Origin of the sequence: Paraburkholderia gardini, from assembly GCF_907164545.1 — a bacterium.
Taxonomy (GTDB): domain Bacteria; phylum Pseudomonadota; class Gammaproteobacteria; order Burkholderiales; family Burkholderiaceae; genus Paraburkholderia; species Paraburkholderia gardini.
In genome coordinates, this window is the sequence record NZ_CAJQZB010000029.1 from 1 (window position 1) to 57367 (window position 57367).

Sequence of the window (57367 nt, forward strand, 5' to 3'; positions counted from 1 at the left end):
CGCAGTTGCGCTTCGCTTCGCTCGCTGTGATCAACTTACGGTGGGACTTGCACCCACAAGAGTGCGCCCATGCTGGGCGCACAAGTAAAACGGACGGCCTTTTCGAAGGCCGCCCGTTTTTCCACCAGTGCCATGCATTCACGGCGCGCAACTCACTGCCGCACCGGCCGTTTCGCCAGCTTGCGCTGCAGCGTGCGGCGATGCATGTTCAGCGCACGCGCCGTCGCCGAAATGTTGTTGCCGTTTTCCGCCAGCACGCGCTGGATATGCTCCCATTCGAGCCGCGCCACGGAAAGCGGCGCCGGGTGGTCGATCGCCTCTTCGGCCTGCAGCGCGCTCGCTTCGCTTTGTAGCGCGGAAAGAATCGATTCGACGTTGGCGGGCTTTGCCAGATAGTTGTCGGCGCCATCCTTCACCGCCTGCACGGCCGTCGCGATACTTGCGTAGCCCGTCAGCACGAGCATGCGTGCGTCCGGCTGCAATTCGCGCAACGGCGCGACCAGGTTCAGGCCGGAATCGTTGCCCAGATGCAGGTCGACCGTGATCTGCCCGAACTTCTGCTGGTTCGCGAGCCTGATCGCCTCGGCTGCGTTGTGCGCCTCGGCGACCGTGAAGCCGCGTCGCGTGAGGCCCCGCGCGAGGATGCCGGAGAACACTTCGTCATCGTCGATGACCAGAAAATTCATGTCGCTCATGCCTGTTTCTCCGTATTGTCAGGTGCCGAACCGTTCCGGTTCGCATCCGTCTGGCCAGCGGCCGTCTGCGCGGTACCGGGTTTCCATGCGCCGGACTGCCCGTGGCCTGCCACCGGCAGTCGCAGCGTAGCGCGCGTGCCGCGCGGCTTCGTTTCGTTGATATCGCTTAATTCGATCGAACCACCCAGGCGCGTCGCGGCGGAAAACGCCAGATAAAGGCCGACGCCGTGACCGCCCTGCGTGCTGTCGACCGGCATCGTGCCGAGCGAATGACGCAGCGTCGGCGGAATACCCGGGCCGGCGTCGCACACTTCGAACTCGATCGTATCGCCGCGCGCCGTCAGCCGGGCGGTCAGCGTGACGTGATCGCGGCTCGCGCGCGCCGCATTATCCAGCAGGATCGTGAGAATCTGGCCGACTGCGACCGTATCGTCAAGGCTGACGTGGTCGGGCGGCGTTCCCGGGCGTTCGAATTTGACATGCGGATGCCGCAGCCGCCATTGCTCGACGAACGATGCGAGCCATTCGCCCACCGTCAGCCGGCTACCCGGCGACGAGGCGCGACTGCGCAGCCGCGCGAGCGCCGACGTGCACAACGCCATCTGCTGTTCGAGCAGGGAGATATCCGCCGAATACGGCGCGAGACCCTGGTCGGTACGCGCCGCGTCGCGCAGTTCTTCGGCAAGCATCGCGATCGTGGAGAGCGGCGTGCCGATTTCGTGCGCGACGGTGGCGGCCTGCACGCCGAGCGCCACGGCACGCTCATCGCGCAGCAAGCGCTGCTGGGCCTCGCCCAGCGCGGCTTCGCGCAGCCGCAGGGCGCGCGACATCCGCGCCACGAACCACGCGATCAGGCCGACGCTCACCATGAAGTTCACCCACATGCCGGCGCGGTAGTAGTCGAAGAGGTTCGCCGGATTGTCGAGGTTGAGCGGCACGGAATCGAAGCCGAGCACGGCGTAACAGGCAGCCGCGAACGCGGCGAGCCACGCCATCAGATACCAGGGCAGCACGGCCGCGGCAATCGCCAGCGAGGGCAGATACAGCGACACGAACGGATTGGTCGTGCCGCCCGACAGGAACAGCAGCGCCGACAGGGCGCCCAGATCAACCCAGATCTGGCCGAACAGCTCGAGATTGGACTCAGGCTTCTCGCGCGCCACGCGAATCCACGTCAAGCCGTTGAACACGACTTCGAGCGCGATCACGAGCAGCATCGCGGGGAGCGGCAGATGGACGCCGAACATGAACTGGACAACCGCGATCGTGCCAAGCTGCCCAATGATGGCGAAGCTTCGCAGCCAGAAAAGATGCCCGAGGTTGACCCTGCCGGTGGTGGTTATGCGGTGCATGCCGCCAGTTTACCCGTCAGTCAGCGGCCCGGGGCACCCGGCGCGCCGCTTTGCTGGGTGCTTGCGATTTCAGTGGCAAGGCATTCGGGGCACAGACACCCGCTTCCCGCCGCGAGTCGCTCCGCTGGCAACGCCAGCATCGCGCGGCACCAGCATGCGACGTCTTTCGCCCGCGCGCCGCAGTCGAACGCATGGCCGCAGCGCGGACAGCGCACGCTCACCACATCCTGCGAAGAAGAATCTGACGCGTTCATGGCGAAATGATGAATCTGTTGGGGAATCACAGGAATAATGCCACGTCCTGCATGCGCCAGTAACCGGCCGTTCGGCCAGCTTTTCGGCCTCGCCGGGGCGCGGGAGAATCCATCTCATGCCGCGCCGGGCAGGTGTTATCCCGCCGCGCGGCGACGCCATGTTGCGCACTGCACGAAAAGCGCCCCGCGCACCGCTCCGGCGCGCTTCGAAAACCCTGTTGCAGCGCGCCACTCCTGTACAATTCGCCCTTGTTTCAACTGCCCTGCCTGACTCTGCCGCCATGTCCGAGATCCCAGACCTTTCGCAGATTGCGCCCACCCTGAAAGCCGAAATTCTGGCCGAGGCGCTGCCCTATATCCGCCAGTATCACGGCAAGACCGTGGTGATCAAATACGGCGGCAATGCCATGACCGAAGAGCGCCTGAAGCAGGGCTTCGCGCGCGACGTCATTCTGCTGAAGCTGGTCGGCATCAACCCGGTGATCGTGCACGGCGGCGGCCCGCAGATCGATCAGGCGCTGAAGAAAATCGGCAAGCAGGGCACGTTCATCCAGGGCATGCGCGTCACCGACGAAGAGACGATGGAAGTCGTCGAATGGGTGCTCGGCGGCGAAGTGCAGCAGGACATCGTCACGCTGATCAACCACTTCGGCGGTCATGCGGTGGGCTTGACGGGCAAGGATGGCGGCCTCATTCACGCACGCAAGATGCTGATGCCCGACCGCGAGAATCCGGGCCAGTACGTCGATATCGGCCAGGTCGGCGAAGTCGAGGCAATCAACCCGGCGGTCGTGAAAGCGTTGCAGGACGACGCGTTCATTCCGGTGATCTCGCCGATCGGCTTCGGTGAAGACGGGCTGTCGTACAACATCAACGCGGATCTGGTCGCAGGCAAGCTGGCGGTCGTGCTGAACGCCGAGAAGCTCGTCATGATGACCAACATCCCCGGCGTGATGGACAAGGCGGGCAACCTGCTGACCGATCTGTCGGCACGGGAAATCGATGGTCTGTTCGCGGACGGAACGATCTCGGGCGGCATGTTGCCGAAAATCTCGTCGGCACTCGATGCGGCAAAGAGCGGTGTGCGCTCGGTGCATATTATCGACGGCCGCATCGAGCATTCGGTGCTGCTCGAAATCCTGACCGAACAGCCGTTCGGCACCATGATCCGCTCGCATTGAGCGCATCATGAAACACGGTGCGCGCAGCCATGCGCGTATCGTGCCACGCAGCCCGCCGCCCTTGTGCGGTGGCAGCGCGATGCTCCACCAGCCGGCGTTCAGGCCCACTGTATTTCACGCTGCATCCGGCGCTTTCAGGCCTGATTCATGGCCTGCTGCCCGGCGTTCGAACAGGCCTTCAAACCGGACTCCTGCATGGCCTCTCCCGTTTCCACTGCCAGCATGATGCGTCCCTCCCGTCCTAAACGCCGTCGGCCGCATATCGGAGGCGGCACGCCCGTGTGGCTCTTCGATCTCGACAACACGCTGCATCACGCATCGCACGCGATCTTCCCGGCGATCAACCTGGCGATGACGCAGTACATCATCGACGCCCTGCAGGTCGAGCGCGACGAGGCGAACCGTCTGCGCACCGGCTACACGCAGCGTTACGGCGCAACGCTGCTGGGCCTTGCGCGCCATCATCCAGTCGATCCGCACCACTTTCTCAAGGTCGTGCACACGTTCCCTGATCTGCCCGCGATGCTGCGCGCCGAGCGCGGCCTCGCGCGTCTCATCGAGGCGCTGCCGGGCCGCAAGATCGTGCTGACCAACGCGCCCGAAAAGTACGCGCGCGCGGTCCTCGACGAGCTGCGCATCGCGCCACTGTTCGAGCGGGTGATCGCCATCGAGCACATGCGCGACCGGCGCGCCTGGCGCGCGAAGCCCGATCCGTCGATGCTGCGTCGTGCCATGCGCGACGCGCACGTCAGTCTCGCGGACGCCATCCTCGTCGAAGACACGCGCAGCCATCTGAAAAACTACCGGCGACTCGGCATCCGCACGGTGTGGATCACCGGCCATCTGCCGGCGCAGCGCCGCGTGGAGGGCGTGCCGGCGCGTCTGCCGGGCACTGGCCGTCCCCACTATGTCGACTGGTCGATTCGTTCGTTAAAATCATTGCGATCGGGCATCCGCTCGGGGCGACTGAAAAGGCGACATCCATGCAGCCGACTGACAGACCTGACCCGCCGGTAGACGACGAACATCACGACGCCAGCGGCACCCGCGCGCCGCGCCTGAAACCCGGCGAGCGGCGCGTCCACATCCTCCAGACGCTCGCCGCCATGCTGGAGGCGCCCAAGAGCGAAAAAATCACCACGGCGGCGCTCGCCGCGCGGCTCGGCGTCTCGGAAGCGGCGCTTTACCGGCATTTCGCCAGCAAGGCACAGATGTTCGAAGGGCTGATCGAGTTCATCGAGCAATCCATTTTTGGGCTCATCAACCAGATCGTATCGAAAGAGCCAAACGGCGTGCTTCAGGCGCGCTCGATCGCGCTCATGCTGCTCAACTTCGCCGCCAGGAACCCCGGCATGACGCGCGTGCTGACAGGCGAAGCGCTCGTCGGCGAACATGAACGGCTGGCGGAACGCGTGAACCAGATGCTGGAGCGCGTCGAGGCGTCGCTGAAGCAATGCCTGCGGCTCGGATTGATGGATGTCAACACGCAGGCCGACAGCGCCGCCGTGCCACTGCCGGCGGACTACGATCCCGCCGTTCGCGCAAGCCTGCTGGTGAGCTACATCATCGGACGCTGGCACCGCTTTGCCCGCAGCGGCTTTTCGCGCGCACCCGGCGAACACGCCGAAGCGCAGTTGCTACTCATCCTCCAGTAATCCAGTAACGTAGCGGCATTCCCGGTTCGGGAAGTCGACAGGACGGCGCGCGCCGCTACTCCAGAACTTTCCGCTATAATTTGCGCCTGATTGCGGTATTCGCTGCCATAGCGGCCACCGGAACATGCAGGATGAATGACGCGCCGATTTGCTGACTCGATTGCGGGCGCGCGAACTGCCGGGAGGGTTCCCGCGGTTCACTACAAATGCGGCTAAAGAGGTCGTCAGCCGCGCATATCGTCTTTTCGCGCATCGCCGACACCATCTAGCCGCCCAGAGTCGTTAAAAGGCGGAATGAATGGAATCGATCGGCATCGTCGCTCCCCAGAAAATGCATTTCCCCGAGCCGCTGCTCATGCAGAACGGCAGCTCGCTCGCCGGTTACGACCTGATCGTCGAAACCTACGGCACGCTCAACGCCGCGCGCAGCAACGCGGTGCTCGTCTGTCACGCGCTCAACGCGTCGCATCACGTCGCGGGCGTCTACGCGGATGATCCGAAGGACGTCGGCTGGTGGGACAACATGGTCGGCCCAGGCAAGCCGCTCGATACGAACCGCTTCTTCGTGATCGGCGTGAACAATCTCGGCTCGTGTTTCGGCTCGACGGGCCCGATGAGCATCGATCCGTCGACGCAGCAGCCATACGGCGCGAGTTTTCCGGTCGTCACCGTCGAGGACTGGGTGAACGCGCAGGCGCGCCTCGCCGACATCTTCGGCATCGAGCGCTTTGCAGCCGTGATGGGCGGCAGCCTCGGCGGCATGCAGGCGCTGGCGTGGAGCATGATGTACCCGGAGCGTGTCGCGCACTGCATCGTGGTGGCATCGACGCCGAAGCTCTCCGCGCAGAACATCGCGTTCAACGAAGTGGCGCGCTCGGCGATCCTGTCGGACCCGGACTTCCACGGCGGCAACTATTACGCGCACAACGTGAAGCCGAAGCGTGGCCTGCGGGTCGCGCGGATGATCGGCCACATCACGTATCTCTCCGACGACGACATGGCCGCCAGGTTCGGCCGTGCGTTGCGCCGGGCCGAAGGCGCGCACGACGCCTACAACTTCAATTTCGACGTCGAGTTCGAAGTGGAGTCGTATCTGCGGTATCAGGGCGACAAATTCGCCGACTACTTCGACGCGAACACGTATCTGCTGATCACGCGCGCGCTCGACTACTTCGATCCGGCGAAAGCGTTCGATGGCGACCTGACCGCCGCGCTCGCGCACACCACGGCGAAATACCTGATCGCGAGTTTCTCGACGGACTGGCGTTTCGCGCCCGCGCGTTCGCGCGAACTGGTCAAGGCGCTGCTCGATCACAAACGCACGGTGACGTACGCCGAAATCGACGCGCCGCACGGGCACGACGCCTTCCTGCTCGACGACGCCCGCTATCACAACCTGATGCGCGCCTACTACGAACGCATTGCCACCGAGGTGAACGCATGAACCAGCGCGCGCTCGATTATCTTGCGACACGGCCCGACTTCCGCGCGATCGCCCGCTGGGTCGAGCCGCGCTCGACGGTGCTCGATCTCGGCTGCGGCGACGGCTCGCTGCTGTCGCTGCTGACCGAAGAACTGGACGTTTCCGGTTACGGCATCGAGATCAACGACGCCGGTGTGCTCGCATCGGCGAAAAACGGCATCAACGTGATCCAGCAGAATCTGGAGGACGGCCTGCGCCTGTTCGAGGACGGCAGTTTCGATTTCGCGATCCTGTCGCAGACGCTCCAGACGATTCACCAGACCGCCGCGATCCTGCGCGAGACGGTACGCGTCGGGAAGGAATGCATCGTGTCGTTTCCGAACTTCGGCTACTGGTCGCACCGGCTCTCGGTGTTGCAGGGTCGGATGCCCGTTTCGAAATCGCTGCCGTTCCAGTGGCACAACACGCCGAACGTGCGCGTCCTGACGATCAAGGATTTCGAGGCGCTCGCGCCGGAAGCCGGCATCGAAATCCTCGACCGCGTGGTGCTGCACGGCGGCCAGGCGGTCCGTTGGGGCGAGAACTGGCGTGGTAGTCTTGCGGTCTATCGGGTCAAGAAAAGCTAACGCAGACTATCCACATGTCGAACCCGCCACACGAGGCGCCTGCACTTTCCGCTCACGAAGACCACCCCGGCTGGCGTGCGTTTTTCAACCGACACATGCTGATATGCGTCTTCCTCGGCTTTACGTCGGGGTTGCCGCTTTTCACGCTCGTCTATCTTGTCCAGGCCTGGTTGCGCTCCGAAGGCGTCAACCTGAAGGAAATCGGCCTCTTCGCGCTGATCCAGTTTCCGTACACGTGGAAATTCGTCTGGGCGCCGCTGATGGACCGTTATCTGCCGCATCTGCCGGGCTGGCGCCCGGGCAGGCGGCGCGGCTGGATGCTCGTCACGCAGATTCTCGTCGCGGGCGCGATCGCGATGCTCGGCTTCGTGTCGCCGCGCGACTCGATCTGGACGGTTGCCGCGCTGACCGCGCTGGTCGCGTTCTTCGGCGCGAGCCAGGACATCGCGATCGACGCCTACCGGCGCGAACTGTTGACTGATACGCAGCAGGGTCTCGGCAACGCCGTCCACGTGAACGCATACAAGATCGCGGCGCTGGTGCCGGGTTCGCTAGCGCTGATCCTGTCGGACCATCTGCCGTGGACCACCGTCTTTATCGTCACCGCGGCGTTCATGCTGCCGGGGATGGTAATGGCCCTGCTCGTCAGCGAGCCCGAAGTACACGGCGCGCCGCCGAAGAACCTGCGCGACGCGATCGTGCTGCCATTTCGCGAATTCATCCTGCGTGATGGCTGGAAAGGCGCGCTGTTCGTGCTCGGCTTCATCTTCCTGTACAAGCTCGGCGACGTCATGGCGACCACGCTGTCCACGTCGTTCTTCCTCGATATCGGCTTTTCGCGCACGCAGATCGGCGTGATCGCGAAGACGACCGCGTTCGGCGCGAGCCTGGCGGGTGGCATTGTCGGCGGCGTGTGGCTGATGAAGATCGGCATCGGCCGCGGCCTGTGGATCTTCGGCCTGCTGCAGATGGTGTCGACGCTCGGCTTTGCGTGGCTTGCGCAGCTTGGCCCCGCGTCGCACGCGCTGGCCGCGATCTACGATTTCGCCGTGACGACGGGTCAGGGCACAACGAAGCTGTTGTCGTGGGTCGGCATCGACTGGACCGTCCAGCTCGATCCGCGTCTGGTCGCGCTCGCGCTCGTCTATGGCTTCGAAACCTTCGCGACCGGCCTGACGCTGGCGGCCTTCACCGCGTATATCGCCAGCACTACCGATCCACGCTATACCGCCACCCAGTTCGCGCTCTTCACGAGCCTCGCCTCGGTGCCGCGCACGCTGGCTTCGGCGGCCAGCGGTTATGTGGTCGCCGAGATCGGCTGGTTCACGTACTTCATCGTGTGTACGGCGCTCGCCGTGCCCGGCATGTTACTTTTGTTCCGGATCGCTCCCTGGAGAACGCAGTCGTGATCGCGTCCGCCCCGCTGCTCACGATGTTCCGACGCACCGCATTCGCGGCGCGCGTGGGCGTCTGCGTGAGCGCGGGTCTGACGCTGTTTCCGGCGCATCAGGCGCTCGCCGCCGATGCGCCCGCCAACGCAACCGTCAGCGCAGCGGACGCGGCCAGCGCGCCCGCGTCAAGGGCAGCCGTGGCCACGACGCCGGTTTCGGGCGCTTCCGCTGCAACCGGCGCTTCCAGCGCTTCAGCGCCGGGCGCTACGGCCCCCTCCAGTCACCAAAGCGTATACGGCCCGAGCCAGTCGATCCGTTTCGGCGGCAGCCCGGCGGTGTTCCGCAATCTGATTCCGTCGGCGATGCTCGAATCGCAGGCGTCGGCCGAATTCGACGAAATCGCGCGCGGCGCCAGCCACGCCAACAAGCTCTATCCCGCGACGGACGCTCGCGTCAAACGCGTGCGCACGACCATGGATCAACTGATTCCGTTCTCGCTGAAGTGGAACGAGCGCGCGAAAAACTGGAAGTGGGATGTCGCGGTCGTGAAGTCACCGGATATCCGGATGTACTGTCTGCCGGGCGGCAAGGTGGTGGTGTATGGCGGCCTGCTGGACCGCGTGCGCCTGAACGACAACGAGCTTGGCATGCTGCTCGGCCACGAAATCGCGCACGCACTGCGCGAACACGCGCGCGAGCGGCTCGGCGAACAGCAGGCCGCGCAACTCAGTTCCGGGCCGATCCCGCAGCTCTTCGGCCTGGCCGATCTTGGTGAAGCGCCGCTTGGCATCGGCACGCAACTGCTCGAAATGAAATACGAGAGCACGGACGAAACCGAGGCCGACGTGATCGGCAGCGACATCGCGTCACGCGCGGGTTTCGATCCGCGCGCCGCCATCACACTATGGGACAAGCTCGCGGCAGCAACGCGCAAAAACCGCGAGCAGGGCTTCATCTACGTGCATCCGTATACGCCGGCGCGGCGCGCCGACATCATGAAACGCCTGCCCGACATGCTGCCGCTCTACGCGAAGGCGATCGGCAAAACAGTCGACGCATTGCCGGATTACGCCGGCATCGGCCGCCCGAAGCACAAATTCGCGACCGAATAAAACGCGTTACCGCCTCCCGATACGTCAGGCCGGACGATCGTAATCGACAGTCAGCGGCGCGTGGTCGCTGAACTTGATGTCGCGGAACACCTCCGTGCGCTTCGCCCGGCCGGCAATGCCCGGCGTCGCGATCTGATAGTCGATCCGCCACCCCACGTTCTTCGCATACGCCTGACCGCGATTGCTCCACCACGTGTACTGCTCCGGGCGCGGATCGAGCGTGCGAAACACGTCGACGTAGCCCACTTCGTCGAACAGCTTCGTGAGCCACGCGCGCTCCTCCGGCAGGCAGCCTGAATTCTTCTGGTTGCCCTTCCAGTTCTTGATGTCGATTTCCTTGTGCACGATGTTCACGTCGCCGCACACGATCACTTCGCGCTCCTGGCGCAATGCGTCGAGGTGCGGCATGAACACGTCCATGAAGCGGTATTTCGCCAGTTGCCGCTCCTCGCCGCTCGACCCCGACGGCACATACACAGAAATCACCGACAGATTGCCGAAACGCACTTCGACATAACGCCCTTCGGCGTCGAACTCTTCGCTGCCGAAACCGATCACGACTTCGTCCGGTTCGACGCGCGTGTACACGCCCGCGCCGCTGTAGCCCTTTTTCACCGCGTGCTGGAAGTAGCCCGTGTAGCCGTGCGGCGCGAGAAATTCAGGCGTCATGTCGTCCTGCGAGCACTTGATTTCCTGCACGCAGAGCACATCGGCGTTCTGGTCGCGGAACCAGTCGAAGAAACCTTTTTTGGCCGCCGAGCGGATGCCGTTGAGATTGGCGGTAATCACACGCAACATGTCGTTTCCTTTTGTTTGATGGTTGGCAGCACGCCGGCTAAAACTGGCGTCATTCGATTTTCAGGCCCTTCAGCGAGTCTTTGGCCGGCGGAAACTCAAGCTTCAATCCTTCGAACGCGCGCAACAGCAGCTCGGCGATCATCAGGTTGCGGTGCGTCTTCGAATCGGCCGGAATCACGTACCACGGCGCGTAGTCAGTCGAGGTCGCGGCGAGCGCGTCCTGATAGGCGTTCTGGTATTTGTCCCACAACTTGCGTGCATCGAGATCGGCGACATCGAATTTCCAGTGCTTCGTCGGATCGTCGATGCGCGCCTGCAGGCGCTTCTTCTGCTCGTCCTTCGAAATGTGCAGCATGCATTTGATGAGGGTCGTGCCGCTGTCGGCAAGCAGCGCTTCGAATTCGCGGATGTGTCGATAGCGGCGCGCGCATTCGTCGGCGTCGATGTCGCCAAGCACCGCGGGCACCAGTACGTCTTCGTAATGGCTGCGGTTGAAGATCGTCAGCTCGCCGGCAGCCGGCGCCTGCGCGTGGACGCGCCACAGAAAATCATGCGCCGCTTCGACGGGCGTCGGCGCCTTGAACGGCACGATGCGCAGCCCAAGCGGATCGACCTCGCGAAAAACCGCGCGGATGGTGCCGTCCTTGCCACTCGTGTCCATGCCCTGCAGCACGAGCAGGACGCGTCGAACGCGCTGCGCGTGCAAACGCTCCTGCAGGCCGTCGAGCAGCGCGCCGATTACCGCGAGACGCTCGCGGTCGCCTTCTTTCGTGCCGCTCGAAAAGGGCTTCGCGCCGGGATCGAACTCGCCAGGCGAGAACTTCGCCGGCTTGCCTTTATCGTCGAAGAACGGAACGCGAAAATCATCCAGCTCAGGTTTTTTTGCCATGTGGATCTCTTTGCTGACGACGTCGATTGGGCGTCGACAAAAGGAAACGGGCCGCTGCCTCAACCTTCGTCCGGCAACAGCCCGTCATGACCGGCGGCGTTTCCCGACTGCATGAAACGCCCCCGCGACACCTTTACTTCAGATCAGCCCAGCTTCTTCTTCAGCAGATCGTTGACCTGTTGCGGATTGGCCTTGCCCTTCGTGGCTTTCATCGCCTGACCGATCAGCGCGTTGAACGCCTTTTCCTTACCGGCGCGGAATTCCTCAACCGACTTCGCGTTCGCGGCGAGGACTTCGTCGATGATCGCTTCGAGCGCGCCAACGTCCGAAATCTGCTTGAGGCCCTTTGCTTCGATGATGCGATCCGCGGCGGCTTCGTCGGTGGCTTTTTCTTCCCAGATCGCGAGGAAGATTTCCTTCGCGATCTTGTTGGAAATCGTGCCGTCGGCGATGCGTTGCAGCAGCAGCGCAAGCTGCGCGGCCGAAACAGGGCTTTGTGCGATGTCGAGCCCTTCGCGGTTCAGCTGCGACGACACTTCGCCGTTCAGCCAGTTCGCCGCGACCTTCGCCTGCGCCGCGCCGAGTTTCGCGACGAGCGCCTCGTAGTACGCGGCGCTCGCCTTGCTCGACGTCAGCACACCGGCGTCATACGGCGTGAGACCGTATTGCTCGACAAAGCGCGCCTGGATTGCTTCCGGCAACTCCGGCAGGGTGCGCTTCACACGCTCGATCCACGCTGCGTCGATCATCAGCGGCATCAGGTCGGGGTCGGGGAAATAGCGGTAATCGTGCGCGTCTTCCTTGCTGCGCATCGAACGCGTTTCGCGCTTGTCCGGATCGTACAGACGCGTTTCCTGCACCACCGTGCCGCCGTCTTCGATCAGCTCGATCTGGCGGCGCACTTCGTACTGGATCGCTTCTTCGAGGAAGCGGAACGAGTTCAGGTTCTTGATCTCGGCGCGCGTGCCGAACTTCTCCTGACCGACCGGACGCACCGACACGTTCGCGTCGCAACGGAACGAGCCTTCCTGCATGTTGCCGTCGCAGATGCCCAGCCACACGACGAGCGTGTGCAGCGTTTTCGCGTATGCGACCGCTTCGGCGGCGCTGCGCATTTCCGGCTCGGTGACGATTTCGAGCAGCGGCGTGCCGGCACGATTCAGATCGATGCCCGTCATGCCGGCAAAATCTTCGTGCAGCGACTTGCCCGCGTCTTCCTCGAGGTGGGCGCGCGTCAGGTTGACGGTTTTTTCATACGCCGGCTTGCCTGCTTTTTCATTCGCGGGCACCTGGATCGTGATCTGTCCGCCCTGCACGACCGGAATTTCGTACTGGCTGATCTGATAGCCCTTCGGCAGATCGGGATAGAAATAATTCTTGCGCGCGAAGATGCTGCGCGGCGCGACCGTCGCGCCAATCGCGAGACCGAACTGGATCGCGCGCTCGACGGCGCCGCGGTTCATCACCGGCAGCGTGCCCGGCAGCGCAAGATCGACGGGTGCGGCCTGCGTGTTCGGCGCGGCGCCGAACTGCGTGGATGCGGCAGAAAAAATCTTCGAGACGGTCGACAACTGCGCGTGCGTCTCAAGACCGATAACGACTTCCCATTGCGTGGTCATGGATTCACACTCCTGCCGGGGTTTGACGATGCCAGCCGGTCGCGCGCTGGAACGCGTCGGCGATCTGCAACATGCGGGCTTCGCTGAAATAGTTGCCGATGATCTGCAGACCGACCGGACGCGCTGCATTCGCGCCCGTGCCGAAACCGCACGGCACGCTCATGCCGGGCAGCCCCGCGAGGCTCACCGACAGCGTGTAGATGTCCGCGAGGTACATCTGCACCGGATCGTCGCCCTTCGCGCCGAGATCCCACGCGACCGACGGCGACACCGGGCCCATGATCACGTCGCACTGTTTGAACGCTTCCTGGAAGTCCTGCGCGATGATGCGGCGGATCTTCTGGGCCTGCAGGTAGTACGCGTCGTAGTAACCGTGCGACAGCACGTACGTGCCGACCAGAATGCGGCGCTTCACTTCCGGACCGAACCCTTCGGCGCGCGACTTCTTGTACATGTCGAGCAGGTCGCGATACTGCGCCGCGCGATGGCCGTAACGCACGCCATCGAAACGCGACAGGTTCGACGACGCTTCCGCCGGCGCGATCACGTAGTACACGGGAATCGACAGCTCGGTTTTCGGCAGCGACACGTCGACGAGCGTCGCGCCCAGTGCTTCGTACTGCTTCAGCGCGGCGTCGATCGACGCGCGGACGTCATCGGCGAGACCCGCGCCGAAATATTCCTTCGGCAGGCCGATACGCAGGCCGGCGAGCGGCCTGGCTGCGCCTGCGTCTGCGGCCCACGTGCTGCCGAGATAGCGCGTGTAGTCTTCGTCGTCGCGCGTGAGGCTGGTGGAATCGCGCTCGTCGAAGCCGCCCATTGCGGTAAGCAGCGTCGCGCAGTCGGCCGCGGTCTGCGCGAACGGACCGCCCTGATCCAGCGACGACGCAAAAGCGATCATCCCGTAACGCGACACGCGGCCGTACGTCGGCTTGATGCCGGTGATGCCCGTGAACGACGCCGGCTGGCGGATCGAGCCGCCGGTATCCGTACCCGTCGCGGCGGGCGCGAGGCGCGCTGCGACCGCCGCGGCTGAGCCGCCCGACGAGCCGCCCGGCACGGCCTTGCGGTCCCACGGGTTCTGCACGGGGCCGAAGTGCGAGTTTTCGTTCGACGAACCCATCGCGAATTCGTCCATGTTCGTCTTGCCGACGCACACCATGCCCGCGCGCGCCAGCCGGTCGACGACGGTCGCATCGAACGGGCTTTGGTAGTTCTCGAGCATCTTCGAGCCGGCGGTCGAGCGCCAGCCACGCGTCACGAACACGTCCTTGTGCGCGATGGGCAGGCCCGTCAGCGGACCTGCGTTGCCCGCGGCGAGACGCGCGTCGGCGGCTTTGGCCTGCGCCAGTGTCAGATCGGCATCGACCTGGATGAACGCGTTCAGGCTCTTCGCGGCTTCGATGCGTTGCAGATACGTCTGCGCGAGTTCGACGGCGGAGCATTCCTTCGCATCGAGCGCGGCGCGCAGTTCGATCAAACTTTTTTCATGCATTGCGTTTATTCCTGGAAAGCGCGGCAGCGCGTTGCGCTGTCGTGAAGGCGTCCGGCTGCCCGCCGGCCTGCCGTGCCATGGGTGCCCGCCTCACGCGGGCGCACGGCCAGCGCCTATTCGAGAACCTTCGGCACCAGATACAGCCCTTCCTGCACGGCCGGAGCCGGGCGCTGGAATTCGTCGCGGCGCACGACCTCGGTGGCGGCGTCGTCGCGCAGGCGCAGCGCGACGTCCTCGATCTGCTCGATCGGGTGCGCGAGCGGCGCGATGCCGGTGGTGTCGACGGCCTGCATCTGCTCGACGAGGCCGAAAAAATCGTTGAGCTGGGCAAGCGTTTGCTCCGCGTCGGCATCGGGCAATTCGAGCCGCGCGAGGTGTGCGATGCGTTTCACATCGGTCAGGGTCAGAGCCATGCGGTCACCGGAAAGAGACGTGGACTGGCGCAGTGCGGAAAAAGAGTGCTGCGACAGAGAGTTACGACATTGGAGCGCGCCCTCGAAAAGGGCCTGGCGACGGCGAAAAGTACCGTCCGTTTCCTCCAAAACATCCAAAATTATAAGGTATCATTACGCGTTCGACCCAAACCCGGTCTGACTTACCAAGGCCTTACCGGACATTTTCCAGTGAACCGTATGGCCTTGTTTCGGTCTCCGGTAGATTCCCCTCGCAGTTTCAGGCTTCTGTGGCATGTTCCCGCCCGACCTGAAGCTGTTATTTTTTCCGCTGCCGTCCTGCGCGTACGATGCGAGGCCCGGCCCCCAGCGAGACAGGATTTTTGAATGTTCGGTTTTTTGCGCAGCTACTTTTCCAACGATCTGGCCATTGACCTCGGTACTGCCAATACGCTCATCTATATGCGCGGCAAAGGCATCGTTCTCGATGAACCCTCCGTGGTGTCGATCCGCCAGGAAGGCGGTCCGAACGGCAAGAAAACAATTCAGGCGGTCGGCAAGGAAGCCAAGCAGATGCTCGGCAAGGTACCGGGCAACATCGAGGCGATCCGGCCAATGAAGGACGGCGTGATCGCCGACTTCACCGTCACCGAGCAGATGATCAAGCAGTTCATCAAGACCGCCCACGAATCGCGCATGTTCTCGCCGTCGCCGCGCATCATCATCTGCGTGCCGTGCGGCTCGACCCAGGTCGAGCGCCGCGCGATCAAGGAAGCCGCGCACGGCGCGGGCGCCTCGCAGGTCTACCTCATCGAAGAACCGATGGCCGCGGCAATCGGCGCCGGCCTGCCGGTGTCGGAAGCCACCGGCTCGATGGTCGTCGACATCGGCGGCGGCACGACGGAAGTCGGCGTGATCTCGCTCGGCGGCATCGTGTACAAGGGTTCGGTGCGCGTCGGTGGCGACAAGTTCGACGAAGCCATCGTCAACTACATCCGCCGCAACTACGGCATGCTGATCGGCGAGCAAACGGCCGAAGCCATCAAGAAGGAAATCGGCTCCGCGTTCCCGGGTTCCGAAGTCAAGGAAATGGAAGTGAAGGGCCGCAACCTGTCGGAAGGGATTCCGCGCAGCTTCACGATTTCAAGCAACGAGATCCTGGAAGCCCTCACCGATCCGCTGAACCAGATCGTGTCGTCGGTGAAGATCGCGCTGGAACAGACGCCGCCGGAACTCGGCGCCGACATCGCCGAACGCGGCATGATGCTGACGGGCGGTGGCGCGCTGCTGCGCGATCTCGACCGTCTGCTCGCGGAAGAAACCGGCTTGCCGGTGCTCGTCGCCGAAGACCCGCTGACGTGCGTCGTGCGCGGCTCGGGTATGGCGCTCGAGCGCATGGACAAGCTCGGCAGCATCTTTTCCTACGAGTAAGCGGGTCTAAATTGATGAAAGCGGCGCGGACCCAACGGCTGGCGTTGCCAGCTGCCGTCGCCGCCCGCCAGGCGCCGATCTGACGCGCCGCAGTCTCACCCAACACGCTCACGCCCCCGGCGCCGACCATGGAATACAGTCCGCCGCCCCTGTTCAGGCAAGGCCCGTCGGCACTCGCACGGCTGATCTTCTTCGTCGTGCTGGCGCTCGCCTTGCTGATCTCCGACGCACGCTTCCGAACCCTTGAGATCGTTCGCGGCGTCCTCGGTGCGGGCCTTTATCCGTTGCAACGCGCGGCGCTCGTGCCGCGCGACCTGTTCATGGGCGCAGCCGACCTCGCCGTGAGCAGCACCACGCTGCGCAGCGAGAACGACAGGCTGCGCGCGAAAAACCTCCAGTTGTCGCAACAGGCCAACCTGGCCGCCGAACTCGGCGCTGAAAACAGCCATCTGCGCGCGCTGCTCGAACTGTCGCAACGCAGCACCACGCAATCCACGCCGGCCGAAATCCAGTACGACACGCGCGATCCGTTCACGCAGAAGGTCGTGATCGGGCGCGGCTCGCAGCAGGGCGTGAAAGACGGTTCGCCGGTCGTCAACGAAGACGGCGTCATCGGACAGGTCACGCGCGTGTTCCCGCTGCAGTCGGAAGTCACGCTGCTCACCGACAAGGATCAGGCCGTGCCCGTCCAGATCGTGCGCACGGGCCTGCGCAGCGTGATCTACGGCACGCCGAAGGGCGATTCGCTCGATCTGCGCTTCGTGCCGATCAGCGCCGACGTGCTGGCCGGCGACGAACTCGTCACAAGCGGCCTCGACGGCGTGTATCCGCCGGGTCTGCCGGTTGCGAAGGTGGTGCGCGTCGACAAGCAGGCGGACACCGCGTTCGCCCGCGTGGTCTGCGTACCGGTCGCACAGGTGCGCGGAGCGCGTCAGTTGCTCGTGCTGCATTACGTGAACGACGTTCCGCCACGCCCTCCGGAACCTGATCCCGTCGCCGCCGCAAAAGAAGCGAAGGCGAAGCGCAACGCAAAACCGACCGACAAGGCCACGGAAAAGAGCGCGGGCGCGGCGAAAGCACCGGAAAAAACCGGTGAAAAGAGCGCGGACAAAGCTACGGAAAAGCCGGCTGAAAAACCCGCCACTCGGGCCGCCGGGAAAAACGCACGGGCCGCGCAGCCAGCGGCAACCGCCGGCGCCAGGACAGGCGAAAAAACCGAAAAGGCCGAAAAGAGTGTGCAGGGGACGAAGCCATGAACCGCCCGCAATACATTCTGCAGCCGGTCAATCCGTACTTCATCGCGTTCAGTCTCGCCGCCGCCTTCCTGCTGAACCTGATGCCGTGGGGACGGATGATCGGCGTGCCCGACTTCGTCGCGCTGGTGCTGCTGTTCTGGAACGTCCACCAGCCGCGCAAGGTCGGCATGGGCATCGCGTTTTTCCTCGGCCTGTTGATGGACGTGCATAACGCGAGCCTGCTCGGCGAACACGCGCTCGCCTATACCGTGCTGTCGTATGGCGCGATCACGATTCACCGCCGCGTGCTGTGGATGTCGATCGGCATTCAGGCGTTCGCGGTCATGCCGCTGCTGGTCGGCGCGCAGATCGTGCCGTTCGTGATCCGTCTTTTGACGGGCGCCGCATTCCCCGGATGGGGTTATCTGATCGACGGCTTCGTCGAAGCTGCACTTTGGCCCATCGCAAGCGTATTGTTGTTGATGCCGCAGCGCCGCCCCGCCGATCCGGACGATACCCGGCCCATCTAGGTCGCACCGCGCGCCGGGAGCCCGATTGAACACGTATTCATCCCGCCGGCCGGACGCGCCACGTTTAGATTTTCCGCCCGCCATTGCCCGCGGGCACGCTTTTCCTGACGGCCGCCCGTCGGCCCATTCCACACGCGCATGACCGAATTCAACGACACACAACAGCAACTTTCGAAGTTCCGCCTGCGGGTCGCCGCAGCGGGTGTGTTCGTGTTCATCTGCTTCGGGCTGATCGGTTTTCGTTTCCTGTTCCTGCAGGTTTGGCACTACAGCAAATATTCACTGCAAGCCGACGAAAACCGTATTTCCGTCGCGCCGATCGTGCCGAACCGCGGCATCATCACCGACCGTAACGGCATCGTGCTGGCGAAGAACTACTCGGCCTACACGCTCGAAATCACCCCGTCGAAGCTGAACGACTCGCTGGAAAACGTCATCGACAACCTCTCGACGGTCATCCCGATCGATGCGCGCGACCGTCGCCGCTTCAAGAAGCTGCAGGAAGACTCAAAGAACTTCGAGAGCCTGCCGATCCGCACGCGTCTCACCGACGAGGAAGTCGCGCGTTTCACCGCGCAACGTTTCCGTTTTCCGGGCGTCGAAGTGCGCGCGCGCCTGTTCCGTCAATATCCGCTGGGTCCGACGGCGGCGCACGTGATCGGCTATATCGGGCGGATTTCGCAGCGCGACCAGGAACGCATCGACGACGTCAGCGACCAGAACGACACGGATTCCGACCACTACGATCCGCGTCTCGACGCCAACAACTACAAGGGCACGGACTACATCGGCAAGATCGGCGTCGAGCAGAGTTACGAGACCGAACTGCACGGCCTGACGGGTTTCGAGGAAGTGGAAGTGACCGCCGGCGGCCGTCCGGTTCGCACGCTGTCGCGTACCCAGGCGACGCCGGGCAACAACCTCGTGCTGTCGCTGGATATCGGCCTGCAGCAGGTCGCGGAGCAGGCATTCGCGGGCCGGCGCGGCGCACTCGTCGCCATCGAGCCGTCGACGGGCGACGTGCTCGCATTCGTGTCGGCGCCGAGTTTCGATCCGAACTCGTTCGTCGACGGCATCGACCAGCAGACCTGGGACGAGCTGAACAATTCGCCAGATCACCCATTGCTGAACCGTCCATTACACGGCACGTATCCGCCGGGGTCGACGTACAAGCCGTTCATGGCGCTCGCCGCGCTCACCCTGCACAAGCGCACGCCGGGCTGGGGCTTCCAGGATCCGGGTTCGTACACCTTCGCCGGCCACACGTTCCGCAACGACGTGCCGCAAGGCCAGGGCTGGATCGACATGAACCGCGCGATCATGGTGTCGAACGACACGTATTTCTACATGCTCGCGCACGATCTGGGCGTGAACGCGATTGCCAACTTCATGAAGCCGTGGGGCTTCGGGCAGATCACCGGCATCGACATTTCCGGCGAGGCGCGCGGCATCCTGCCGTCGACCGAATGGAAGCGCAAGGCGTATCGCAAGCCGGAACAGCAGCGCTGGTATGAAGGCGAAACGATCAGTCTCGGCATCGGCCAGGGCTACAACTCGTTCACGATCCTGCAACTCGCGCACGCCACCGCGACGCTCGCCAACAACGGCGTGCTGATGAAGCCTCATCTCGTGAAAGAGATCGAGAATCCGATCACGCACGCCACGCGCCTGACGGTGCCGAAGGACGATGGCCGCATCAACGTCGCGCAGCAGGACATCGACGTCGTCAAGCGCGGGATGGAAAACGTGACGACGAATCCGTCGGGCACGGCATATCAGGTGTTCCGCAACGCGGCGTATCTGGCGGCCGGCAAGACCGGCACGGCGCAGGTGTTCTCGCTGCAGGGCGCGAAATACCACGGTCACGCGCTCGCCGAGCATCTGCGCGACCACGCGCTCTTTATCGCGTTCGCACCGGCCGATCATCCGCGCATCGCAGTGGCGCTGATCGTCGAAAACGGCGGCTGGGGCGCGCAGGTGGCGGGGCCGATCGCGCGTCGCGTGCTCGACTATTACCTCGTCGACCGCGCGAAACCAGGCGCGGAAGCGGCCGCCATCGAAGCGGCGGCGTCGGCAACGGAAGACGCGTCGGCACCGGTCATCGGTGAGGCGTCGCCAGCGCCGGATGTCGCCACGCCGACCCGGGTCGCGGCAGGCTATACGCCGCTGCCGCCGCCTCCGGGCGCGCCGGTGAAGCCGAAGCCCGATGCGGCGGGAGCGGCTTCCGGGGCGTCGCCGGCATCTTCGGCGGCTGATGCGGCGAAGCCGCTGGCGGCATCGGCGTCGAAGGCGGCACGCGCCGCCCGTAAAAGCGCTTCCGCGACCGATGCAATTTCCGCTTCCGACGCTGTGAAACCGGCCCGCAAGACGCCGCATCCATCGCGCCCGGCCAGCGAAACACCGACGACGGCGGCCGCGCCCTCGCGCGACACCGGCATCGCGCCGGCATCGCCGAATCAGCCGGCCACCGGCGGCATGGACGAATAAAGGAAAGCGGCATGCAATTCGACAAGCGCGCCTGGCTCGATCGCCTCAAGAGCATGTTCCTCGGCTTCGACAAGCCGCTGGCGCTGATCGTTTTTCTGTTGCTGTGCGTCGGCATCGTGACGTTGTATAGCGCGACGCTCGACATGCCCGGCAAGGTCGAAGACCAGCTACGCAACATCATGCTGACGTTCGTCCTGATGTGGGCGCTCGCCACCGTGCCGCCCACCACGTTGATGCGCTTTGCGCTGCCGCTCTATACATTTGGCATCGCGCTGCTGGTTGCCGTGGCGATGTTCGGGCTGACGCGCAAGGGCGCGAAGCGCTGGATCAACGTCGGCGTGGTGATCCAGCCGTCCGAGATCATGAAGATCGCGACGCCGATGATGCTCGCGTGGTACTACCAGAAGCGCGAAGGGGTGATGCGCTGGTTCGACTACGCGGTCGGCCTGCTGATCCTCGTGATTCCCGTCGGACTGATCGCGAAACAGCCGGACCTCGGCACGGCCGTGCTCGTGTTTGCCGCGGGTCTCTTCGTCATTTACTTCGCGGGTTTGAGTTTCAAGCTGATCGTGCCGGTGCTGATTGCCGCCGTGATCGCGGTGGGTTCGATCGCCGTGTTCCAGAACAGGATCTGCCAGCCGGAAGTCACGTGGCCGCTGATGCACGATTACCAGAAGCACCGTATCTGCACACTGCTCGATCCGACCTCGGATCCGCTCGGCAAGGGCTTCCACACCATCCAGGCGGTGATTGCGATCGGCTCCGGCGGCGCAACCGGCAAGGGCTGGATGAAGGGCACCCAGGCTCACCTCGAATTCATCCCGGAAAAGCACACCGACTTCATTTTCGCGGTGTTTTCGGAGGAATTCGGACTCGCCGGCGGCATCGTGCTACTGACGCTTTACATGCTGCTGATCGCGCGCGGGCTCTACATCGCGGCGAACGGGGCGACGCTGTTTGGCCGGCTGCTCGCCGGTTCCCTGACGATGGCGTTTTTCACCTACGCGTTCGTGAATATCGGAATGGTGAGCGGAATTCTGCCGGTTGTCGGCGTACCGTTGCCGTTCATGAGTTACGGCGGAACGGCGTTGATTACGCTCGGCATCGCGACCGGGCTCATCATGAGCGTCGCGCGACAGAAACGATTGATGAAGAGCTAATCTGTCGTTGACAGGCGATGCACGCGGCGGCTGGCGAATGCCGGCCGCCGCGAATCGCGCTACTGCGGTTTCGCCTCGTGTTCCTGCTGAAGCTGCGAGGTGAGCTGCTGGTATTTCAGGCGCGCCGCCGGATCGCCCTGCGCCGCGGCTGCCGCGTAGTAGGCCCGCGCGACATTCAGGTTACGGTCGACGCCATCGCCCCCACGCTCATAAAATGAGCCCGTCACGTACTGCGCGGTCATATCGCCGCCTTCGGCCGCTTTCTTGTACCAGATGAACGCCTGCTGGTTGTCGCGCGCGGTACCGCGACCGTCCAGGAACTGGTTTGCAAGGGCCAGTTCGGCCTGCACGTGTCCCTGCTTTGCCGCCTTCAAAAACCATGTGTGCGCCTCCGACGGATCGCGGCTGACGAATTCGCCATCGTCGTACATCTTTCCGTACACATACTGCGCGTGCGACATGTTCGCGTCGGCGGCCTTGCGCAACCACTTCTTGCCTTCGTCGACATCGGGTGCGGTACCTTCGCCGTTCAGCAGCATCATCGCGTAGTTGAATTCGGCGAGGCGGCTGCCGTGCTGCGCAGCCTTGCGGAATTCAGCGAGCGCCGGTCCGAAGTTGCCCGCGTTGTAGTCGGCGACGGCCGTCTGCGTCTCGGCTTCCGCGGCCCTGGGCGAGACGACCGTCTGCGCATGGGCCTGCATCGGTGTCGCGAGTGCTGCAACGCTCGCGGCGAGTGCCAGCCATGCAGGCAATGAAACGCGGATCATGAACGCACCTCCTGCAGCGCCTGGCGCGTCGCACGCAACATCCACATGACGTCCGCGGCGAGCGCGATAAAGCGGAAACCTTCGGCGCGATACTGCCGCGCACTCAGGACATCCATGGCGAAGATGCCCGTCGCCACCTTCGTGCGATGCGCGACCGCGGTGACACGCGCGATGGCAGCGATGACCTCCGGATGCTTCGAGTCGCCGAGATGGCCGAGGCTCGCGGCGAGATCGGCTGGTCCGATGAACAGGCAGTCGATACCGGGCGTGGCCGCGATCTGCTCGATATTGTCGACGGCGTGCGCCGACTCGATCTGCACGATCGTCGCGATCTGCGCATTCGCGTTCTGCACGTAGTCGCGCCGCATGCCGTACGCCGCCGCGCGCACCGCGCCCGCGACGCCACGCAGGCCGTCGCCGCCGGCAACCGGGTATTGCGTCAGACGCACGGCCTGCGCCGCTTCTTCAGCCGTTTCGATATTCGGAAACATCAACGTGCGCGCGCCCGCGTCGAGCACGCGTTTGACGAGCCACGCCTCGCTCGCCGGCAGACGCACGACGGGTTCAGTCGGAAGATGCGCCGCAGCAATCGCGCGCAACTGGCCGGTGACATCGACGCTGTCGTTCGGCGAGTGCTCCATGTCGATCAGGAGCCAGTCGAAGCCCGCGTGCGCGAGCGCTTCGGCGGCGGAATCGCTGCCGAGCGAAAGCCACAATCCGAACAGCGGATCCGGTTCTTTCAGGCGTAGCTTGAGAGGATTGGTGAACGTGCTCATCGCGGTGCTCCCTCACGACGCGCGGGGCGGCGGGAAGCACTGGATTTGACGTCGGCGCGGCGGCGGTCGCGCCCGCTTGTCGGTGTGGTGTACGGCATGTCTCGCTCCGGCTGGTTACGCCGCGATCATACCGTGACAATAACGCGCCCGTTCAGTCGCGAACGACGTCAGCCCAGCAGTTAGGCGTTTCGTAAAGCCGCACCTTGTGCAGCCGCAGGTTCACGCCGTAATGCGCATCGTAGACGTTCGCGAGAATATCGAACGCGACGGCGGCGAGATTTTCGACGGTCGGAATGCGGTCGAGCACGACCGTCTTGTGGCCAGGCATCGTTTCGAGGAAGCCGCGCACCTGCGTGTCGCCTGCGTAGACGAGAAACGCGTGGTCCCACAGGTCCACGAGATGCTGGTTCGCGAGCGACTTCACGTCGGCGAAATCCATCACCATGCCGCGATCCGGCGCACCTTCCGTATCGACGAGATCGCCTTGCAGCGTGATTTCGAGCACATACCGGTGGCCGTGCAGGTTACGGCACTGGCTGCGGTGATCGGGAATGCGGTGGCCCGCATCGAATTCGAGTTTTCGGGTAATCGTCAGCACGGCGGATCAGGGAATGTTCAGATACTTGTGGGTTTGCATCGACAGGCGCCATTGCGGATGGCGCTTGCACCAGTCGATCGCGAGCTTCGTGTTGATATCGCGCGACGGACCGTCCATCGGCTGCACGAGGAAATAGTCAAAATCGAGCTTCGCGTAGTCGGCGAGGCGCTGGTTGTCCTGCGGAACGACGACCTTCAGCTCGTTGCCCTTCGTGACGACGAGCGGCGCGTCGGCTTTCGGGCTCACGCAGATCCAGTCGATGGTGTCCAGCACGGGCAGCGAGCCGTTGGTTTCGATCGCGATTTCGAAGCCGGCGGCGTGCAGCGCATCGACGAACGGCGGGTCGATCTGCAGCATCGGTTCACCGCCGGTACACACGACAAAGCGCTGCCCTTCGCCTTCCGGCCACAGCGACGCAATCTTCGCGACCAGTTCATCCGCCGCGCGGAATTTACCGCCGTTCTCACCGTCGGTGCCGACGAAATCCGTATCGCAGAAGCGGCACACGGCGTCGGCGCGATCTTCCTCGCGGCCCGACCACAGATTGCAGCCGGCGAAGCGGCAGAACACGGCCGGGCGCCCGGCATTCGCGCCCTCGCCCTGCAATGTGTAGAAGATTTCCTTGACCGCGTACGTCATGCTGCTTTCTGCCTGAATATCCTGAATGTGTTGACTGCCTGTGCTGCGCGGCGGTTAAACCGGTTCCGTCACTTTCTCGCCGGCGAGATACGCTTCATAGCCGCGCTTGCGCAATTTGCACGCCGGACATTCGCCGCAGCCGAAACCCCACTTGTGCAGTTCGGCGCGCTCGCCGACATAGCACGTGTGCGTCTCGACCCGGATCAGCTCGACGAGCGCTTCGCCGCCCAGCTCCAGCGCGAGCCGCCAGGTGTCGGCCTTGTCGAGCCACATCAGCGGTGTTTCGAGCAGGAAACGGCTGTCCATGCCGAGATTCAGCGCGACCTGCAGCGCTTTCATCGTGTCGTCGCGGCAATCGGGATAGCCCGAAAAATCCGTCTCGCACATTCCGCCCACCAGCACCTGCAATCCGCGACGATACGCAATGGCCGCGGCGATCGTCATGAACATCAGATTGCGGCCGGGCACGAACGTATTCGGCAGGCCACTTGCGGCGGCTTCGATCTGGATCTCGCGCGTCATCGCGGTATCGCTGATCGCGCCGAGCACGCCGAGATCAATCATGTGATCGTCGCCGAGCCGCTCGCTCCACGCGGGAAATTCGCGCGCGACCGCGCTGCGAAACCCCTCGCGGCATTCCAGTTCGACGCGATGCCGCTGACCGTAATCGAAGCCGAGCGTCTCGACTGTTTCGTATCGTTCGAGCGCCCATGCGAGGCAGGTGGCCGAGTCCTGACCACCGGAGAAGAGCACGAGGGCGCTGCGTTTAGCGTCTGTCCGGGTCACCGTGAAACTCCGTGATTGATGAGTGCCCGCGTCGCGCTGTGCGGTGTGTGCAACAGCAGGGCAACGCATGGCCGAGGCTGGGTCAATGTCGAGCCGGCGCCCGATGGGGCCGGTCTCAGGCAGTATAGGCCGCGCCTTTCGCACGCAGCGTCGCTGGCGCTTATACCGCTCATCGCCACCCGTTGGCTTTCTTTTGCGCGTGGCGCGCGCCGCGCAATCCGGGACGCTCACGCCGTTCACCGCAACCCCGCAATCCAGCACGTTCCGGAGGCATCGACCGCCGGTCATTGGCGCGAAATGCCAGACCACAGGCTGCCTGAAACGAAAAAGGACTTGTCAGTCGAACGTGGCAAGTCCTTGAACTGGCGCGATTTTATCATGCGCCGCCGCCTGCCGCTGACAGCGCCGCCTGCCGCAAACCGGTCCCGCCGACGCTCCATTGGGACACCAAAAACAGAAAGCCCCAGGAATCTTGCGATTTTCCTGGGGCTAAATTCTGGTGGCCTGGGTCGGAATCGAACCAACGACACGCGGATTTTCAATCCGCTGCTCTACCAACTGAGCTACCGGGCCAACGAAGAAGCGAAAGTATATCAAAGTGGGCAGGCCGCCTCAAGTCCCTTGATGAAATTTATCGGGATGGCGTATGGCCGGCCTTATTCGCTCTTGTTCTTGCCAAGGTCGACGCCGAGCTGCTTCAGCTTGCGATACAGGTGCGTGCGTTCCAGCCCGGTTTTCTCCGCGACGCGCGTCATGCTGCCGTTTTCGCGCGCGAGATGATATTCGAAGTAAGCGCGTTCGAAGGCGTCACGCGCATCGCGCAGCGGAATATCGAACGAAATCGACGCCGTCTGCGCCGGCAGTGCGCTGCCGATCATGCTGTCGCCGGAAAGCATCGGCAGTGCGGCCGCCGAAGCCACCATCGACATGCCCGCGGGCACCGCGGGTTTCGCCACCACGCCGCCGGCGGCGGGCGCCGCGTTGCCGCGCGCAAGACCCTGCTCGACCGCTTTCAGCAGTTTCTGCAAGGCAATCGGTTTCTCGAGGAAATTGAGCGCGCCGATGCGCGTGGCCTCGACCGCGGTGTCGATCGTCGCGTGACCGGACATCATGATCACAGGCATCGTCAGTTGCCCTTGCGCGGCCCACTCTTTCAACAACGTGACGCCATCGGTATCCGGCATCCAGATGTCGAGCAGCACGAGATCCGGCGCCTGACGCAGACGGAAATCACGCGCCTCCTGCGCATTTTCCGCAGCTTCCACGACGTGCCCTTCGTCGCTCAGGATCTCCGAGAGCAATTCCCGGATGCCCATTTCATCATCTACCACCAGGATGGTTGCCATTTACGCTGCCCTTGTCTGCACGGTTGCTTTTGTCGTTCCCTGCAATGCGTCGCCATGCGTGCCGTGTGGCCCCGCGTCCGGCGCCGCCGCATCGTCTGCCATTTGAAGGAAAAGTATCGAAATCTGCGCGCCCTCGACCACATCGCCCGCTTTCATGCGGTTGCGAATGTCGATTCGCGCGCCGTGTTCGTCGACGATCTTCTTGACCATGGCAAGACCAAGACCTGTTCCTTTGGCCTTGGTCGTCACGTATGGTTCGAAAGCGCGCGTGAGAATGCGGGCGGAGAAGCCCGGACCGTTGTCCGAGACAGTCAGACGCACCGCGACACCCGCTTTCCCTTCTGCATCGGGATCGCCATATTCTACTGTCCGCGTCTCGAGCACCACATGGGGATGCTCGACGTCGGCCACTGCGTCCTGCGCGTTCTGCAACAGATTGTGGATCACCTGGCGCAATTGCGTCGCATCGCCGCGAATCACCGGAAGATGCGCGCCGAGTTCCACTTCGATCGCACTCTTGCCTTCTTCGATGCCGTACAACGTGAGCACTTCGCTCACGAGATCGTTGAGCTGCAGATTCGCGAGCACCGCCGGCGGCGTGCGCGCGTAATCGCGGAAACTGTCGACCATCTGTTTCATCGCGGCGACCTGGTTCACGATCGTGGTCGCGCCGCGCTTGAGCACGTCGGCGTCGGACGGCGCGAGCTTGTCGGCGAGTTTCATCTGCAAGCGCTCAGCGGAAAGCTGGATCGGCGTCAGCGGATTCTTGATTTCGTGCGCGAGCCGCCGCGCGACTTCGCCCCACGCGATCGAACGCTGCGCCGAGATCACGTCCGATATGTCGTCGAACACGACCACGTAGCCGGACGTCTGCGCATCCTGCGCGTCGCCATCGGTAGCCGCGACGAGCCGCGCGCCGCGCACCAGCAGCGTCAACGGTTCAGCTTCGCCGGCCACCTGAACCGATACCTGCTGCTGCCAGTGCCCACGATCGTCCTGACCGTGACCGTGTCCGTCACCGCTCGCCGCCTCGCGATCGGCAAACGCCTTGCGCACCATCGCGCCGAATTCGTCGAGCACGCCGATATGATCCAGCGGCGAGCCAAGCATCGGCTGGAACGGCTGACGGAAGATGCGCTCCGCCCCGCGGTTCGCCGTGGTCAGCCGGAAGCGCCGGTCGAATACGAAAACGCCTGCAGTCAGGTTCGCAAGAATGCTTTCCAGATACGCCTTCGAATGTTCGAGTGCGATGCGGTTGTTCTCAACCGCCGCGCGCGCCTCTGAAAGCTGGCGCGTCATCGCGTTGAACGACTGCGTGAGGAAGCCGAGTTCGTCACGCGACTTGATTTCGCGCTTCGGCGTGTAGTCGCCCTCGGTCACTTCCTTCGTGCCTTGCGCGAGCAGGAACAGCGGCCGTGCGAGCTGGTTGCCGAGCGCGAGCGCCAGCATCATCGCGATAAAGGTGGCGAGGAACAACGCAAGCGTCAGCGTGCCGATGTACATCTTGCGCAGCCCCGTACGCCCGAGCGCCTTTTCCTGATACTCGCGATAGGCGCGCTGCACGGCATCGGCGTTACGCGCGAGCGACGGCGAAACCGGCACCGTGAGCTGCAGGAAGCGTTCGGCCGGTTGCAGCAACGCCGCGTTCGAATCCGGAATGCGCTGCACGACGCGCAGACGCAACGCGCCCTTCGCGCCGCGCAGATTCGGATCGCCGTCCACTTCGCCTTCGATGGCGGCGAAGCCGCGGCCGCGCGCCTGGTCGATCATGAGCAGCGTGGGCAGATCGTTCGGCACCAGCGACGCGTAATTGCCCGACGCCTGCGCGACGACGTGCATGTCCGGCGTCGCGCCCGACATGCTGCGCACCGGCTCGACGATGAGCGCTTCCTGCACGCCAAACTGGTCGCGCAGACGCAGCAGCGTGAGCGTCGTACTGCCCGCTCCGGTGCTCGCCAGCTGCTCGGACATCAGACGGCCCTTCGTCTGCAGATCGGACAGCGATGCATCGAGCATGCCGCGTCCCAGATTCAGACCGGACGTGAGCGCCGTTTCGACGTTGACGTCGAACCACGATTCGATGCTGCGCGACACGAACTGGTACGACACGATGTAGATGATCCCGCCCGGCACGACGCCCACGAGCGCGAAAAAGAACGCGAGCTTCGCGAGGAGCCGCGTGCCGAACTTGCCCTTACGCAATCGCGTGATGATCACGACGACGAGCACCGCGACGATCAGCATGAAAATCAGCGCGACCGCGACGTTCGCCGCGTACAGCCACTGATAGTAGCGATCGAAGAATTCGGTGTTCGCGCTCGCGGCCGCAAGCAGCACGAGCAGCAGGACAGCGGTGACGGCGACCGTCGACACCAGCACGCGGACGATGAGTCCGGTGATGCTGGTGGTCGTGGCATGGCGCACTTTATTTAGCACGTTCAGTCACCGTAAAGGTAAAGCGCTTCCAGTCCGAAGAGAGATTCCAGTCGCGGTTGTTGACCGCGTCGATCTGGAACGGCTTCGGCATCAGCGCGACATCGAGCTGCATGCGGACCGACGCGTTATACGTCTCGCCGACATTGACCTCGTTGCGGTCGATCACATGCCACGACGTGACATGCTTGATCACCGAGAGCGCGTCCTTCAGCGTGCTGAAGCCAAGCTGAAGGCCACCCGACGACACGCGATATTCACGCGTGAGCGGCTGGAACGACAGACGGATGCTTTGCGAAACATTGACCGGCTGCTCGTCGAACCAGTACCAGCGCGGGCGGCTGAGCTCGAAATCGGTGGTGAAGTAGAGCGGAATGCCCTTGTTGACGGCGTCTTCAAGATTGCTGTTCAAGTCGAATTCAAAACGCGCGTCGAGATTCCAGCCACTCCCGTCGGCCTGCAACGATGCACGCTGCACGGCGATCGAGTCGGCGCGCGCGGATTCGGCCGTGCCCAGCCAAACGGCCAGCGCAATCCAGAGTACGGCCGCGAGCCGAAGCGGGAAGAAGCGTTTGATGGTCACCGTTTCTGAAAGCGCGCGTAGAAAAATCCGTCGTGGTCTGAATTCAAGTCGGTGTCCTGCCCGGCGCGCGGCGCGCCTGACGAACTGGCCTGCGCGCGGGCGACCTTGGGCAACAGCTGCCCCGGCGCGTCCAATCGTACCGCATCTTGGTGATTGCCTCCAAACCACTGCGCCTGCAACTCGCCCTCTTCGGGGAAGATCGAGCACGTCACGTAAAGCAGTTCGCCGCCGGGTTTGACGAGCGGCCAGAGCGCTTCGAGAATGCGCCGCTGCTCGGCAACCAGCGCGGGAATATCGCTCGCGCGACGCAGCCAGCGAATGTCCGGATGCCGTCGCACGATGCCCGATGCCGAACACGGCACGTCAGCAAGTATCCGGTCGAACGGCTGGCCGTCATGCCACTTCGCGGGATCGCCGGCGTCGCCGATGCGCACTTCGGCTTCGAGATTCAGGCGCTGAAGATTTTCGCCGATGCGCCGCGCGCGCGACGCATCGCTTTCGAGCGCGATCAGTTCGATATCGGCGAGTTCGAGCAGATGCCCGGTCTTGCCGCCAGGCGCCGCGCACGCATCGAGTACCCGCATGCCGTTTTGCACGCCGAGGGATTGCGCGGCGAGCTGCGCGCCGGCATCCTGCACCGAGACGACGCCTTCATCGAAACCCGGAATGCGGTCGACCGGCATGGGTGTATCGAGACGTACCGCATGCTCGCCGGCCGCGCTCGCCGTGATGTGATGCTCGCCCAGCACCTTCAGATAATCGGCAACGGTCGAACGGCGCGCGTTCACGCGTAGTGTCAGCGGTCCCTGCTCCTTGCCGGAGGCAAGGATCGCCGCCCAGTCGTCCGGCCATGCGCTTCTGACGGCGTCGATCCACCATTGCGGGTAGTTCCAGTGGGCGACGTCGTCGGTCTGCACCGTCGCAAGCAGGCCTTCGCGCTCGCGCAGGAAGCGGCGCAAAACCGCGTTGACGAGTCCCTTCGCGAACGCAAACTCGCGGCGCGCACCGATCGCGTTGACGGCCTGATCGACAACGGTGAACGGCGTGTACGCGGCCGATTCTTCCTCGTCGACAAGCAGCGACAGCGAGCATGCCAGCATGTGGCCGACGTGCGGCGGAGGCGCCTTGCGCACGAGCTGTGCGATCAGCGCATCGGCGGTGGCGAGACGACGCATTGTTCGATACGCGATGTCCTGCACCGCGCCGCGCGCGGCAGCACCTTCAGGCGCGGAGACGAAAACGCTTTGCAGGGCGGCCGGCAGCGCGGCGCCGAGGCGCACGGCGCCGACGGCCTGCGCCGCACAATCGAGCGCAAAGCCCAGCGACTCAGGCGCGAGATGCAACATCGACAGACGCGATTCGCGCGGGCGAGGGGATTTCGATGAAACGGGTCGCTCGGAAGGCTTGGCAGTCATGGATCAGACAGAGACGAGCCACACAGGCGGCGTGGCGCAAAAGAGACATTGTAGCGTGGCGCGCCGCTGGCGCCGGGCCGGCAACCACGGGCGGGTGCGATCCGGATGTGTTTGAGGTTGCCTGCCTGTGTCGTGCCTGGGGGCTTTGCCAGGGTGCGGGCGGGTTGTACGTGCGGGGTTGTCTGGGTGTTGAATCGAAAAGGGCGAGCCTGCCGGCTCGCCCCTCGGGCTGTGGGACGCGAATGCCGTCCTGCAAGCGTACCCCTTCGGTTCATTTCATCCGAAGTGGGTGCGCTCGCGTCAAATCATTCGAAGCGCCCGGTTCGCGCCATCTCCATCAGACGCGCCACGCGTTCCTCAGTGGCCGGGTGCGTGGAAAACAGGTTCGCGATGCCGCCGCCGGCGAGCGGGTTCATGATCATCATCTGAGCCGTTGCCGGATGGGCTTCGGCAGTCGCGAACGGAATACCGCTCGCGTAGCGATGAATCTTCTCGAGCGCCGACGCAAGCGCCTGCGGATCCCCGGAAATCTGCGCACCGCCTCGATCCGCTTCGAACTCGCGCGCACGTGAAATCGCCATCTGGATAAGCGCGCCGGCAATCGGCGCCAGAATCGCCACGGCGATACTCGCGATCGGGTTCGACGGGCGGCCGTTCTCGTCGCGCCCGCCAAAGAACATCGCGAAGTTGGCCAGCGCCGAAATCGCGCCCGCCATCGTCGCCGACACCGTCGAAATCAGGATGTCGCGGTGCTTCACGTGCGCCAGTTCGTGCGCCATCACGCCACGCATTTCGCGCTCCGACAGCACCCGCAAAATGCCTGTCGTCGCCGCCACTGCTGCGTGCTCAGGGTTACGGCCCGTCGCGAAGGCATTCGGCGCGTCTTCGTTGATCAGATAGACCTTGGGCATCGGCAGGCCCGCGCGCGTGGCGAGTTCGCGGACCATCCGGTAAAACTGCGGCGCACTGGTTTCGTCGACTTCCTGCGCGTTGTACATGCGCAGCACCATCTTGTCCGAGAACCAGTACGAAAAGAAATTCATGCCGACGGCGATCAGGAACGCGAGCATCATGCCTCGCGAACCGCCGATCATGCCGCCAATCACGATGAAAAGGGCCGTAATCGCGGCCATCAGCATCGCGGTTTTCACCCAGTTAAACATTTCCTGTACTCCTTGCCCGAATCCGGGTTCACCTATGAAGCCGCCGAGTGCGGCGGTCGATTGTAAGTGATTTGTTAGATATGGGCGCGCAAGGAAAATTCAATCAGCGTGACGCGGTGGCGAGTTTGATCCCCAGACCGACGAACGCGCTACCCACGCCACGGTCGAGCCACTTCTTCACACCGGGCTTGCCGGAAAAGCGCTGCGTCACGCTGCCGGCGATCCATGCGACGAAGCTGTTCCAGACCATGCTCATCGCGACGAAGACCACACCAAGCGCCAGGAACGCCAGCGTTTTGTGTCCGCTATCCACAGTGACGAATTGCGGAAAGAACGACACGAAGAACAGCACGACCTTCGGGTTCAGCACGTTCGTCCAGAAGCCCTGCAGGAAAAGCTGACGCAGCGATTTCGGCGCGCCGGGCGCGCGCGAAGGAGCGGTCTTCGCCGCATCGGGCGACTCTGCCGCCGGCTTCGCAAGGATCAATCGTGCGCCAAGATAGATCAGGTAGATCGCGCCGACGAACTTGATGACGGTGAAAGCCGTAGCCGACGCCGCAAGCAGCGCGGTCAGACCGAACGCGCAGGCCAGCGAATGCACGCAGCACCCAGCCGAAATACCGAGCGACGACATCAGCCCTGCGCCGCGGCCCTGCGCAACGCTGCGCCCGACGATATAAGCCGTGTCGGGGCCGGGCGTTATGTTCAGCAGGAAAACCGCGACGACGAAAAAAGCGAAATGAGTGATGCCAAACATTGAAACCTCGGACGCGTGCGGAATGCACAAACGATTCTAACGCGCCGCGAGGAGGCAGCGAGATCTGGCCGAACGGCATATGGTGCGGCGACACCTGCGGCGTTACGATCCTGCCTGAACGACGAGGAAATCAGGGCGCCGCAGCGCGGAAGGCGCAGCGCTTACTGCGCTTCGGGCAGCTTGAGACGCTGTCCTGCGGCAAGGGTTGAGCCCGCGAGAAACTCGCGCACCGGCAAGCGCTTGCCGCCGGGCTTCTGTAGTTGCGTGAGGCGCAACGCGCCGGCGCCGCTCGCGACGACCACGCCTTCCGGCGAGACCTCGACGATCGTGCCGGGCGCAGCTTCACGCGCTGAACCAGCGGCATCGAGTGCTTCCGCGGCCCAGATTTTAAGCGCGGTGCCGTCTTCGAGCGTCGCCACGCCGCCCGGGAACGGGTCGAACGCGCGAACCTGACGCGCAAGCTCCATGGCGGGACGCCGCCAGTCGAGCGCCGCTTCGTGCTTTGCAATCTTTTCGGCGTACGTTGCGCCGTCGGCGGGTTGCGGAGTGGACGTCAGCTTGCCCGAGCGCTCGAGTTCCACGAGTGCATCGACGATCAAGGTGGCGCCAGCCTGCGCGAGCCGCTCGTGCAGCGTTGCGGTGGTGTCGTCGGGATAGATGGGCGTGCGGGCTTCGGAAATCATCGCGCCGGTATCGAGGCCGACGTCCATCTGCATCAGCGTGATGCCAGTTTCGGCGTCGCCAGCTTCGATCGCACGGTGGATCGGCGCCGCGCCGCGCCAGCGCGGCAGCAGCGACGCGTGAATGTTGACGCAGCCGTGCGGCGGGATATCGAGCACTTCCTGCGGCAGTAGCAGTCCGTACGCGGCCACGACCATGACGTCGTGTTGGGTTGCTCGCAACTGGTCGATGGCGGCGCTGGCTTCGACTGGATATTTACCGTTCCGGCGTAACGACGGCGGCTGCGCGACATCGAGGCCATGTTCCAGCGCGAAACGTTTCACCGGGCTCGCCTGCAGTTTCATGCCGCGGCCGGCGGGGCGATCAGGTTGCGTCAGAACGAGCGGCACCGGAAATCCGGCCGCGTGAATCGCCGCAAGTGCCGCGGCGGCGAATTCCGGCGTACCGGCAAAAATGACGCGCAGCGAATGGCTCATGTACAGGGGCTTTTGCGGGATAGGAACGCGTTACATCGCGTGCGCGAGCTTTTTCATCTTGCTCTTGATGCGCGTCTGCTTGAGCGGCGACAGGTATTCGACGAACACGTGGCCCATCAGGTGATCCATTTCGTGCTGGATACACACGGCGAGCAGGCCTTCGCAGTCGAGTTCGAACGTCTCGCCCTTCTCGTTCAGCGCACGCACACGCACCTTCTCGGCACGCTCGACGTCGTCGTAGATCCCGGGCACCGACAGGCAGCCTTCTTCGGAAAGCTTCTTCTCGTCGCTCGACCAGATGATTTCCGGGTTGATGAAAGCCTGCAGTTCATCGTGCGTTTCAGACACGTCGATCACGATCACGCGTTCATGCACGTCGACCTGCGTTGCCGCAAGGCCGACGCCCGGTGCCGCATACATCGTCTCGGCCATATCGGAGACCAGCCGGCGGATGCGGTCGTTGACCGCTTCGACGGGCTTCGCGATCTTGTGCAGGCGCTTGTCGGGATAGTTGAGGATGTTCAGTAAAGCCATGGTTTTGATGAGAGTGAGTGAGCGCTGCGCGTCACGGCCGCTTCCAGTCTGATACCGGACCGGGCCTCATACATGGCCATCTGGCCAGCTTGTGGGCTCATCGGCTTATACGGAGGATTGCGGTCGAACCAGTTCGATTCAACACAGGACTGGACGCACGACTGAAAGGCACGCGCGGGCGGGCGCGGCGCTGCTTTTGTTCCGGATGATGAAAATTTTAGCATGGCGACCGCCCGGCCGCTGCCCGTAAAGGACTGACACGCAATGCGCACCCTGCCGATGACCGATGCCGAACTCGCCGCGTGGCTGCGGCTTTCGCTGGCACGTGGACTCAAACCCGCCGTCCTGCGCACGCTTCTCGATGCTTTCGGGCTTCCCGAGGCGCTGTTTGGTCAACCGTTCGCAGCAATCGCAGCGGCAAGCAGTGAAGCGTCCGCGCGGGCCGTGCTCGCGCCGCCCGCGCCCGGTTTCGACGAACAGCTCGCCGCGGCCCTCGCATGGCGCGAAGCGCCCGGCAACCAGGTGCTGACGTTGGGCGATCCGGCTTATCCGTCGTCGCTGCTGACCATGCCCGATCCGCCACCGCTGCTATATATAAAGGGGAAACTCGAACTGCTCCACGCGCGAAGCGTCGCCGTGGTCGGCAGCCGTAGCGCGACGCCGCAGGGCGTCGAAGATGCAGGCAGGTTTGCACGGGCGCTGTCGGACGCGGGCCTCGCCGTCGTATCCGGGCTCGCGCTGGGGATCGACGCGGCCGCGCATCGCAGCGCGCTCGCCGGACCCGGCAGCACCGTCGCGGTCATTGGAACGGGAGCGGATGTGGTGTACCCATCGGCGAATCATCAGCTTGCGCACCAGATCGCCGCGGCGGGCGTCATCGTGTCGGAATGGCCGCTCGGCACGCCGGCGCGCTCCGCCCATTTTCCCCAGCGCAACCGGCTGATCGCGGGGCTGTCGAGCGGCGTGCTCATCGTCGAGGCGGCAATGCGCTCCGGGTCGCTGATCACTGCCCGGCTCGCGAACGAAATGGGACGCGATGTGTTCGCGATCCCCGGCTCGATTCACGCACCGCTTTCGCGCGGCTGCCACCGGATGATCAAGCAGGGCGCAAAACTGGTCGAGACGCCGGAGGACGTGCTCGAAGAACTCGGGTTCGCGATTTCCACGGGCGCGCCGTCGCTTCGGGCGCCTTCGGGCATCCCGGCTTCGCTCGCGCCAGAAGCCCGTCAACTGCTCGAGGCGCTCGGTCATTCGCCGGCCACGCTTGAAATCCTCGCCACGCGTACCGAAATGGGCGAGGCGAGGTTGCAGGCCGCGCTCCTGCAGCTGGAACTGGCAGGCCACCTGAACGTGTTACCGGGCGGCCGCTTCGTTCGGGCCAGCCACAGCTGACGGCGCGCCATGCTACATTCGCGCCAAAGCATCTGACATAAATACGCAAGGAATCGCCATGCCCGCGCTGAATCTCGACACCGATCAGGACCGGATCGCCGAGCGTATCAACGACCGCGACACGTTGTTCGTTGCGTGTCTGTGCGCGCAGTGGTGCGGAACGTGCCGCGAGTATCGTGACGCGTTCGACCGGCTGGCAGATCGCCATCCCGACATCTGTTTTGCGTGGATCGATATCGAGACGCACGCGGACCGCTTCGACGATCTGGACGTGGAAAATTTCCCGACGATCCTGATCGAAGACGCCAGCACGACACGCTTTTTCGGCACCGTGCTTCCACAGGCGGGCATCGTCGAACGCATGCTGGCCGAGTCCACCGCGCTGGCGGGTGTCACGGGCGCACCTAAACTGCGACCAGCGCTGGCTGTTGCCTGAAAACGTCGCCGGGAGGCCAGCCCGATGCGCGATTGAGCCGCGCGAAAACACATTGCGGCAGGTCGCCAGAAGGCTGAAGAAGGCCGCATCAAGCGCCGAAACGCGCAGCCAGCAAGGCTTTCAGGGCGCCCCCAGGCGTGGGAGCCGCGCTTGCCGGACTGGCGGGCGCTCAATGATGAAGAGCCGCTTTTTGAAGCACAGGAATTGCCGTTTCAGCGGCGTGTGCTATAAAGCGGTCGTTAAAGGGCCATAAACCCGATCCACATACTCACATCCCAGTCATGTCCAAAGCACTGATCATCGCCGAAAAGCCTTCCGTCGCGAACGACATCGCGCGCGCTTTGGGCGGCTTTACCAAGCATGACGAATACTTCGAAAGCGATGACTATGTCCTGTCGTCGGCGGTCGGGCATTTGCTCGAGATCGCGGCGCCCGAGGAATACGAAGTCAAGCGCGGAAAATGGAGCTTCGCCAATCTGCCGGTCATCCCGCCGCATTTCGACCTGAATCCGATCGCAAAAAGCGAATCGCGGTTGAAGGTGCTGACGAAGCTGCTCAAGCGCAAGGACATCGACCGTCTGGTGAATGCCTGCGACGCGGGGCGCGAAGGCGAGCTGATTTTCCGTCTGATCGCGCAGCACGCGAAGGCGAAGCAACCCGTGCAGCGTCTCTGGCTGCAATCGATGACGCCGGCCGCGATCCGCGACGGCTTCGCCCGTCTGCGTAGCGACGAGGAAATGCAGCCGCTCGCCGATGCGGCACGCTGCCGTTCGGAAGCCGACTGGCTCGTGGGTATCAACGGCACGCGGGCGATGACCGCGTTCAACAGCAAGGGTGGCGGCTTCTTCCTGACCACCGTCGGGCGTGTGCAGACGCCGACGCTGTCGATCGTCGTCGAGCGGGAAGAGAAGATTCGCCGCTTTGTGCCGCGTGACTATTGGGAAGTGAAGGCCGAGTTCGTCTGTTCGGCGGGCTTCTATGAAGGCCGCTGGTACGACCCGAAATTCAAGCGAGACGAGTTCGATCCGGAAAAGCGCGATTCGCGCCTCTGGAGCGTGCCAGCTGCCGAAACGATCGTCGCGGCCTGCCGCGGCCAGATCGGCACGGTGACAGAAGAATCGAAGCCGTCGACGCAGCTCTCGCCCGCGCTCTTCGACCTGACGAGCCTTCAGCGTGAAGCCAACGGCCGCTTCGGCTTTTCGGCCAAGAACACGCTCGGTCTCGCCCAGGCGCTGTACGAAAGGCACAAGGTGCTGACCTATCCGCGTACCGATGCGCGCGCGCTGCCGGAAGACTATATCGAGACCGTGAAGAGCACGCTCGACATGCTGAAGGAGAGCAACAACTATCTGCCGTTCGCGAAGCAGGTGCTCGATAAGGGCTGGGTGAAGCCGAACAAGCGCATCTTCGACAATTCGAAGATCAGCGATCACTTCGCAATCATCCCGACGCTGCAGGCGCCGAAAGCGCTGTCCGAGCCGGAGCAGAAGCTGTACGACCTCGTCGTGAAGCGCTTCCTCGCGGTGTTCTTCCCGGCTGCCGAGTTCAAGGTAACGACGCGCATCACGGAAGTCGTCGGTCATCACTTCAAGACCGAAGGCAAGGTGCTGGTCGAGCCCGGCTGGCTGCAGATCTACGGCCGCGAAATCGGCGGTGAAGACGCGAACCTCGTGCCCGTGCAGAAGGACGAGAACGTCAAGACCGACAAGGTCGCGGCCCATCAGCTCGTGACCAAACCGCCTGCACGCTACAACGAAGCCACCTTGCTTTCGGCGATGGAAGGCGCGGGCAAGCTCGTCGAGGACGACGAGCTGCGCGAGGCGATGGCCGCCAAGGGGCTCGGCACGCCGGCCACGCGCGCCGCCATCATCGAAGGTCTGCTGGGCGAAAAGTATCTGATTCGCGAAGGCCGTGATCTGATTCCGACCGCCAAGGCGTTCCAGCTGACCACGCTGCTGCGCGGCCTGGGTGTCGAGGAACTGACCGCGCCGGAACTCACCGGCGAGTGGGAGCACAAGCTCGCGCAGATGGAGCGCGGCCACCTGAAGCGCGACGAGTTCATGCAGGAAATCGCGCGCATGACGCAGCAAATCGTCAAGCGCGCGAAGGAATATGACTCGGACACGATTCCGGGCGACTACGCCACGCTTGAGACGCCGTGTCCGAATTGCGGCGGCCAGGTCAAGGAAAACTACCGGCGCTTTGCGTGTACGAAATGCGAGTTCTCGATTTCCAAGATTCCGGGCGGCCGTCAGTTCGAGATTCCGGAAGTCGAGGAACTGCTGCAGAACAAGACAATCGGCCCGCTCTCGGGCTTTCGCAGCAAGATGGGACGCCCGTTCTCGGCCATCCTCAAGCTCTCGTTCGACGACGAAACGAAGAACTACAAGCTCGAATTCGACTTCGGCCAGGATTCGGGCGGCGAAGACGGCGAACCGCCTGATTTCTCCGCGCAGGAACCGGTCGGCGCCTGCCCGAAGTGCAAGGCGCGTGTGTTCGAACACGGCATGAGCTTCGTCTGCGAGAACTCGGTGGCGAATCCGAAAACCTGCGATTTCCGTTCGGGCAAGGTGATCCTTCAACAGGAAATCAGCCGCGAACAGATGTCGAAGCTGCTCGAAGAAGGGCGCACCGATCTGCTGACGAACTTCAAGTCGTCGCGTACCGGTCGCAACTTCAAGGCGTTCCTCGTGAAGCAGAGCGACGGCAAGATCGGCTTCGAGTTCGAGAAGAAAGAACCTTCAGCGAAAACCGCCGCGAAGACGGCGGCCAAAAAGGCAGCCGGCGCCAGCGACGACGCGCAGGCCGAAACGCAGGAAGCAGGCGTCACAGCCAGGGCTGCACCGGCACGGAAAACGGCGGCCAGAACGCCCGCGAAAAAAGCCGCGGCAACCAAAACCGCGGCCGCCAAAAAAGCGCCCGCGAAAAAGGCTGTCGCGCGCAAGACCGGCTCGTAGGCAATGCAGCGCACGCCGGCTTTGCACGGCGGCGCGCGGCAATAAAAAAGCGCAGCCATCAGGCTGCGCTTTTTTTCGTCTACGCCCGCGTGACTTAAAGCGGGGATAACGCCGTCGGTCGCGTCCGCGAACTGGACTTGACCGGCTTGACCGCGGGCACTTCGCTGTCCAGCAGGCTGGACAGCGGCTCAGCGCCGTCGAACGCCTCGGGTGGCATGCGATCCGAGGCAGGCGCCATCGCTGCCGCGGACGGGCGCATCAGGCCGTCCTTGATCCATTGCTCGCCCAGCTGGCTGTTCGCCGTCTGGTTGAAGTGCTCGACCAGGTGATCGATGAACGTGCGTACCTTCGCCGGCAGATGTCGACGGCTCGGGTACGCGATGTTGATCTCGACCTGCGGCAAACGGTAATCGCCCATGAGGCGCACCAGCTTGCCGCGCGTCGTATCGCGGCCAATCAGATAGCTTGGCAGGATCGCGATGCCCATGCCGAGCATCGCGAACTGACGCAGCATCTCCGTGTTGTTCGCGACGATCACGTTCGTCGGACGCACGCGCACTTCACCGTCCGGCCCCGTGAAGACACGCTCGTCGCCCCAGTATTCGGACGGCAGGCTCAGGCACGGGTGTTCGGCCAGATGTTCGGGACGCGTCGGCGTGCCGTGCTTTTCCAGATACGCCGGCGTCGCGCATACGGTCATGCAGCCGGTGGTCAGGCGCCGCGTGACGATGCTCGCGCTGCGCATATGCCGCGCGATCACGACACCCACATCGAACCCTTCTTCGACGAGATCGACCTGCCGGTCGACCAGCGTGACGTCCGGGATGACTTTCGGATAGCGCTCGGCGTACGTCTGCAGCACCGGCGCGAGATTGTGCAGCCCGAACACCACGGGCGCGACGATGCGCAGCGTGCCGACGGGTTCATGATTGCGCGCCACCACCATCTGTTCGACGTCTTCCAGCTCGTCGAGAATCTGGCGCGCGCGTTCGAGATAAACCTGACCGGATTCGGTCAGCGAGAGACTACGGGTTGTCCGGTTGAGAAGCCGTGTGCCAAGCCGGCCTTCGAGGTCGGCTACATGTCGGGTCGCGACAGCGTTCGAGATATCCATCGCGCCAGCTGCGCGGGCAAAGCTACCGAGATCCGCCACCTTGACGAAAACTCGCATCGACTGCAAATGATCCATAAGACAACTCCTGCGTGTTACAGCTTTTTTCTTCCCGGGGAGGCGAAGCGAACTGCGAATGGCGAATTCTCCTCCGACTCCTGAAATCCTGCAGAAGTTGCCTGGAAACATAGCGATTACATAAAAATTTATGCGATTGTGCCCTTTTGTGTGAGATGCCTCTCTCGATTGTTCCCCAGTCAGAAACAATGAGAGGAAGCCGCCGTTGAAGCAATCATTGCGCAAAATGCCGAAAGGCTATGCGCAACCGTCGAAAGTGCCTCGAAAGCGGCAAGAATTTGCCATATGCAGGACATGAAAAAGCCGCCCGTAGGCGGCTTGAGCGGTTTGCAACAGCGAAGCGGGTGCTCACATTGTCATGCTGTCATGCGGTGAGCCGTTCGCGCAATGCCGTTCGCGTTTCCTGCAATGCCGGCGGCAGGCCGCGCTCCAGCGTATCGAACAGCTGGGCGTGCAGGTCGAGCTCCTCGCGCCAGGCTGCATCGTCGACTGAAATCACCTCGTCGTACTGCTCGCGCGTGAAATCCAGGCCGCTCCAGTCGATGTCGTCGTATGACGGCGAGATGCCGAACGCATGTTCCGCGCCGTTCGCGTTGCCTTCGATGCGACCGACCATCCAGCGCAGCACGCGCATGTTCTCGCCGAAACCTGGCCACGCGAACTTGCCGTCGGCGCCCTTGCGGAACCAGTTTACGCAGAAGATTTTCGGCATCTGCACGTTCAGGCGCGCGAGGCGCTCGCCGGTCCGCAGCCAGTGGCCGAAGTAATCGCTCATGTTGTAGCCGCAAAACGGCAGCATCGCGAACGGGTCGCGGCGCACCACGCCTTGCCGACCGGCCGCGGCAGCCGTCGTCTCGGAGCCCATCGTCGCAGCCATGTAGACGCCCTCGACCCAGTTGCGCGCCTCGGTGACGAGCGGCACGGTCGTCGAGCGGCGGCCGCCGAAAATGAACGCGTCGATCGCTACGCCGGTCGGGTTCTCCCACTCGGCGTCGATCGAAGGACATTGCGACGCCGGCGCCGTGAAGCGCGCGTTCGGATGCGCAGCCTTGCGGCCGGTTTCCTTCGCGATCGCGGGCGTCCAGTCGTTGCCCTGCCAGTCGATCACGTGTGCGGGCGGCTCGTCGGTCATGCCTTCCCACCAGACGTCGCCGTCGTCCGTCAGCGCGACGTTCGTGAAGATGACGTTTTCCTTCAGCGTCGCCATCGCGTTGAAGTTGGTCTTTTCGCTCGTGCCGGGCGCGACGCCGAAGTAGCCTGCTTCCGGATTGATCGCGTAGAGGCGTCCATCGTTGCCCGGCTTGATCCAGGCGATATCGTCGCCGATCGTGGAGATGCGCCAGCCGTTCATGCCTTCCGGCGGAATCAGCATCGCGAAATTGGTCTTGCCGCAGGCCGACGGAAACGCCGCCGCGACGTGATACTTGCGCCCTTCCGGCGACGTCACGCCGAGAATCAGCATGTGTTCCGCGAGCCAGCCTTCGTCGCGGCCCATCGTCGACGCGATCCGCAGCGCGAAGCATTTCTTGCCCAGCAGCGCGTTGCCGCCATAGCCCGAGCCGTAGCTCCAGATTTCTCGCGATTCGGGGAAATGGACAATGTATTTGGTGTCGTTGCACGGCCACGGCACGTCTTTCGCACCCGCGGCGAGCGGCGCGCCGACCGAATGCACGCACGGCACGAAGTTGCCATCCTCGCCGAGCACGTCGTACACCTGGCGGCCCATGCGCGTCATGATGCGCATGTTCGTCACCACGTACGGGCTATCGCTGAGTTCGATGCCGATGTGCGCGATCGGCGAGCCGAGCGGCCCCATCGAAAACGGCACGACGTACATCGTGCGGCCGCGCATCGCTCCGTCGAAAAGACCATCGAGCGTCGAGCGCATTTCGGCCGGTTCGGTCCAGTTATTGGTCGGGCCGGCGTTCTCTTTGCGCTGCGAGCAGATGAACGTGCGATCCTCGACGCGCGCCACATCGGACGGGTCGGAGCACGCGAGATACGCGTTGGGGCGCTTCGCCGGATTCAGTTTCCTGAGCGTGCCGGCCGCGACCATCTGCGCGCACAACCGGTCATACTCTTCCTGCGAACCGTCACACCAGACGACGCGTTCCGGCTTCGTCAACGCGGCGACGCGCTGAACCCAGTCGATCAGTTTCCGGTGTCTGATCCAGGCCGGTGCCTCTACGGCGGCCTGACCGTTGAATGCGGGATGATTCATCGAGCTGTCTCCGTTCTGTTATTGAAAGAAAAACGGTAACCAGCCCAGCAACGCTGCTGCGAGAGGCGTCCAATCCTGCTTCGCCGATGTTCCGGCCCGCCTGATTGGGCATGACGTCGTGGGCCTGCCAGCCTGTTGTTCGAAACCGTCTGTAAAGCGGCTTGCATCGATTGGCAACAAACTGTTAAAAACAGGGGTGAATTCTGCCTGCCTGACACGGTGTCGATATTCCGGCCCCGTTCGACAGGGCTTCAATCCGCAGTACCAGCATGTGTGCGAATCACATGTTGGGACATTCAGCTTATCACTCCGTTCCGCGCCGATTAAGTGCGCCGCAAAACACAACACCATGAAGATTGCCATCCTCGACGATTACCAGGACGCCGTTCGCAAGCTCAATTGCTTCCAGTTGCTGGCCGACCATGAAGTCAAGGTTTTCAACAACACTGTCCGTGGACTGGGCCAGCTTGCAAGCCGCCTGTCCGAAGTCGATGCGCTGGTTCTGATTCGCGAACGTACGCGTATCACCTCGCAACTCCTCGATAAATTGCCGCATCTTCGCATGATCAGCCAGACGGGCAAGGCATCGAGCCACATCGACATGGCCGCATGTACCGAGCGCGGCATCGCCGTGCTGGAAGGCAGCGGTTCGCCGATCGCGCCCGCAGAACTGACGTGGGCACTCATCATGGCCGCCCAGCGGCGCATTCCGCAATACGTGGCAAACCTTAAGCAAGGAGCCTGGCAGCAGTCGGGTTTGAAGACGTCGGCGCTGCCGCCGAACTTTGGGCTCGGCACTGTTTTGCGCGGCCAGACACTCGGGATCTGGGGCTACGGCAAGATTGGTCGCCTGCTTGCGGGCTACGGCAAGGCATTCGGCATGAACGTGCTGATCTGGGGGCGTGAACACTCGCGCGAAGCGGCGAAGGAAGACGGCTACAACATCGCCGAAAGCCGCGAGGCGCTGTTCGAGCAGAGCGACGTGCTGTCGCTGCATCTGCGTCTGCACGACGACACGCGCGGCATCGTCAGGCAGGAAGACCTGATGCGCATGAAACCGACCGCGCTCTTCGTGAACACGAGCCGGGCCGAACTGCTGGAAGATAACGCGCTGATGGGCGCGCTCTCGCACAACCGGCCGGGCATGGTCGCGATCGACGTGTACGAGAGCGAGCCGATCCTGCAGGGCTACAGCCTGCTGCGGATGGAAAACGTGATCTGCACGCCGCACATCGGTTATGTCGAACGGGATAGCTACGAGCTGTACTTCAGCGCGGCGTTCAAAAACATCCTCGCATTCGACGAAGGCGATACGTCGAGTGTCGCGAATCCCGAAGCGCTGCAGGGCGGACGGCGCCGGTAAGCCGGCCTCCTCGCGCTTTTGTGCGCGGTGCGAGGTCTGTATGGGCGCGTCGCGGTTCAGTCGTGAGCGGCGGCGTCCAGCAGTTCGGGCATGCGCTGCAGGAACTGCTCGCCGTCGACGCGGCCGAGGTTATACGCGTGCTGCATCTGTGACGGGCTGGTGTAATCCCAGCTCGAAATCGGCACCTTGCGCGACGGCTGCACATACAGACGCTGCTGCGTGCCGTGCGGCACGACGAACATCTGTGGACGCGGATAGAGCCGCGTGACCATCACGAGCACCATGCCGGGCGTTTCGTCGAGGGCGCCGACCGGCACGTTGTCGACCATTCCGCCGTCCAGCACGGGGCGGCCGTTGCGTCGCAAAACTGGGGTGAACGGCGGCGTACTTGACGATTGCAGGATCAGGTCGGCGAGATCCTCGACCGTCGCGCAATCCTGCGCGCGCACGAATTCCGGATGGAAGCCGAGCGTCTGACCGAGCGTCGGATGCAGCGTCTTGCGGACGTATTTTTCGATGTTGTACGCGATCAGCCCGGCTGCCACGGCGCTACGCGCGCCCAGCCAGCGTGGCAGATGCGACACACCAATGCGGATTTCCGGCGCCTTCGCGAGCGCCGCGAAACGGTCGCCATAAATATCGAGCAGCGCCTGACGGTAGATCCGGTAATGCGGGAACACAGATTGCCCACGCAGCAGGTTGCCCCAGTACGCGTTTTTCGTGTTTTCGCGCAGCGCGTGCTCGTAGTAGCGCATCACCCAGCTGGATTCGTTCGTATAGAGCATGCACGCCGTGGCCGCGCCCGCCGAAATACCGGAGATGACGCGCGGTTTGATGTGCAGTTCGGGCTGGACGACGTCCCAGAAACCCGCCTGCCACCAGCAGCGATTGCCGCCGCCGGCGAATACGACCTGATCGAACATCGTGACTGATTCCCCCGGTGCGACGTGATGAGCGCGGGCCGATTCAGTCGAGCAGCGCGTAGGTGGTGGTGGCGTGGACGGCCAGCCGTCCGTCTTCATCGAGCAGTTCGACTTCACCGAACACGAGATTGCGGCCGAGACGCAGCACGCGCGCAATGACAAGTACGTCGCCCTTGCGAACGGCCTTCATGAAGCTGATGTTGAGCGAGACGGTGGTCATCGGTTTGAAGGCGCCAAGCGCGGCCGAAATGGCGACGATCATCGCGGTATCGGCAGCGGCCATGAAGACCTGGCCGCAGATCACGCCGCCCGAATGCCGCAACTCGCCGGAGAACGGGAGACGCAGCGTGGCGCTCTCTTCGTCGACCTTGACGGGCGTCAGCGCGAGCGAGCGCACCCACGGCGCGAGTACGCGGTCTAGCAGTTCGCGGATTGCGTTGTCGTCCATCGTGTGCCCCCGGTTCGAGTCGCGCTGGCAAGCGCGGCGTGTTCGTGTTGTCGCGACATCATACCGGGCGTGGTGAGAGTCAGTGTTCTGGAGCGGGTGCGCGGATTCAACGCGCCTGGTCTCGATACGCTTGCAGGAGCCGTCCGATAGATTTTTTCAGGAAATCCGCGAAAGGGGCTAGGCAGGTAATCGAGATTCGTGCATAATTTGCAGTCTGTTTGGGGGCGTTAGCTCAGCTGGTAGAGCAGCGGACTCTTAATCCGTAGGTCGACAGTTCGAATCTGTCACGCCCCACCAAAGATATCAAGCACTTAGCCCGGTCATCGCGACTGGGCTTTTTGCTTTCTGGATTCCGCGCAGGCACTGTGCAGGTTTTTACCAGCTTTCCGCTTAAGCGCCTTGAGGCGTAACGACGGGTACGGGCTAAATAACCTTCTTCTGGGCCGCTGCCTGCCCAGCGCTTTCCTGCTCGTGCATTTCCATCACAGCAGTAAGCGACCATCGAAAAACCCACCACCGAAGCCCAGCCCCCCGCGCTCATCGCCCTTACATCCAACGGCTATCTGTAAGTAATTTACGGTAACGCCACGGTAAACGTCCAGAAAGGGGCGCTCGATATGCTGCTCGTTCAAGCGGACAGGGACATGCCCGTCGCTACTCCCTTCCGAACGAGACAAAACATCCATGCTGACCCATCAGCATCTGGCGTTGGCAAAAGAGCGACATCTTGCAGGCGACCTCGCGGGCGCACGCAACCTCTATGAAACTGTCCTCGCCGAGCATCCCGCCGAAGCCGACGTCATGTTCCGTCTTGGCGTGCTCGCGCTGCAACGCGGCGCGTACGACGACGCACTCGCATGGCTCGACCGCGCGCTGTCCCACGCCCCGCAGGAAGCCCGCTACCATTTCGCCCGCGCGCAGGTACTGGCGACGCTGCAGCGTTTCAACGAAGCGGTCTCAACTTACCGCACGTTACTTGCGTCAGACGCCGCCTCCACGGATCTGTGGTTTGCGCTCGCCAGCACGCTTCAACTGAGTGGCGACACGCACGCGGCGGCAGCAGCCTTTGAATCGGTGGTCGCTCTCGATCCTGCCCACGTCGATGCGCTGAACAACCTGGGCAACTGTCAACGGCAACTCGGCGATACCGCACGGGCGGAGGCCAGCTACCGGCATGCCCTCACCGTGCAGCCCGACTACGTGAGCGCCCTGACGAACCTCGGCACGCTACTGCAGATGCGCCGCCAGATCGATGACGCAATCGCACTCCTGAACAAAGCGGTGCAGCTTATGCCGGACTCTCCGGCAAGCCTGCTCAATCTGAGTGTGGCGCTGCTCGAACAACGTCGGTTCGACGAAGCCGCAACCCTGCTTAAGCGCACGCTCGCACTCGACCCGCAATTTCCGGAAGCCGCCTACAACCTTGGCAACGCGCTGCACGCGCTTGGAAAGCGTCGCGAAGCGCAGGCGCAATACCGTTCCGCGATCGCGCTAGACCCACATCACGCGGATGCGTACAACAACCTCGGAAACGTGTGCAGGGACCTGGGCGAATTCGAGTCCGCGCTCGATGCGTTCGATGCGGCGCTGCGGGCGCGCCCTGCCTTCGTGGCGGCCTGCAACAACGCGGGCAACCTGATGCGCACATTGCACAGAACGGCCGATGCAGAGACGCTTTTCAGAGCCGCGTTGTCGATCGATCCAGATCATTCGGTGTCGCACAACAACCTCGGCAATGTTCTGAAAGACAGCGGCGCGCTCGACGAAGGCATCGTCCACTATCGCCGCGCGGTGCAGAGCGATCCCGACAACGTGGTCGCGCACAGCAACCTTGCCTACGCGTTGACGTTTCAGGCGGAAAACGGCGAGGCCGCGTTTGACGAATGCCGCCGCTGGTCAGCCCGTCACGAAGCGCCGCTGCGCACGACGCGTGAGCCGCATGCGAACGATCGCAACGCTCACCGTCGGCTGCGTATCGGTTACGTCTCGCCGGACTTTCGTGACCACTGCCAGTCTCTGTTCACGGCGCCGCTGCTTTCTCATCACGACCACGATCAGTTCGAGATCTACTGCTATGCGAGCGTCGAGCGGACCGACACGCTGACGCAACGAATCGCCGCTTACGCCGACGTATGGCGCGATGTTCACGGACTCGACGACAGCCGCCTCGCGCAACAGATCCGCGCGGACGGCATCGACATCCTCGTCGATCTGGCGATGCACATGGCCGACGGCAGGCCTTTGCTGTTCGCCCGCAAAGCCGCCCCGGTGCAGGTCGCATGGCTCGCGTATCCCGGCACGACGGGTCTGGACGCGATCGACTATCGCCTGACTGATCCACGCCTCGACCCGTCCTCCAACGACCATCTCTACAGCGAACGCTCGCTGCGCCTGCCGGACTCGTTCTGGTGCTACGACCCGTTGACGGATCAACCCGTCGTCAATGCACTGCCCGCGCTGACGGCCGGCCATCTGACGTTCGGCTGCCTGAACAACCCCTGCAAGCTGACCGACCGCACGCTCGGGATGTGGGCGGCGGTGCTGCGCGAGGTGCCACACGCGCAATTGCTGCTCATGGCGCCCGCCGGCAAGGCCCGCGAGAATCTTGCGGCACGCATGGAACGACAGGGCATCGACGTTCAGCGTGTCCGTTTCGTCCCGTTTCGCCCGCGCGCTGAATACCTGCGCACGTATCACGAGATCGACATCGGGCTCGACACGTTCCCCTACAACGGCCACACGACAAGTCTCGACTCGTTGTGGATGGGCGTGCCGGTGATTACGCGCGTCGGAGAGACCGCTGTCGGTCGCGCTGGCATGAGCCAGCTCTTTAATCTCGGCCTGAGCGAACTGGCGACGCATTCGGATGACGCGTTTGTCCGTCTTGCCGTCGAACTGGGCGCGAACCTGCCGCGTCTCGCTGGCTTGCGACAAACGCTACGTTCGCGCATGGAGCAATCGCCGCTGATGGACGGCGCGCGCTTCGCCGGCCACGTCGAGTCGGTTTACCGGCAAATCTGGCAATCGTGGTGTGCCTGAACGCCTGCGCCCTGGCAAACCTCCCGACACACGACACACACTGAATGCCGACTGACAAAACATGACACCGAATTCACTGAATTTTTCCGGCGGTCCCGGCGCGTTGCCGGAAGTCGTCCTCGCGCAAACACGGGAGGCAATCGCGTCACTCCCGGAGACCGGCCTGTCCGTGCTCGGAATGAGTCACCGGTCAGACTGGTTTAACACGATCCTGCACGAAGCCGAATCGAATCTTCGTCACCTGCTCGGCATCTCCGACGACTACGCGGTGACCTTTCTCCAGGGCGGCAGCAGTCTGCAGTTCGCGATGATCCCGATGAACTTCGCCGCAGCCGCCAGCGCGCCGCCCGAATACGTGAACGCCGGCTACTGGAGCGCGAAAGCAGCGGCCGAAGCTGCGCGCGTGTGCCCAACGACGATCGCATGGGACGGCCGTCCCGGCGGTTACCGGCAACTGCCCGATCTGCATAAGCTGGATGTGTCCCGTTCGTCCGCCTACCTGCATTACGTATCGAACGAAACAGTGGAAGGGCTGCAATTCCCTGTCTGCGAAGAAACGCTCGACGTGCCGCTCGTCGCGGACATGTCGTCGGATTTTCTGTCGAAGCCAATCCGGCCCGAGATGTTTTCGATGATCTACGCGCATGCGCAGAAGAATCTCGGTCCAGCCGGCGTCACGGTCGCGATCATCGACCGCTCGCAGCTCGAACGCATCCCGGACGGCCTGCCGTCGATTCTCGACTTTCGCACCCATATTTCGCATCGCTCGAACTACAACACGCCGCCGGTATTCGCGATCTACGTCCTGACGCTGGTTACGCGCTGGCTGCGCTTCGATATCGGTGGTTTGGGGGCCATGCAGGACATCAACGAAAGAAAGTCACGTTGCCTGTACGCGGCGCTGGATTCACTCGACGATTGCGTCACCATTCACGCAGACCGCCGCTGGCGCTCGCAGATGAACGTCGCCTTCACGTTCGGCGACAAGCGTCTTGACGACGCGTTTCTCGTCGCTGCGCGGGAGCGGGGCATGGTGGGACTGGAAGGGCACCGGTCGCTTGGCGGCCTGCGCGCCTCGCTATACAACGCCGTCACCCCTCAGGCCGTGGAGACGCTGGCTCAAGCCTTGACGGCGTTTTCCGACGAGCGCGTCTGAAGTAACGTTCACGCGAAACCCTGCACGATCTACTGAAGAACAACATGGCGAATTCCACGCAAGCAGGCGATGACAAAACGGAATCTCAGGACGACGTGTCCGGCGCGACCCGGCTCACGGGTCATGACAAGACCGGACAGACGATCGCGGACCTGACGCGTCTGCTGGATGCCGACCCGCTGAACGTCGGGTTACATCATTCGATGTCCGACGCGATGCGCGACGCCGGCAACGAGACCGGTTATCTCGCTCACGGAGTCGGCCTCGAAACCTTCGAGTTGATGAAGACGCTGCCGCAGCCCTGGGCGATTCCGCTCTTCAACGTCGCGACCGTCTTCTTCATGAACGGTGACCATGAATCCGCGAGGCGATGGTATGAAATCGCGCTGGACGTCGATCCGGATCTCGCGATCGCCCATCAGAATCTCGCTGCCGTCCATGACGCGACGGGGAACGCCACCGAAGCGCGAGTGCACCGCGCGCACGCCTACCGGCTGCAGCGGATCTATGTGGAGCCCGCCGACAACGCGCCACGCAAGGTGTTGATCCTGTGTACCGGCAACGCGGCAGGAAACGTACCGTTCGAGACGCTGCTTCCACCCGCCACGAGCTATCGCATCAAGTACGCGATCGACCATGCGAGCGACGCGGAAGATGATCAGTTGCCGCCGTTCGATCTGGTCTTCAACGCAGTCGGTGAGCCGGACATTGCGGAACCGCTCGCGCCACGTCTCGAACGCTTCGTGCAGCGATGCAATCGCCCGCTGCTCAACCCGCCAGCGGCAGTCGCGCGGACAAGACGGGACAGGCTGCCCAGGCTCCTTGCAGATCTGGACGACGTGGTGGTCGCGCCATGCATCCTGCTGGAAACGATGCCCGGGTCAATCGACGCCCTCACACACCGGCTCGTCGACGACGGCATCGACTTTCCGGTTCTGACACGTCCGCTCGCGAAGCATGGCGGTGAGGGGCTGACGATGCACACGTCGATCGACGCACTGTGGTCCGCGCTGGCGACCGTCGACGCCCCGCATTACCTGACGGCATTCCACGACTTCCGCAGCGCGGACGGGTACTTTCGCAAGTACCGGACCGTGTTTGTCGACAGGGTGCCGTTCCCCTACCACCTCGCGATTTCATCGCACTGGATCGTGCATTACTTTTCCGCGGACATGATCACGGCGGACTGGAAAGTCGACGAGGAACGCCGCTTCCTGCAGGACAGCGGCGCGGTGCTGGGAGAACGGGCGATGAATGCGATCGCCGCAATCGGCAGGCGTCTCGATCTCGACTACGGCGGTATCGACTTTACGCTGCTGCCCGACGGCCGCGTGCTGGTGTTCGAAGGCAACGCGACCATGCTGGTTCATCGTGAGGCGAACAACGGTGTGCTCGCTCACAAGAACATGTTTGTCGAGCGGATTGTCGACGCTTTCGAACAGTTGCAGGCCCGGAGAACCTGCATCGGCTGAGCCGCTCTCGCCGGCTCGCGCGAGGAAACCTGAGTGCTTCCGCGCGGCCGGCCCGCAGACAAACTACTTCATTACTTCGGCGAAACGTCGATGCTGCCGAAGTACTTGTGCGCCAGCGTCTTCACCGTACCGTCGGCCTGCACCTTCGCGATCGCGGCGTCGAGCTGCTTCTTCAGCGAATCGTCGCCCTTGCGCAGACCAAATGCGATACCGCTGCCAAGAATCCTGTCGTCACGCACCGGCTGGCCGACGAACGAAAAATCCTTGCCGTCCGGACGCGACAGGAAGCCCGTCTGTCCCGCAGGCGCGAGCACCAGCGTGGCATCGAGACGACCGGACACGAGATCCGCGTACACCTGATTCTGGTCCTGATACGACACGACGTTCACGCCTGCCGGTTCCCAATGCGCCTTCGCGTACGTTTCCTGAATCGAAGCCTGCAGCACACCAACGCGCTTGCCCTTCAACGATTCCGGCGTCGGTACGAGGCCGCTGCCGTTGCGCGCGATCAGTTGCGTCGGAACACGGTAGATGATGTTCGTGAACTCGATTGCCTGACGACGTTTCCCGGTTGCGTTCATCGCCGAATTGATCGCATCGAACTTGCGGCCCTGCAGCGCGGGAATCAGCCCGTCAAACGACGTCTCGACCCACGAGCACTTCAGATGCGCGGTCGCGCAGACGGCATTGCCGATGTCGATATCGAAGCCCTGCAGTTCGCCATTCGCGCCCTTCGATTCGAACGGCGGATATTGCGCTTCGAGACCGAAGCGCATCGTTGTCGCGTCGGCGGCGATGGCCGACATCGAGGCCGAGGTCGCGGCGAATGCACAGGCAATCGCCAGCAGGTTCCTGAGCAGCTTCATGGATGATCTCCTTCCCTTTGATCCGGTTAATCTGTCGTGACGTCGGACGGCGTTGCGATGCGTTTGTGCTTCAGCACCGGCAGACGCTCGCGCACCGCGTCGAGCACCGAGGAACCGAGCGTCGCGATAGCGAAGCCTGGCTCGTCGTCGTGTCGCGCGAGCACTTCACCCCATGGTCCGATGATCATACTGTGACCAAAAGTCCGCCAGCCATTGGGATGCGTGCCGCACTGGCCTGAAGCCAGCACGTACGCCTGATTCTCGACAGCACGCGCACGCAGCAGCAGTTCCCAGTGCGCGAGGCCCGTCGTATGTGTGAACGCCGCGGGCACGGCGATGACATCCGCCGCCGGCCCCGCACGGTACAACTCGGGAAAACGCAGGTCGTAGCAGACGGAAAGCCGCAGCGTGCCGAACGGCCCGTGCGCCGTGCCGACGCTGTCGCCACCCACCATCGTATCGCCTTCGGCGTGCTGCTCCGTGCCCTGGCTGAAGCTGAAGAGGTGAATCTTGTCGTAGCGCGCGCGGCATTCGCCGCTCGGGTCGAACAGCAGCGACGTGTTGTACGCATGCGTGCCGGCCTGCGATCCCGCCGGACGGATCGGCACCGTGCCGCCGATCAGCCACGTGCCGGTTTCGCGCGCGAGTTGCGCAAGCGCCTGCTGGATCGGCCCATCGCCTGGCGTCTCGGCCAGCGCGACGCGCTCTGCTTCGTCGTTGCCGATCCAGCAGAAGTACTCGGGCAGGCTCACGAGCGTCGCACCCGCGCGCGCCGCTTCGGTGACCCAGTGACGCGCCTGCTCCAGGTTATACGCGACGTCACCGGTGCTGCTCATCTGCACGACGGCGGCGGTCAGCGTCTTTTCCATCTGACTCATGACGTACTCCTCAGATCGAACAGAGACGGCGTGCGCCTTCGATCAGCGTCGCGTCGTCCTTCGAGAAGCTCAGGCGGATCAGGCCGGAATCAGTGCCGTCGGTGTAAAACGCGGAGAGCGGAATAGTCGCGACCTGCGCATCGCGAATCAGGCGCAGCACGAAATCGCTATCGCGTTCATCGGAGAATCCACGGAAGCGCGCGAGCATGAAGAAGCTGCCTTCGCTCGGCAGCAGTTCGAAGCGCGATTCGCGCAGCGCTTTTGTCAGCAGATCGCGTTTCTTCTGATAAAACGCGGACAGGCCAAGATAACTTTCCCGGTTCGCAAGCGCATCGGCGAACGCGTACTGCATCGGCGTATCGGCGGAAAACACCATGAACTGATGCACCTTGCGGATCTCGTCCATCAACGCGGCAGGTGCGAGACAGTAGCCGACGCGCCAGCCGGTCACGTGATACGACTTGCCGAACGAAGACACGATCACGCTGCGTTCGGCGAGGTCCCGATAGCACGCCATGCTCTGATGCTTCGCGCCGTCGAATACGACGTGTTCGTACACTTCGTCGGAGAGAATCACGATATCGGTGTTGCGCGTGACCGCGCGCAGGCGCTCGATGTCGGCGTCGCTGAAAATGGTCGCGGTGGGATTGTGCGGCGTGTTGATGATGATCATGCGCGTCTTCGGCGTGATCGCGGCCGACACCTCGTCCCAGTCCACGCGAAAGTGTTCTAGCGAGAGCTTGATCGGCACCGGCGTTGCGCCCTGCAGCCGAACGATCGGCGCGTAGCTGTCGAACGAAGGCTCGAAGTAGATCACCTCGTCGCCCGGATGCACGAGCGCGCTGATCGTCGAATAGAGGCCTTCGCTCGCGCTCGCGATGACGGTCACTTCGGTCGACGGGTCGTAGCGCACGCCATACAGCTGCTCGACCTTGTTCGACAGCGCCTCGCGCAGCGCGCCGATACCGGCCATGGGTGCGTACTGGTTATGACCGGCGCGCATGGCCTCTGCGACGCCATCAACGAGCTTCGGGTCCGGCGCGAAATTCGGCGCGCCCTGCGAGAGGTTCAGCGCGTTGTGTTCGGCGGCCAGCTGGCCGATGACGGTAAAGATCGTCGTGCCCACGTCGGGCAGTTTCGAGCGGGCTTGCAAGGCGCTCTGCATGAGGGTTCCTCCATCGGACAGCGTATCGACGGGACGCCACTCGTGCGGCAATCCCATCCTGTTGCTGCCGATTAGGCATCAACCAATACGCAGCCACAATCGAAAGTTTGTCATGCACGGCATGCGTTTACGTCATGGCGTCGCCTGGCGCCGTGGTGGGCCTCAGTCTTCGTCCATCAGACGGACCTTGACCTTCTTGCCCTTCACCTTGCCCGCGTTGAGCTTGCGAAGCGCATCCTTCGCCACGCCGCGCTCGATCGCCACGTAGGTAGAAAATTCCGTTACGTTGATCTTGCCGATCTGCGAGCCGGCAAAACCCGCGTCGCCGGTCAGCGCGCCGAGCACGTCGCCGGGACGGATCTTTTCCTTGCGGCCGCCGAGAATCTGCAGCGTTTCCATCGGCGGCAAAAGCGGCGCGTTGCTCGCCGGCTTCAGCGCGGAGACGGGATGCCATTCGACTTCGCGCCCCTTCGCCTGCTCGATGCTGCCGACGCGCCCCATCTCGTTCATGCTCGCGAGGCTGAGCGCCCAGCCTTCCTGATCCGCGCGGCCCGTGCGACCGATGCGGTGTACATGCACTTCGGGATCAGGCGTGACGTCGACGTTGATCACCGCTTCGAGTTGCGCGATGTCGAGACCGCGCGCCGCGACGTCGGTGGCGACGAGCACGGAACAGCTGCGGTTCGCGAACTGGATCAGCACCTGATCGCGTTCGCGCTGGTCGAGTTCGCCATGCAACGCGAGCGCATGAAAACCCTGCGCGCGCAGCACGTCGAGCAGATCGCGACATTGCTGCTTCGTATTGCAGAACGCGATCGTGCTGACCGGACGGTAATGATTCAGCAGCAGCCCGACGGTATGCAGGCGGTCGTTCTCCGTCACTTCATAGAAGCGCTGGCGGATCTTGCTGTCGTCGTGACGCTCCTCGAGCTTCACGTCCTTCGGATTGCGCAGGAACTGCTGGCTCAGCTTGCCGATGCCTTCGGGATACGTCGCGGAAAACAGCAGCGTCTGGCGTTCTTTCGGGCATTGACGCACGACCGTGGCGATGTCGTCGAAGAAGCCCATGTCGAGCATGCGATCAGCTTCGTCGAGGACGAGCGTGTTGAGCGCTTTCAGATCGAGGCTGCCGCGCTCAAGGTGATCCATGATGCGGCCCGGTGTGCCGACGACGATGTGCGCGCCGTGTTCGAGGCTCGCGGTTTGCGGACGCATCGGCGTGCCGCCGCAGAGCGTCAGCACCTTGACGTTTTCTTCGGCGCGCGCGAGGCGGCGGATTTCCTGCGTGACCTGGTCGGCGAGTTCGCGCGTCGGGCAGAGCACCATCGACTGCACCGCGTAGTTACGCACATCGAGGCGCGCGAGCAGCGCGAGGGCGAACGCAGCCGTCTTGCCGCTGCCGGTCTTCGCCTGCGCGATCAGATCCTGGCCGGCGAGCGCGACCGGCAGGCTGGCGGCCTGGATTGGTGTCATCTCCAGATAGCCGAGCTGCGTGAGGTTGGCCAGCATCGCGGGCGGCAGCGGCAACTGGCTGAAAGGGGCGGGAGTGGGTTTGATCATGTGTTTTGCCTGAGAGTCTGCGTATGCGTCGGCTTACGAAAGCGGACGGCCTTCGATCTGCTCGTAGACGATCGTGCCATCGTCCGCGTCGAAGCGCTCGACGTAGTTGCGCGCGCCGCACATCGGGCAGCGGAACATCAGTCCTTGCCCTTCATTCTTGATGACGACGTCGGACGTTTCCCACTGGGCGTCGCATGACTGGTTTCTGCACGTAAACATCGTTGATTCTCCCGCCTGATCCGGCTGTCTGTTGAGGCTTGCCACGTGTGCGAAGCCAGGGCAGCGCGGATTTCGTGGTGCGTTATATCGAAAGCCCGGCAGTGTCGCACGAAACGGATTCCGCTCGACCGGTTTCGCCCGTCGCGGCGCCGCGTTCTCCGTAATAGACCACAAATAGCACCCGGATCGCGGGAAGAATCGTATGTCGCTGGATACGATGCATCTTGACAGGTGACCATACGGTCACCTATTGTGAGAAACATGGATGACGTATTTAGAGCTTTGGCCGATCCGACGCGCCGCAGCCTGCTCGACGAACTGTTCAAGGAAGACGGACAGACGTTGAGCGCGCTGGAAGCCCGGCTGCCGATGACGCGCTTCGGCGTGATGAAGCACCTGAAGCTGCTGGAAGAGGCAGGGCTTGTTGTCGCCCGTCGACAGGGGCGCGAGAAGCGGCACTTTCTGAACGCCGTCCCGATCCAGCTGATCTACGACCGCTGGGTGAGCAAGTACGCCGCACCGTGGGCCGCCACGCTGAGCGGGCTGAAACATCAGCTGGAGGACAGGACGATGGAAAAAGTGTTCGAGATTTACATCAAGACGACGCCGGAACGCCTGTGGGAAGCGATCACCAACAAGGAAATGCGGGCGAAATATACGTTCGGAATTCAGCTGAGTTCGGACTGGACGCCGGGCTCGCGCTACGAGGCCCTGGGCGGCGGTCACGCGACGTCGGGCCTGGCGGCTGGCAGCGTGGTTGTCGAAGGCGAGAACCTGGAGGTCGATCCACCGAAACGGCTCGTGCAGAGCTTCCGCGCGCTGTGGAGCGACAACGTGAAGAGCGAAGGCACGACGCGCGTGACGTGGGAAATCGAGCAGATCGCGGATTCGTGCCGCCTGACGGTGACGCACGATGAGCTGCGCGAGAACGCGAATCCCGAGTTGTACGGCGGATGGCCGATGATTCTTTCCGGGCTCAAGACGTTGCTTGAGACGGGGGAGATGCTGACGACGCCTGGGTCGCTGATGTACGCGACGGATCCGGCGTCCGGGGCTTGAGCGGGGCCCGCAAGGTCGCTTGCGCAGCAGAGTGGATCATCGGTGATGAGCGGGCACGCGCGGTGGCGCGTGTCCGTTTGTTCGTTGAGCGCCGGTGCATCGATGTTCCGACGCACGCAGCGCTTCATCGTCACGCCCTGCCGGTTTGATCAGGTGTCACAAAAGCAGCCTCCCATGTGTTCAAGTCCTGAACAGGCGTCCCACCGCGTGTTCAAGTCTGGCGCATCGATCTGAACCGCAAAGCATCGGTTCAACGACGCGCATCGCCGCAGTGCCTCTTTGCACACGCATGAATCGCACCGGATACGCCATTGGCACGCTTCTGGCGTATCCGGTTCGCGGCTG

Annotated in this window: 50 protein-coding genes and 2 tRNA genes; 21 read left to right on the forward strand and 31 right to left on the reverse strand. The window is 63.4% G+C overall.

What is annotated here, in order from left to right; genetic code table 11:
- Nucleotides 1-152 precede the first annotated feature (152 nt).
- Genes LPA37_RS19215 through LPA37_RS19225 form a run of 3 tightly spaced genes read right to left on the reverse strand, consistent with a single transcriptional unit; the run spans nucleotide 153 to nucleotide 2301 of the window.
- Nucleotides 153-695, reverse strand: a complete 543-nt coding sequence (locus tag LPA37_RS19215; RefSeq protein ID WP_228980100.1) for a response regulator transcription factor — start codon at nucleotides 693-695, stop codon at nucleotides 153-155.
- The gene (locus tag LPA37_RS19220; RefSeq protein WP_228980098.1) at nucleotides 692-2047 is read right to left on the reverse strand and encodes an ATP-binding protein; all 1356 of its coding nucleotides are present in this window, start codon (nucleotides 2045-2047) and stop codon (nucleotides 692-694) included. The genes LPA37_RS19215 and LPA37_RS19220 overlap by 4 nt, the downstream gene beginning before the upstream one ends.
- Before the next feature lie 20 nt (nucleotides 2048-2067).
- Nucleotides 2068-2301: a cysteine-rich CWC family protein gene (locus LPA37_RS19225; RefSeq protein WP_228980096.1), complete on the reverse strand. Its 234-nt coding sequence runs from the start codon at nucleotides 2299-2301 to the stop codon at nucleotides 2068-2070.
- Between the two features lie 281 nt (nucleotides 2302-2582).
- On the opposite strand from LPA37_RS19225, the gene argB reads away from it, so the two are divergent.
- From argB to LPA37_RS19260, 7 genes are all read left to right on the forward strand, one after another.
- Nucleotides 2583-3482 (forward strand): acetylglutamate kinase, encoded by a 900-nt coding sequence (argB, locus tag LPA37_RS19230; protein ID WP_228980093.1) that lies wholly within the window; start codon nucleotides 2583-2585, stop codon nucleotides 3480-3482.
- 225 nt (nucleotides 3483-3707) lie between these two features.
- Nucleotides 3708-4499 (forward strand): pyrimidine 5'-nucleotidase, encoded by a 792-nt coding sequence (locus LPA37_RS19235; RefSeq protein ID WP_229013403.1) that lies wholly within the window; start codon nucleotides 3708-3710, stop codon nucleotides 4497-4499.
- Nucleotides 4466-5137, forward strand: coding sequence for a nucleoid occlusion factor SlmA (gene slmA / locus LPA37_RS19240; RefSeq protein WP_229013364.1), 672 nt, complete (start codon nucleotides 4466-4468; stop codon nucleotides 5135-5137). Before LPA37_RS19235 ends, slmA begins: the two co-directional genes overlap by 34 nt.
- Nucleotides 5138-5435: 298 nt before the next feature.
- Nucleotides 5436-6581, forward strand: a complete 1146-nt coding sequence (gene metX / locus LPA37_RS19245) for a homoserine O-succinyltransferase MetX (RefSeq protein WP_228980089.1) — start codon at nucleotides 5436-5438, stop codon at nucleotides 6579-6581.
- Nucleotides 6578-7186, forward strand: a complete 609-nt coding sequence (metW, locus tag LPA37_RS19250; protein ID WP_228980087.1) for a methionine biosynthesis protein MetW — start codon at nucleotides 6578-6580, stop codon at nucleotides 7184-7186. The genes metX and metW overlap by 4 nt, the downstream gene beginning before the upstream one ends.
- 14 nt (nucleotides 7187-7200) lie before the next feature.
- Nucleotides 7201-8595, forward strand: a complete 1395-nt coding sequence (locus LPA37_RS19255; RefSeq protein WP_228980085.1) for an AmpG family muropeptide MFS transporter — start codon at nucleotides 7201-7203, stop codon at nucleotides 8593-8595.
- Complete coding sequence (locus tag LPA37_RS19260; RefSeq protein WP_228980083.1) at nucleotides 8592-9689, forward strand: M48 family metallopeptidase; 1098 nt, start codon at nucleotides 8592-8594, stop codon at nucleotides 9687-9689. The genes LPA37_RS19255 and LPA37_RS19260 overlap by 4 nt, the downstream gene beginning before the upstream one ends.
- Before the next feature lie 24 nt (nucleotides 9690-9713).
- On the opposite strand, the gene LPA37_RS19265 is transcribed toward LPA37_RS19260, so the two are convergent.
- The 5 genes from LPA37_RS19265 to gatC all read right to left on the reverse strand — a co-directional run bounded on the left by LPA37_RS19265 (nucleotide 9714) and on the right by gatC (nucleotide 14903).
- Nucleotides 9714-10487 (reverse strand): exodeoxyribonuclease III, encoded by a 774-nt coding sequence (locus LPA37_RS19265; RefSeq protein ID WP_228980081.1) that lies wholly within the window; start codon nucleotides 10485-10487, stop codon nucleotides 9714-9716.
- 49 nt (nucleotides 10488-10536) lie between these two features.
- On the reverse strand, nucleotides 10537-11376 hold the full coding sequence (locus tag LPA37_RS19270; RefSeq protein WP_228980080.1) for a PPK2 family polyphosphate kinase: 840 nt from the start codon (nucleotides 11374-11376) through the stop codon (nucleotides 10537-10539).
- A 143-nt stretch (nucleotides 11377-11519) separates the two neighbouring features.
- Nucleotides 11520-12995 (reverse strand): Asp-tRNA(Asn)/Glu-tRNA(Gln) amidotransferase subunit GatB, encoded by a 1476-nt coding sequence (gene gatB, locus LPA37_RS19275; RefSeq protein WP_228980077.1) that lies wholly within the window; start codon nucleotides 12993-12995, stop codon nucleotides 11520-11522.
- A gap of 4 nt (nucleotides 12996-12999) precedes the next feature.
- Nucleotides 13000-14490: an Asp-tRNA(Asn)/Glu-tRNA(Gln) amidotransferase subunit GatA gene (gatA, locus tag LPA37_RS19280; protein ID WP_228980075.1), complete on the reverse strand. Its 1491-nt coding sequence runs from the start codon at nucleotides 14488-14490 to the stop codon at nucleotides 13000-13002.
- A 113-nt stretch (nucleotides 14491-14603) separates the two neighbouring features.
- Complete coding sequence (gene gatC / locus LPA37_RS19285) at nucleotides 14604-14903, reverse strand: Asp-tRNA(Asn)/Glu-tRNA(Gln) amidotransferase subunit GatC (protein WP_229013365.1); 300 nt, start codon at nucleotides 14901-14903, stop codon at nucleotides 14604-14606.
- Nucleotides 14904-15269: 366 nt separating this feature from the next.
- Between gatC and LPA37_RS19290 the strand changes: the two genes are divergently transcribed.
- From LPA37_RS19290 to rodA, 5 genes are all read left to right on the forward strand, one after another.
- Nucleotides 15270-16313 (forward strand): rod shape-determining protein, encoded by a 1044-nt coding sequence (locus LPA37_RS19290; RefSeq protein WP_004189550.1) that lies wholly within the window; start codon nucleotides 15270-15272, stop codon nucleotides 16311-16313.
- Nucleotides 16314-16441: 128 nt separating this feature from the next.
- On the forward strand, nucleotides 16442-17569 hold the full coding sequence (gene mreC / locus LPA37_RS19295) for a rod shape-determining protein MreC (protein ID WP_229013366.1): 1128 nt from the start codon (nucleotides 16442-16444) through the stop codon (nucleotides 17567-17569).
- Complete coding sequence (mreD, locus tag LPA37_RS19300; protein WP_228980067.1) at nucleotides 17566-18078, forward strand: rod shape-determining protein MreD; 513 nt, start codon at nucleotides 17566-17568, stop codon at nucleotides 18076-18078. Before mreC ends, mreD begins: the two co-directional genes overlap by 4 nt.
- A 138-nt stretch (nucleotides 18079-18216) precedes the next feature.
- Nucleotides 18217-20565, forward strand: coding sequence for a penicillin-binding protein 2 (mrdA, locus tag LPA37_RS19305; protein ID WP_229013367.1), 2349 nt, complete (start codon nucleotides 18217-18219; stop codon nucleotides 20563-20565).
- Nucleotides 20566-20576: 11 nt separating this feature from the next.
- Nucleotides 20577-21725 (forward strand): rod shape-determining protein RodA, encoded by a 1149-nt coding sequence (rodA, locus tag LPA37_RS19310; RefSeq protein ID WP_228980063.1) that lies wholly within the window; start codon nucleotides 20577-20579, stop codon nucleotides 21723-21725.
- 59 nt (nucleotides 21726-21784) lie between these two features.
- Here rodA and LPA37_RS19315 read toward each other — a convergent pair whose 3' ends face one another.
- The 14 genes from LPA37_RS19315 to def all read right to left on the reverse strand — a co-directional run bounded on the left by LPA37_RS19315 (nucleotide 21785) and on the right by def (nucleotide 34679).
- Nucleotides 21785-22492, reverse strand: coding sequence for a tetratricopeptide repeat protein (locus LPA37_RS19315; RefSeq protein ID WP_407672572.1), 708 nt, complete (start codon nucleotides 22490-22492; stop codon nucleotides 21785-21787).
- On the reverse strand, nucleotides 22489-23268 hold the full coding sequence (locus tag LPA37_RS19320; protein WP_229013368.1) for an HpcH/HpaI aldolase family protein: 780 nt from the start codon (nucleotides 23266-23268) through the stop codon (nucleotides 22489-22491). Before LPA37_RS19320 ends, LPA37_RS19315 begins: the two co-directional genes overlap by 4 nt.
- Nucleotides 23269-23419: 151 nt before the next feature.
- Nucleotides 23420-23863 (reverse strand): 6-carboxytetrahydropterin synthase QueD, encoded by a 444-nt coding sequence (gene queD, locus LPA37_RS19325; protein ID WP_228980228.1) that lies wholly within the window; start codon nucleotides 23861-23863, stop codon nucleotides 23420-23422.
- Between the two features lie 9 nt (nucleotides 23864-23872).
- Nucleotides 23873-24505, reverse strand: coding sequence for a 7-carboxy-7-deazaguanine synthase (gene queE / locus LPA37_RS19330; RefSeq protein WP_228980059.1), 633 nt, complete (start codon nucleotides 24503-24505; stop codon nucleotides 23873-23875).
- A 54-nt stretch (nucleotides 24506-24559) separates the two neighbouring features.
- Complete coding sequence (gene queC, locus LPA37_RS19335) at nucleotides 24560-25291, reverse strand: 7-cyano-7-deazaguanine synthase QueC (RefSeq protein ID WP_228980057.1); 732 nt, start codon at nucleotides 25289-25291, stop codon at nucleotides 24560-24562.
- Between the two features lie 497 nt (nucleotides 25292-25788).
- A tRNA-Phe gene (locus LPA37_RS19340) sits at nucleotides 25789-25864 on the reverse strand.
- An 83-nt stretch (nucleotides 25865-25947) separates the two neighbouring features.
- A complete protein-coding gene (gene esaR / locus LPA37_RS19345; protein WP_228980055.1) occupies nucleotides 25948-26637 on the reverse strand; it encodes a response regulator transcription factor EsaR in 690 nt (229 codons plus the stop codon).
- Nucleotides 26638-29073 (reverse strand): sensor histidine kinase, encoded by a 2436-nt coding sequence (locus LPA37_RS19350; RefSeq protein WP_228980054.1) that lies wholly within the window; start codon nucleotides 29071-29073, stop codon nucleotides 26638-26640.
- Nucleotides 29063-29653, reverse strand: coding sequence for a DUF4390 domain-containing protein (locus LPA37_RS19355; RefSeq protein WP_228980053.1), 591 nt, complete (start codon nucleotides 29651-29653; stop codon nucleotides 29063-29065). The genes LPA37_RS19350 and LPA37_RS19355 overlap by 11 nt, the downstream gene beginning before the upstream one ends.
- Entirely contained in the window at nucleotides 29650-31068 is a 1419-nt protein-coding gene (gene rsmB, locus LPA37_RS19360) for a 16S rRNA (cytosine(967)-C(5))-methyltransferase RsmB (protein ID WP_229013369.1), read from the reverse strand. Before rsmB ends, LPA37_RS19355 begins: the two co-directional genes overlap by 4 nt.
- A gap of 305 nt (nucleotides 31069-31373) precedes the next feature.
- Nucleotides 31374-32231: a zinc metalloprotease HtpX gene (gene htpX, locus LPA37_RS19365; RefSeq protein WP_228980051.1), complete on the reverse strand. Its 858-nt coding sequence runs from the start codon at nucleotides 32229-32231 to the stop codon at nucleotides 31374-31376.
- A gap of 103 nt (nucleotides 32232-32334) precedes the next feature.
- Nucleotides 32335-32988 carry a LysE family translocator gene (locus LPA37_RS19370; protein ID WP_229013370.1) on the reverse strand — a complete coding sequence of 218 codons (654 nt, stop codon included), beginning with the start codon at nucleotides 32986-32988 and terminating at the stop codon, nucleotides 32335-32337.
- A 161-nt stretch (nucleotides 32989-33149) separates the two neighbouring features.
- A complete protein-coding gene (fmt, locus tag LPA37_RS19375; RefSeq protein WP_229013371.1) occupies nucleotides 33150-34145 on the reverse strand; it encodes a methionyl-tRNA formyltransferase in 996 nt (331 codons plus the stop codon).
- A 30-nt stretch (nucleotides 34146-34175) separates the two neighbouring features.
- Nucleotides 34176-34679, reverse strand: a complete 504-nt coding sequence (def, locus tag LPA37_RS19380; RefSeq protein WP_228980045.1) for a peptide deformylase — start codon at nucleotides 34677-34679, stop codon at nucleotides 34176-34178.
- A 264-nt stretch (nucleotides 34680-34943) separates the two neighbouring features.
- Between def and dprA the strand changes: the two genes are divergently transcribed.
- The 3 genes from dprA (at nucleotide 34944) to LPA37_RS19395 (ending at nucleotide 39464) form a co-directional block, all read left to right on the forward strand.
- Nucleotides 34944-36071 carry a DNA-processing protein DprA gene (gene dprA, locus LPA37_RS19385; protein WP_229013372.1) on the forward strand — a complete coding sequence of 376 codons (1128 nt, stop codon included), beginning with the start codon at nucleotides 34944-34946 and terminating at the stop codon, nucleotides 36069-36071.
- Between the two features lie 58 nt (nucleotides 36072-36129).
- A complete protein-coding gene (locus LPA37_RS19390; RefSeq protein ID WP_229013373.1) occupies nucleotides 36130-36507 on the forward strand; it encodes a thioredoxin family protein in 378 nt (125 codons plus the stop codon).
- 281 nt (nucleotides 36508-36788) lie between these two features.
- Complete coding sequence (locus LPA37_RS19395; protein WP_229013374.1) at nucleotides 36789-39464, forward strand: DNA topoisomerase III; 2676 nt, start codon at nucleotides 36789-36791, stop codon at nucleotides 39462-39464.
- A gap of 94 nt (nucleotides 39465-39558) precedes the next feature.
- Here LPA37_RS19395 and LPA37_RS19400 read toward each other — a convergent pair whose 3' ends face one another.
- Together LPA37_RS19400 and LPA37_RS19405 are read right to left on the reverse strand one after the other, a co-directional pair.
- Complete coding sequence (locus LPA37_RS19400; protein ID WP_229013375.1) at nucleotides 39559-40653, reverse strand: LysR family transcriptional regulator; 1095 nt, start codon at nucleotides 40651-40653, stop codon at nucleotides 39559-39561.
- A gap of 364 nt (nucleotides 40654-41017) precedes the next feature.
- Nucleotides 41018-42874, reverse strand: a complete 1857-nt coding sequence (locus tag LPA37_RS19405; protein WP_229013376.1) for a phosphoenolpyruvate carboxykinase (GTP) — start codon at nucleotides 42872-42874, stop codon at nucleotides 41018-41020.
- Between the two features lie 349 nt (nucleotides 42875-43223).
- On the opposite strand from LPA37_RS19405, the gene LPA37_RS19410 reads away from it, so the two are divergent.
- A complete protein-coding gene (locus tag LPA37_RS19410; RefSeq protein WP_228980034.1) occupies nucleotides 43224-44237 on the forward strand; it encodes a D-2-hydroxyacid dehydrogenase family protein in 1014 nt (337 codons plus the stop codon).
- Nucleotides 44238-44293: 56 nt separating this feature from the next.
- Here the strand turns inward: LPA37_RS19410 and LPA37_RS19415 are convergent, their stop codons facing one another.
- Together LPA37_RS19415 and LPA37_RS19420 are read right to left on the reverse strand one after the other, a co-directional pair.
- Nucleotides 44294-45160, reverse strand: a complete 867-nt coding sequence (locus tag LPA37_RS19415) for a patatin-like phospholipase family protein (protein WP_228980031.1) — start codon at nucleotides 45158-45160, stop codon at nucleotides 44294-44296.
- A gap of 43 nt (nucleotides 45161-45203) precedes the next feature.
- Nucleotides 45204-45608 (reverse strand): PaaI family thioesterase, encoded by a 405-nt coding sequence (locus LPA37_RS19420; RefSeq protein WP_228980030.1) that lies wholly within the window; start codon nucleotides 45606-45608, stop codon nucleotides 45204-45206.
- A gap of 221 nt (nucleotides 45609-45829) precedes the next feature.
- Here LPA37_RS19420 and LPA37_RS19425 point away from each other — a divergent pair.
- From LPA37_RS19425 to LPA37_RS19440, 4 genes are all read left to right on the forward strand, one after another.
- Nucleotides 45830-45905: transfer RNA gene (locus LPA37_RS19425), tRNA-Lys, on the forward strand.
- A gap of 387 nt (nucleotides 45906-46292) precedes the next feature.
- Nucleotides 46293-48647, forward strand: a complete 2355-nt coding sequence (locus tag LPA37_RS19430) for a tetratricopeptide repeat protein (protein ID WP_229013377.1) — start codon at nucleotides 46293-46295, stop codon at nucleotides 48645-48647.
- Nucleotides 48648-48708: 61 nt separating this feature from the next.
- Entirely contained in the window at nucleotides 48709-49803 is a 1095-nt protein-coding gene (gene serC / locus LPA37_RS19435) for a 3-phosphoserine/phosphohydroxythreonine transaminase (protein ID WP_229013378.1), read from the forward strand.
- Between the two features lie 44 nt (nucleotides 49804-49847).
- Nucleotides 49848-51275: an ATP-grasp domain-containing protein gene (locus LPA37_RS19440; RefSeq protein ID WP_229013379.1), complete on the forward strand. Its 1428-nt coding sequence runs from the start codon at nucleotides 49848-49850 to the stop codon at nucleotides 51273-51275.
- Nucleotides 51276-51346: 71 nt separating this feature from the next.
- Here LPA37_RS19440 and LPA37_RS19445 read toward each other — a convergent pair whose 3' ends face one another.
- The 5 genes from LPA37_RS19445 to LPA37_RS19465 form a co-directional block, all read right to left on the reverse strand.
- On the reverse strand, nucleotides 51347-52141 hold the full coding sequence (locus tag LPA37_RS19445; protein ID WP_229013380.1) for an ABC transporter substrate-binding protein: 795 nt from the start codon (nucleotides 52139-52141) through the stop codon (nucleotides 51347-51349).
- A 26-nt stretch (nucleotides 52142-52167) separates the two neighbouring features.
- Nucleotides 52168-53019 carry a carbon-nitrogen hydrolase family protein gene (locus LPA37_RS19450; RefSeq protein ID WP_228982982.1) on the reverse strand — a complete coding sequence of 284 codons (852 nt, stop codon included), beginning with the start codon at nucleotides 53017-53019 and terminating at the stop codon, nucleotides 52168-52170.
- Between the two features lie 10 nt (nucleotides 53020-53029).
- Entirely contained in the window at nucleotides 53030-54184 is a 1155-nt protein-coding gene (locus LPA37_RS19455) for a pyridoxal phosphate-dependent aminotransferase (RefSeq protein ID WP_229013381.1), read from the reverse strand.
- Between the two features lie 162 nt (nucleotides 54185-54346).
- Nucleotides 54347-55744 carry an ATP-dependent RNA helicase DbpA gene (dbpA, locus tag LPA37_RS19460; RefSeq protein WP_229013382.1) on the reverse strand — a complete coding sequence of 466 codons (1398 nt, stop codon included), beginning with the start codon at nucleotides 55742-55744 and terminating at the stop codon, nucleotides 54347-54349.
- Between the two features lie 33 nt (nucleotides 55745-55777).
- Nucleotides 55778-55963 (reverse strand): hypothetical protein, encoded by a 186-nt coding sequence (locus tag LPA37_RS19465; RefSeq protein WP_228875573.1) that lies wholly within the window; start codon nucleotides 55961-55963, stop codon nucleotides 55778-55780.
- Between the two features lie 261 nt (nucleotides 55964-56224).
- Between LPA37_RS19465 and LPA37_RS19470 the strand changes: the two genes are divergently transcribed.
- Nucleotides 56225-57022, forward strand: coding sequence for an ArsR/SmtB family transcription factor (locus tag LPA37_RS19470; protein ID WP_229013383.1), 798 nt, complete (start codon nucleotides 56225-56227; stop codon nucleotides 57020-57022).
- Nucleotides 57023-57367: the final 345 nt, after the last annotated feature.

What these genes read in the sequence shown, in the direction of transcription:
- LPA37_RS19320 (WP_229013368.1), bottom strand. Translation starts at nt 23,268, where the DNA reads ATGAGCACGTTCACCAATCCTCTCAAGCTACGCCTGAAAGAACCGGAT.
- LPA37_RS19400 (WP_229013375.1), bottom strand. Translation starts at nt 40,653, where the DNA reads ATGGATCATTTGCAGTCGATGCGAGTTTTCGTCAAGGTGGCGGATCTC.
- LPA37_RS19220 (WP_228980098.1), bottom strand. Translation starts at nt 2,047, where the DNA reads ATGCACCGCATAACCACCACCGGCAGGGTCAACCTCGGGCATCTTTTC.
- htpX (WP_228980051.1), bottom strand. Translation starts at nt 32,231, where the DNA reads ATGTTTAACTGGGTGAAAACCGCGATGCTGATGGCCGCGATTACGGCC.
- LPA37_RS19430 (WP_229013377.1), top strand. Translation starts at nt 46,293, where the DNA reads ATGCTGACCCATCAGCATCTGGCGTTGGCAAAAGAGCGACATCTTGCA.
- esaR (WP_228980055.1), bottom strand. Translation starts at nt 26,637, where the DNA reads ATGGCAACCATCCTGGTGGTAGATGATGAAATGGGCATCCGGGAATTG.
- dbpA (WP_229013382.1), bottom strand. Translation starts at nt 55,744, where the DNA reads ATGATCAAACCCACTCCCGCCCCTTTCAGCCAGTTGCCGCTGCCGCCC.
- rsmB (WP_229013369.1), bottom strand. Translation starts at nt 31,068, where the DNA reads ATGACTGCCAAGCCTTCCGAGCGACCCGTTTCATCGAAATCCCCTCGC.
- LPA37_RS19235 (WP_229013403.1), top strand. Translation starts at nt 3,708, where the DNA reads ATGCGTCCCTCCCGTCCTAAACGCCGTCGGCCGCATATCGGAGGCGGC.
- LPA37_RS19420 (WP_228980030.1), bottom strand. Translation starts at nt 45,608, where the DNA reads ATGGACGACAACGCAATCCGCGAACTGCTAGACCGCGTACTCGCGCCG.
- rodA (WP_228980063.1), top strand. Translation starts at nt 20,577, where the DNA reads ATGCAATTCGACAAGCGCGCCTGGCTCGATCGCCTCAAGAGCATGTTC.
- gatC (WP_229013365.1), bottom strand. Translation starts at nt 14,903, where the DNA reads ATGGCTCTGACCCTGACCGATGTGAAACGCATCGCACACCTCGCGCGG.
- LPA37_RS19415 (WP_228980031.1), bottom strand. Translation starts at nt 45,160, where the DNA reads ATGTTCGATCAGGTCGTATTCGCCGGCGGCGGCAATCGCTGCTGGTGG.
- LPA37_RS19315 (WP_407672572.1), bottom strand. Translation starts at nt 22,492, where the DNA reads ATGATCCGCGTTTCATTGCCTGCATGGCTGGCACTCGCCGCGAGCGTT.
- LPA37_RS19255 (WP_228980085.1), top strand. Translation starts at nt 7,201, where the DNA reads ATGTCGAACCCGCCACACGAGGCGCCTGCACTTTCCGCTCACGAAGAC.
- queE (WP_228980059.1), bottom strand. Translation starts at nt 24,505, where the DNA reads ATGACGTACGCGGTCAAGGAAATCTTCTACACATTGCAGGGCGAGGGC.
- slmA (WP_229013364.1), top strand. Translation starts at nt 4,466, where the DNA reads ATGCAGCCGACTGACAGACCTGACCCGCCGGTAGACGACGAACATCAC.
- gatA (WP_228980075.1), bottom strand. Translation starts at nt 14,490, where the DNA reads ATGCATGAAAAAAGTTTGATCGAACTGCGCGCCGCGCTCGATGCGAAG.
- LPA37_RS19215 (WP_228980100.1), bottom strand. Translation starts at nt 695, where the DNA reads ATGAGCGACATGAATTTTCTGGTCATCGACGATGACGAAGTGTTCTCC.
- LPA37_RS19370 (WP_229013370.1), bottom strand. Translation starts at nt 32,988, where the DNA reads ATGTTTGGCATCACTCATTTCGCTTTTTTCGTCGTCGCGGTTTTCCTG.
- metW (WP_228980087.1), top strand. Translation starts at nt 6,578, where the DNA reads ATGAACCAGCGCGCGCTCGATTATCTTGCGACACGGCCCGACTTCCGC.
- LPA37_RS19225 (WP_228980096.1), bottom strand. Translation starts at nt 2,301, where the DNA reads ATGAACGCGTCAGATTCTTCTTCGCAGGATGTGGTGAGCGTGCGCTGT.
- mrdA (WP_229013367.1), top strand. Translation starts at nt 18,217, where the DNA reads ATGACCGAATTCAACGACACACAACAGCAACTTTCGAAGTTCCGCCTG.
- LPA37_RS19290 (WP_004189550.1), top strand. Translation starts at nt 15,270, where the DNA reads ATGTTCGGTTTTTTGCGCAGCTACTTTTCCAACGATCTGGCCATTGAC.
- LPA37_RS19395 (WP_229013374.1), top strand. Translation starts at nt 36,789, where the DNA reads ATGTCCAAAGCACTGATCATCGCCGAAAAGCCTTCCGTCGCGAACGAC.
- fmt (WP_229013371.1), bottom strand. Translation starts at nt 34,145, where the DNA reads ATGAGCCATTCGCTGCGCGTCATTTTTGCCGGTACGCCGGAATTCGCC.
- LPA37_RS19455 (WP_229013381.1), bottom strand. Translation starts at nt 54,184, where the DNA reads ATGCAGAGCGCCTTGCAAGCCCGCTCGAAACTGCCCGACGTGGGCACG.
- metX (WP_228980089.1), top strand. Translation starts at nt 5,436, where the DNA reads ATGGAATCGATCGGCATCGTCGCTCCCCAGAAAATGCATTTCCCCGAG.
- dprA (WP_229013372.1), top strand. Translation starts at nt 34,944, where the DNA reads ATGCGCACCCTGCCGATGACCGATGCCGAACTCGCCGCGTGGCTGCGG.
- LPA37_RS19445 (WP_229013380.1), bottom strand. Translation starts at nt 52,141, where the DNA reads ATGAAGCTGCTCAGGAACCTGCTGGCGATTGCCTGTGCATTCGCCGCG.
- LPA37_RS19450 (WP_228982982.1), bottom strand. Translation starts at nt 53,019, where the DNA reads ATGAGTCAGATGGAAAAGACGCTGACCGCCGCCGTCGTGCAGATGAGC.
- LPA37_RS19270 (WP_228980080.1), bottom strand. Translation starts at nt 11,376, where the DNA reads ATGGCAAAAAAACCTGAGCTGGATGATTTTCGCGTTCCGTTCTTCGAC.
- LPA37_RS19470 (WP_229013383.1), top strand. Translation starts at nt 56,225, where the DNA reads ATGGATGACGTATTTAGAGCTTTGGCCGATCCGACGCGCCGCAGCCTG.
- serC (WP_229013378.1), top strand. Translation starts at nt 48,709, where the DNA reads ATGACACCGAATTCACTGAATTTTTCCGGCGGTCCCGGCGCGTTGCCG.
- LPA37_RS19390 (WP_229013373.1), top strand. Translation starts at nt 36,130, where the DNA reads ATGCCCGCGCTGAATCTCGACACCGATCAGGACCGGATCGCCGAGCGT.
- LPA37_RS19440 (WP_229013379.1), top strand. Translation starts at nt 49,848, where the DNA reads ATGGCGAATTCCACGCAAGCAGGCGATGACAAAACGGAATCTCAGGAC.
- LPA37_RS19465 (WP_228875573.1), bottom strand. Translation starts at nt 55,963, where the DNA reads ATGTTTACGTGCAGAAACCAGTCATGCGACGCCCAGTGGGAAACGTCC.
- argB (WP_228980093.1), top strand. Translation starts at nt 2,583, where the DNA reads ATGTCCGAGATCCCAGACCTTTCGCAGATTGCGCCCACCCTGAAAGCC.
- mreC (WP_229013366.1), top strand. Translation starts at nt 16,442, where the DNA reads ATGGAATACAGTCCGCCGCCCCTGTTCAGGCAAGGCCCGTCGGCACTC.
- def (WP_228980045.1), bottom strand. Translation starts at nt 34,679, where the DNA reads ATGGCTTTACTGAACATCCTCAACTATCCCGACAAGCGCCTGCACAAG.
- mreD (WP_228980067.1), top strand. Translation starts at nt 17,566, where the DNA reads ATGAACCGCCCGCAATACATTCTGCAGCCGGTCAATCCGTACTTCATC.
- LPA37_RS19405 (WP_229013376.1), bottom strand. Translation starts at nt 42,874, where the DNA reads ATGAATCATCCCGCATTCAACGGTCAGGCCGCCGTAGAGGCACCGGCC.
- LPA37_RS19410 (WP_228980034.1), top strand. Translation starts at nt 43,224, where the DNA reads ATGAAGATTGCCATCCTCGACGATTACCAGGACGCCGTTCGCAAGCTC.
- gatB (WP_228980077.1), bottom strand. Translation starts at nt 12,995, where the DNA reads ATGACCACGCAATGGGAAGTCGTTATCGGTCTTGAGACGCACGCGCAG.
- LPA37_RS19265 (WP_228980081.1), bottom strand. Translation starts at nt 10,487, where the DNA reads ATGTTGCGTGTGATTACCGCCAATCTCAACGGCATCCGCTCGGCGGCC.